This window comes from Abiotrophia sp., from assembly GCF_057275535.1.
Genome location: NZ_DBHIRJ010000008.1, coordinates 1 through 57,671, shown reverse-complemented (window position 1 = coordinate 57,671; position 57,671 = coordinate 1). Strand labels below are relative to the sequence as shown.

At 46.1% G+C, this 57,671-nt stretch carries 47 protein-coding genes and 1 tRNA gene (1 of these 48 running past the window's edge); 11 read left to right on the top strand and 37 right to left on the bottom strand.

What is annotated here, in order from left to right; all coding sequences use genetic code 11:
* The 11 genes from ACO53F_RS07365 to ACO53F_RS07315 form a co-directional block, all read right to left on the bottom strand.
* Positions 1-1,002, bottom strand: partial view of an O-antigen ligase family protein gene (locus ACO53F_RS07365; RefSeq protein WP_485137912.1) — the 5' portion only. The gene continues 204 nt to the left of window position 1, outside the view; only the first 1,002 of its 1,206 coding nucleotides appear in the window; it begins with the start codon at positions 1,000-1,002; its stop codon lies off the left edge, out of view.
* 51 nt (positions 1,003-1,053) lie between these two features.
* The gene (locus ACO53F_RS07360; RefSeq protein WP_485137911.1) at positions 1,054-2,058 is read right to left on the bottom strand and encodes a glycosyltransferase family 2 protein; all 1,005 of its coding nucleotides are present in this window, start codon (positions 2,056-2,058) and stop codon (positions 1,054-1,056) included.
* 53 nt (positions 2,059-2,111) lie between these two features.
* A complete protein-coding gene (locus ACO53F_RS07355) occupies positions 2,112-3,218 on the bottom strand; it encodes a glycosyltransferase family 4 protein (RefSeq protein ID WP_485137910.1) in 1,107 nt (368 codons plus the stop codon).
* A gap of 1 nt (position 3,219) precedes the next feature.
* Positions 3,220-4,041, bottom strand: coding sequence for a LicD family protein (locus ACO53F_RS07350; protein ID WP_485137909.1), 822 nt, complete (start codon positions 4,039-4,041; stop codon positions 3,220-3,222).
* A 34-nt stretch (positions 4,042-4,075) separates the two neighbouring features.
* The gene (locus ACO53F_RS07345; protein WP_485137908.1) at positions 4,076-4,879 is read right to left on the bottom strand and encodes a DUF4422 domain-containing protein; all 804 of its coding nucleotides are present in this window, start codon (positions 4,877-4,879) and stop codon (positions 4,076-4,078) included.
* Positions 4,880-4,972: 93 nt separating this feature from the next.
* Positions 4,973-5,680, bottom strand: a complete 708-nt coding sequence (locus ACO53F_RS07340) for a tyrosine-protein kinase (protein WP_485137907.1) — start codon at positions 5,678-5,680, stop codon at positions 4,973-4,975.
* Between the two features lie 15 nt (positions 5,681-5,695).
* Positions 5,696-6,385, bottom strand: coding sequence for a Wzz/FepE/Etk N-terminal domain-containing protein (locus tag ACO53F_RS07335; protein ID WP_485137906.1), 690 nt, complete (start codon positions 6,383-6,385; stop codon positions 5,696-5,698).
* On the bottom strand, positions 6,375-7,118 hold the full coding sequence (locus ACO53F_RS07330; protein ID WP_485137905.1) for a CpsB/CapC family capsule biosynthesis tyrosine phosphatase: 744 nt from the start codon (positions 7,116-7,118) through the stop codon (positions 6,375-6,377). The genes ACO53F_RS07335 and ACO53F_RS07330 overlap by 11 nt, the downstream gene beginning before the upstream one ends.
* A gap of 405 nt (positions 7,119-7,523) precedes the next feature.
* A complete protein-coding gene (locus tag ACO53F_RS07325) occupies positions 7,524-11,240 on the bottom strand; it encodes a pullulanase (protein ID WP_485137904.1) in 3,717 nt (1,238 codons plus the stop codon).
* Between the two features lie 386 nt (positions 11,241-11,626).
* Entirely contained in the window at positions 11,627-11,926 is a 300-nt protein-coding gene (locus tag ACO53F_RS07320) for a cupin domain-containing protein (protein ID WP_485137903.1), read from the bottom strand.
* 885 nt (positions 11,927-12,811) lie between these two features.
* The gene (locus tag ACO53F_RS07315; RefSeq protein WP_485137902.1) at positions 12,812-13,198 is read right to left on the bottom strand and encodes a hypothetical protein; all 387 of its coding nucleotides are present in this window, start codon (positions 13,196-13,198) and stop codon (positions 12,812-12,814) included.
* 227 nt (positions 13,199-13,425) lie between these two features.
* Here ACO53F_RS07315 and ACO53F_RS07310 point away from each other — a divergent pair, with 227 nt between their 5' ends.
* Positions 13,426-13,962: a hypothetical protein gene (locus ACO53F_RS07310; protein ID WP_485137901.1), complete on the top strand. Its 537-nt coding sequence runs from the start codon at positions 13,426-13,428 to the stop codon at positions 13,960-13,962.
* A gap of 49 nt (positions 13,963-14,011) precedes the next feature.
* On the opposite strand, the gene ACO53F_RS07305 is transcribed toward ACO53F_RS07310, so the two are convergent.
* From ACO53F_RS07305 to mvk, 12 genes are all read right to left on the bottom strand, one after another.
* Positions 14,012-14,179 (bottom strand): hypothetical protein, encoded by a 168-nt coding sequence (locus ACO53F_RS07305; protein ID WP_485137900.1) that lies wholly within the window; start codon positions 14,177-14,179, stop codon positions 14,012-14,014.
* Positions 14,180-14,197: 18 nt separating this feature from the next.
* Positions 14,198-14,353, bottom strand: a complete 156-nt coding sequence (locus ACO53F_RS07300; RefSeq protein WP_485137899.1) for a hypothetical protein — start codon at positions 14,351-14,353, stop codon at positions 14,198-14,200.
* Positions 14,354-14,519: 166 nt separating this feature from the next.
* Positions 14,520-15,752, bottom strand: a complete 1,233-nt coding sequence (locus ACO53F_RS07295) for a phosphorylase family protein (protein WP_485137898.1) — start codon at positions 15,750-15,752, stop codon at positions 14,520-14,522.
* Positions 15,752-16,201: a hypothetical protein gene (locus ACO53F_RS07290; protein ID WP_485137897.1), complete on the bottom strand. Its 450-nt coding sequence runs from the start codon at positions 16,199-16,201 to the stop codon at positions 15,752-15,754. Before ACO53F_RS07290 ends, ACO53F_RS07295 begins: the two co-directional genes overlap by 1 nt.
* Positions 16,198-19,590, bottom strand: a complete 3,393-nt coding sequence (locus ACO53F_RS07285) for a hypothetical protein (RefSeq protein ID WP_485137896.1) — start codon at positions 19,588-19,590, stop codon at positions 16,198-16,200. The genes ACO53F_RS07290 and ACO53F_RS07285 overlap by 4 nt, the downstream gene beginning before the upstream one ends.
* Before the next feature lie 520 nt (positions 19,591-20,110).
* The gene (gene guaA / locus ACO53F_RS07280; RefSeq protein WP_485137895.1) at positions 20,111-21,661 is read right to left on the bottom strand and encodes a glutamine-hydrolyzing GMP synthase; all 1,551 of its coding nucleotides are present in this window, start codon (positions 21,659-21,661) and stop codon (positions 20,111-20,113) included.
* A 139-nt stretch (positions 21,662-21,800) separates the two neighbouring features.
* Positions 21,801-21,883 (bottom strand) — tRNA-Leu (locus ACO53F_RS07275).
* A 133-nt stretch (positions 21,884-22,016) separates the two neighbouring features.
* Positions 22,017-27,785 (bottom strand): endo-alpha-N-acetylgalactosaminidase family protein, encoded by a 5,769-nt coding sequence (locus tag ACO53F_RS07270; protein ID WP_485137894.1) that lies wholly within the window; start codon positions 27,783-27,785, stop codon positions 22,017-22,019.
* A 237-nt stretch (positions 27,786-28,022) separates the two neighbouring features.
* A complete protein-coding gene (gene fni, locus ACO53F_RS07265; protein WP_485137893.1) occupies positions 28,023-29,096 on the bottom strand; it encodes a type 2 isopentenyl-diphosphate Delta-isomerase in 1,074 nt (357 codons plus the stop codon).
* Complete coding sequence (locus ACO53F_RS07260) at positions 29,096-30,241, bottom strand: phosphomevalonate kinase (protein WP_485137892.1); 1,146 nt, start codon at positions 30,239-30,241, stop codon at positions 29,096-29,098. The genes fni and ACO53F_RS07260 overlap by 1 nt, the downstream gene beginning before the upstream one ends.
* Positions 30,242-30,255: 14 nt before the next feature.
* The gene (mvaD, locus tag ACO53F_RS07255; RefSeq protein WP_485137891.1) at positions 30,256-31,248 is read right to left on the bottom strand and encodes a diphosphomevalonate decarboxylase; all 993 of its coding nucleotides are present in this window, start codon (positions 31,246-31,248) and stop codon (positions 30,256-30,258) included.
* Positions 31,249-31,264: 16 nt separating this feature from the next.
* Positions 31,265-32,260 (bottom strand): mevalonate kinase, encoded by a 996-nt coding sequence (gene mvk, locus ACO53F_RS07250; protein WP_485137890.1) that lies wholly within the window; start codon positions 32,258-32,260, stop codon positions 31,265-31,267.
* A 151-nt stretch (positions 32,261-32,411) separates the two neighbouring features.
* Here mvk and coaA point away from each other — a divergent pair, with 151 nt between their 5' ends.
* A complete protein-coding gene (gene coaA / locus ACO53F_RS07245) occupies positions 32,412-33,347 on the top strand; it encodes a type I pantothenate kinase (protein WP_314181370.1) in 936 nt (311 codons plus the stop codon).
* Between the two features lie 65 nt (positions 33,348-33,412).
* On the opposite strand, the gene ACO53F_RS07240 is transcribed toward coaA, so the two are convergent.
* Positions 33,413-34,285 (bottom strand): DegV family protein, encoded by an 873-nt coding sequence (locus tag ACO53F_RS07240; RefSeq protein WP_485137889.1) that lies wholly within the window; start codon positions 34,283-34,285, stop codon positions 33,413-33,415.
* Positions 34,286-34,389: 104 nt separating this feature from the next.
* On the opposite strand from ACO53F_RS07240, the gene ACO53F_RS07235 reads away from it, so the two are divergent.
* The gene (locus tag ACO53F_RS07235; protein WP_485137888.1) at positions 34,390-35,043 is read left to right on the top strand and encodes a YigZ family protein; all 654 of its coding nucleotides are present in this window, start codon (positions 34,390-34,392) and stop codon (positions 35,041-35,043) included.
* A gap of 47 nt (positions 35,044-35,090) precedes the next feature.
* On the opposite strand, the gene ACO53F_RS07230 is transcribed toward ACO53F_RS07235, so the two are convergent.
* Together ACO53F_RS07230 and ACO53F_RS07225 are read right to left on the bottom strand one after the other, a co-directional pair.
* Positions 35,091-36,296 (bottom strand): YcjF family protein, encoded by a 1,206-nt coding sequence (locus ACO53F_RS07230; RefSeq protein ID WP_485137887.1) that lies wholly within the window; start codon positions 36,294-36,296, stop codon positions 35,091-35,093.
* Between the two features lie 21 nt (positions 36,297-36,317).
* The gene (locus ACO53F_RS07225) at positions 36,318-37,004 is read right to left on the bottom strand and encodes a zinc metallopeptidase (protein ID WP_485137886.1); all 687 of its coding nucleotides are present in this window, start codon (positions 37,002-37,004) and stop codon (positions 36,318-36,320) included.
* Positions 37,005-37,225: 221 nt separating this feature from the next.
* Between ACO53F_RS07225 and ACO53F_RS07220 the strand changes: the two genes are divergently transcribed.
* From ACO53F_RS07220 to ACO53F_RS07205, 4 genes are read left to right on the top strand one after another with little or no spacing between them, the layout of a single operon-like run.
* On the top strand, positions 37,226-38,122 hold the full coding sequence (locus tag ACO53F_RS07220) for an ABC transporter ATP-binding protein (RefSeq protein WP_485137885.1): 897 nt from the start codon (positions 37,226-37,228) through the stop codon (positions 38,120-38,122).
* A 1-nt stretch (position 38,123) separates the two neighbouring features.
* Positions 38,124-38,855 (top strand): ABC transporter permease, encoded by a 732-nt coding sequence (locus ACO53F_RS07215; RefSeq protein WP_485137884.1) that lies wholly within the window; start codon positions 38,124-38,126, stop codon positions 38,853-38,855.
* 23 nt (positions 38,856-38,878) lie between these two features.
* On the top strand, positions 38,879-39,985 hold the full coding sequence (locus ACO53F_RS07210; RefSeq protein ID WP_485137883.1) for a histidine kinase: 1,107 nt from the start codon (positions 38,879-38,881) through the stop codon (positions 39,983-39,985).
* Between the two features lie 8 nt (positions 39,986-39,993).
* Positions 39,994-40,593: a response regulator transcription factor gene (locus ACO53F_RS07205; protein ID WP_268443609.1), complete on the top strand. Its 600-nt coding sequence runs from the start codon at positions 39,994-39,996 to the stop codon at positions 40,591-40,593.
* 56 nt (positions 40,594-40,649) lie between these two features.
* On the opposite strand, the gene ACO53F_RS07200 is transcribed toward ACO53F_RS07205, so the two are convergent.
* The 4 genes from ACO53F_RS07200 to ACO53F_RS07185 all read right to left on the bottom strand — a co-directional run bounded on the left by ACO53F_RS07200 (position 40,650) and on the right by ACO53F_RS07185 (position 45,451).
* The gene (locus ACO53F_RS07200) at positions 40,650-41,369 is read right to left on the bottom strand and encodes a YebC/PmpR family DNA-binding transcriptional regulator (RefSeq protein ID WP_023392229.1); all 720 of its coding nucleotides are present in this window, start codon (positions 41,367-41,369) and stop codon (positions 40,650-40,652) included.
* Between the two features lie 102 nt (positions 41,370-41,471).
* Positions 41,472-42,485 carry a glycosyltransferase family 2 protein gene (locus ACO53F_RS07195; RefSeq protein WP_485137882.1) on the bottom strand — a complete coding sequence of 338 codons (1,014 nt, stop codon included), beginning with the start codon at positions 42,483-42,485 and terminating at the stop codon, positions 41,472-41,474.
* Positions 42,486-42,529: 44 nt separating this feature from the next.
* Positions 42,530-44,707, bottom strand: a complete 2,178-nt coding sequence (locus ACO53F_RS07190; protein ID WP_485137881.1) for a Tex family protein — start codon at positions 44,705-44,707, stop codon at positions 42,530-42,532.
* Positions 44,708-44,710: 3 nt separating this feature from the next.
* A complete protein-coding gene (locus ACO53F_RS07185) occupies positions 44,711-45,451 on the bottom strand; it encodes a metallophosphoesterase (RefSeq protein WP_485137880.1) in 741 nt (246 codons plus the stop codon).
* A 263-nt stretch (positions 45,452-45,714) separates the two neighbouring features.
* Between ACO53F_RS07185 and ACO53F_RS07180 the strand changes: the two genes are divergently transcribed.
* Positions 45,715-47,172, top strand: coding sequence for an NCS2 family permease (locus ACO53F_RS07180; RefSeq protein WP_485137879.1), 1,458 nt, complete (start codon positions 45,715-45,717; stop codon positions 47,170-47,172).
* Positions 47,173-47,256: 84 nt separating this feature from the next.
* On the opposite strand, the gene ACO53F_RS07175 is transcribed toward ACO53F_RS07180, so the two are convergent.
* The 5 genes from ACO53F_RS07175 to ACO53F_RS07155 form a co-directional block, all read right to left on the bottom strand.
* Positions 47,257-48,810 (bottom strand): bifunctional metallophosphatase/5'-nucleotidase, encoded by a 1,554-nt coding sequence (locus ACO53F_RS07175; protein WP_485137878.1) that lies wholly within the window; start codon positions 48,808-48,810, stop codon positions 47,257-47,259.
* A 341-nt stretch (positions 48,811-49,151) separates the two neighbouring features.
* Positions 49,152-50,945: an oligoendopeptidase F gene (pepF, locus tag ACO53F_RS07170; protein ID WP_485137877.1), complete on the bottom strand. Its 1,794-nt coding sequence runs from the start codon at positions 50,943-50,945 to the stop codon at positions 49,152-49,154.
* A 1-nt stretch (position 50,946) separates the two neighbouring features.
* Positions 50,947-52,131, bottom strand: coding sequence for a pyridoxal phosphate-dependent aminotransferase (locus tag ACO53F_RS07165; protein ID WP_485137876.1), 1,185 nt, complete (start codon positions 52,129-52,131; stop codon positions 50,947-50,949).
* Positions 52,128-52,616, bottom strand: coding sequence for an Lrp/AsnC family transcriptional regulator (locus tag ACO53F_RS07160; RefSeq protein ID WP_023392238.1), 489 nt, complete (start codon positions 52,614-52,616; stop codon positions 52,128-52,130). Before ACO53F_RS07160 ends, ACO53F_RS07165 begins: the two co-directional genes overlap by 4 nt.
* Before the next feature lie 180 nt (positions 52,617-52,796).
* Positions 52,797-53,486 carry a SanA/YdcF family protein gene (locus ACO53F_RS07155; RefSeq protein WP_485137971.1) on the bottom strand — a complete coding sequence of 230 codons (690 nt, stop codon included), beginning with the start codon at positions 53,484-53,486 and terminating at the stop codon, positions 52,797-52,799.
* A 214-nt stretch (positions 53,487-53,700) separates the two neighbouring features.
* On the opposite strand from ACO53F_RS07155, the gene ACO53F_RS07150 reads away from it, so the two are divergent.
* Complete coding sequence (locus ACO53F_RS07150) at positions 53,701-54,378, top strand: hypothetical protein (RefSeq protein WP_485137875.1); 678 nt, start codon at positions 53,701-53,703, stop codon at positions 54,376-54,378.
* Between the two features lie 57 nt (positions 54,379-54,435).
* On the opposite strand, the gene ACO53F_RS07145 is transcribed toward ACO53F_RS07150, so the two are convergent.
* Positions 54,436-54,921, bottom strand: coding sequence for an LURP-one-related/scramblase family protein (locus ACO53F_RS07145; protein ID WP_306486335.1), 486 nt, complete (start codon positions 54,919-54,921; stop codon positions 54,436-54,438).
* A gap of 12 nt (positions 54,922-54,933) precedes the next feature.
* On the bottom strand, positions 54,934-55,413 hold the full coding sequence (rlmH, locus tag ACO53F_RS07140; RefSeq protein WP_485137874.1) for a 23S rRNA (pseudouridine(1915)-N(3))-methyltransferase RlmH: 480 nt from the start codon (positions 55,411-55,413) through the stop codon (positions 54,934-54,936).
* Positions 55,414-55,499: 86 nt separating this feature from the next.
* Here rlmH and ACO53F_RS07135 point away from each other — a divergent pair, with 86 nt between their 5' ends.
* The gene (locus ACO53F_RS07135) at positions 55,500-56,876 is read left to right on the top strand and encodes a TrkH family potassium uptake protein (RefSeq protein ID WP_485137873.1); all 1,377 of its coding nucleotides are present in this window, start codon (positions 55,500-55,502) and stop codon (positions 56,874-56,876) included.
* 21 nt (positions 56,877-56,897) lie between these two features.
* Positions 56,898-57,584 (top strand): potassium channel family protein, encoded by a 687-nt coding sequence (locus ACO53F_RS07130; RefSeq protein WP_023392244.1) that lies wholly within the window; start codon positions 56,898-56,900, stop codon positions 57,582-57,584.
* Positions 57,585-57,671: the final 87 nt, after the last annotated feature.

The following is a 57,671-nucleotide window of genomic DNA, read 5'->3' as shown; positions in this document are numbered from 1 at the left end:
TTGAGCTAAAACAACGAAGAAGCTATTGCTATATCCATAGTTTGGTCGAATTGCACCGTTCATATAGTATTCAATACTTCCAAGACCACTGAAACCCCACCCTGTAATGAGGCGATTGCGCCAGGCATTAAACCCAGCTACATAATCATCCATTCGAATAGTGGCCGAGTTACTAGCAGCCTTATCTTCAATTACTCGAGTTAAAGCATATACAAGTGCTGGAGTCGCCAATAAAGATAGAAAGCGAAAGCGGCTTTTCCGCACGAACAATACGTAAGCTAAGAAACCTATCCCAATAACGTAAATCCCAGTTGTTGAGAAAATTGTTGCTGCTGTTAGTAGGATAACCACTAACCTCCACTTACTTAATTCTTCTAATAAGAATAACTCGATGATAAAGGCCAATGAAATAATCAAATTCCACATTGGTCCTTCTGTAAAGAAGGCACTATTACGAATAAAGGTAAAGCCCATAACACTAATACGTTGAGTTTCATAATATAAATGGTAGTAACTATTTACTATATTACCACCACTCCAAGCATTCACAACTGTGCCACTTGGCTTTAATATCCCTAGGAGGCTCCCGAAGAACCAGAAAAAGAGGGATAGAACTGCAAAAACCACCACAATTCTATTAAAAGCTAGCAAGAAGTCCTTTAACTCCTTACGAAAAATCATCAGAGTAAGTGTCACAATAAATACCGGTAAGCCAATCAAATTCAACAAGATGAAATCTCGGCTTAAATTTTCTGATAGATTTCTTAGTAACAAGACACCTTCTATTCCATAATAAGCACCTAGTATTAGCATAGTGTTCTGGAATAATCTCGATGGGATTCTTGTTTCATATATTAGAAATGCACACTGTCCAATTGAATAGACAAGCAAAGTCAAAAACCATAAGAGACGGTTTTGATGAACAGCATACATGGTCTGGCATTGCAATATTAGTAAACAGGCCCATATATAATAACTAAGGGTCGCAATTCTTACTTTCATTCTTTCACCCAACTTCTTTTGGTTCTTCTGTACATGCTAAAAATACTGCCATTATCTTAGACTTTTAGCATCTTGATAAGACGCAATTTTCTTATTAATTAACGGTTTGATTAACCAACTTAGTACGCCTTTTGTCTGATAGTTAATGTAGGCAAGCCCACTTGTCTTATTACCTAGATTTAACTTGAATTTGAAACCCTTTTGCTCCATATATGCAAATAGCTCTCGATTCAGTTGATCTCCATCATCTGACATTAAGTTAATCAATACTTGGTCATTGATTAAACGAGTTAATAAAGTATCTAGAACTTCAATGATGTCTGGCTTTTGTGTTAGAGCATAAAAATCAATCACTGATCTTACAACTCGGTCATGGTGGTCTCTTTTCTGTTTCATTACATTAAGATTCATACTCTGATCTTCGCGGCCAATAAAGTACTGGTAAACATCCGCTTTAATGTACTTATAGCTAGCAACATATTCAAGCGGGAACAAAGTATACTGCACATCAACATAGAAAGTTTTCTCACTCAACCGAATATTGTGATCTACCAAGATAGAGCGTTTGTAGGTTAAAGTATGCATCCGAATCCATTCCTTAGGAATTCCGGTGTACAACTTTCCTTCTTCAAATTTATCAGAAAACGACTTTAAAATCGACGTGTTGTTATAGACATGTTGTTCGGTATAATCCGTGATGACCATATCCGCCTGCTTATCTTTCAAAGCATCTAATAGTTTTTGGAACTCTTGCGGAATTACCCAATCATCGCCATCAACAACTTTGAAATAATAGCCTACAGCCTCATGCACGCCTTGGTTAATGGTCGAACCGTGCCCACCATTTTCTTTGTTAATCAGTCTTAAATCATACTTTGCTTGTGTCATGTAGTCTTCTACTATCTGTGGAGTCTCATCATGGCTACCATCATTGACGACCAATACTTCAAACAAATCTAAGTACTCTTCTGACACTTGGTTGAAGTGTTCCAAGCAATTATGAATATAATCTTTAATGTTATACGCAGGTACAACAATTGAAATAAGTTTTTCCATTAAAATACTGAACTCCTGTTCTTTTAGCCTAGTAGAATATTAGCTTGTAAAATTCACGGACAGAGTTGATGAACTAAATGATCCCATTGATTCATTATGGTGTCCTTTTGAAACTTTTCTGTATCAAGCATAGATCGTTCCGAAAAATCCCGACGTTTTGACTCTTGTTCAATTAAGAGGCTAATCTTATCACTTATATCGTCTATATCATATGGCGTAACTAAATAGCCATTGACACCGTCAATCACTATATCAGCAGGGCCTGTTGGACAATTAAAGCCCACTACTGGCAAACCATACTGTTTTGCCTCTAATAGGACTAGCCCGAAACCTTCGAACCTTGATGGAAGGACATATATGCTATGTCCAGGGTAAATATTCTCAGTTCCCAGGACCGCTCCTCTTAAATTCACTTGATGTTCAACACCTGCATCAGCTAATGCATTTTCTAGCGCACTCTTAATTGCCAAACTTCCTGTTCCATAAATATCCCACTGCCAATCAGGATATTTTGATAACACTCGTTGGGCTACTTGCGCCAGTAAATCATAGCCTTTCTCCGGTGCAAACCGACCGACAGTTATAAGGCATTTACTAGAAGAATCATAGGTGACATCGCTAGCAAGCGGCTCCATCCAGTTAGGGATACATATTACTTTGTCATCAGGCAAGTGATACTTCTTAATATATTGGCGTCGTTCTTCTTGAGTAAGTGTCACTACACAATCAGCAAATTTAGCCCCTAACAATCGTCTAGCAGCACTTGGCTTGTAGTCGTTATCCATCTGAATACTCGTGTGTTCAGAAACCACCAACTTAGCTTTAGTCCCCAAAGTTCCAGCCAAAGCAATAATGTTAGTAGTAATTCCAACCGCTAAAACCAAATCGATATCATGATTTTTAATATATTTTCTGAGCTTTCTTACTGCTGTCCAAAAATAGCGGTAGATTTTTGGCCGTGGCTTTTGATAAATAAAATTAGTATAAATCACCTTATCAGATACTTCAAAAAAGGGTGCTTCGGCCTCAGATGTAATTCCGATTAAATGAACCTCATACTCCTCTTTCTTAGCCAATTCATTAGCCAAAGAGATAGCCACTTTCTCGCCCCCGCCTGATGTATCAATCACCCATTTTAGGATACAAATCTTCTTTTTCATCTTATTCTCCTAAAGTGATAATTTGATATTGATGTGGAACTTGTTTATCTACTGGCGGTAATTCCATGTAGTTATCCCCATAAATAGCAGTTAAATATTCATGGTATTTAGCGGGTACACGAATCGAGATATCTTCAAATGGCAACTCGGCCGCCTGCCCAAAATAGTCACTAGGTACTAGTTCTCGTAATTTGTATGCACCAGTATAGTTGCCACCCGCTCCAGCACTTAAATCGTATTTCTTGATAGCCTTAATGTATTTTGCTTGTGCCTTATCGAAAGAAATCCAACGCTCTACATGTAGTTTGTTTGCTAGACCAATAATCGCCCGCTCAATAAAAGGTCGATTTGACTTTTTCTGGTTAACTAGATGACTAAATTGAGATAACTGCACCTTCATGCGACGATATAGGTAGCGCTTCTCCTGAACGAAGCGTGCCCACCCTCCTATTGGCGCCCCATCGAGTGGAAAAATATCAATCCACAAACTCTCTTCTTGGGCCACTTGACTATAGGTCATGAGGATTTTAGTTGAACTATCACGGATAACCGAAAAAGCCTTATTATAACCCGGACTATCTTCAGATAGAAAGACATAAGGAGCCTTCAAGCACTTAGCAGCAATTAACTTAAAGCATTCATAATCCGCTCTTGGCATGCCAATATCAATGTCATCATCCCAAGGAATAAAACCTTGATGTCTTACAGCGCCTAGAAGTGTCCCGCCCAAAGCATAGTAAGTCAGACCTTCTTGTTCACAAATAGTAATAAACTGCTTCAGTATTTCTAAGACCTTCTGCTGAACGACTACTACATCACTCATAATCTCTCACTCGCTTCTCTCATAATAGCTTACTTTAGAAACTCTTGTCGTACTTCTTACCTAGAAACTTAGCGGCTAAAAATCCTTTGATCTTAGCCACAAAATCAACCTTGTCCATATAGACAAAAGGTACTTCTTGTACACGTAGGTTCTGCTTTAGCACCCATACATTCAATAACAATTCACTAACTCGACCAAAAAGTCTTGCTTCGAAAGGCGTCAATCGGCTAGTATCTACTTGTTCGCGCAAATGATCCAATACCCCGAAGAGCCACTCGCAATAGGCATCTGACTTAGACTTATCCATGATATACATATTAAACATATAGCCGCTTCGTTGCTTCATTACCTGGTTGAAAGGCTCTAGATAGTCAGGATAATGTCTTGCAATAATCTCTCGCGTTATATCCAGATGTGTTCCATCTAGCGTATTAGCATAATGCGAATATAGCGTCTCAATATAGTACTTGCGCTTTTTAGGCAACAAGATATCTTTGTCCTTAAGAAGGTCCAGTACCTGATCTTGAGTCAGTACCACCTCGTCAACGCTTATTCCTTCTCGATAAGGTTGCGCTTTAGGAGCAAAATAACGCCGATAGTGAACTAGGCCAAGATAATCTACATCCATATTTTTCCACGCCCAATAAAGTCCTGTTAACTCAGAATAATAGGGATTTAAATCAGAAATATTATCGCCCTCGTCATCTCGTAGATATCCAAAATCCTCTTGGTTACGTGCCCCTACCCGGATTGGACGATACATAGATTCAGTTGGTGTCTCACAGGCCTTATGAGTGGCCACAAGTAAGGCTACCGATGGCTGTAATTCACTTTCCATTTTGCTTCCTCATTTCTCATTTTTCTACGTTAGTTCAAAAAACGAGAGTTGAATAAATCAACCCTCTGCATACTTATTCATTTTGGCAACAACTTACTCTGCCTTCTTACCATAATTGCCATAGTTCCCGTAAGAACCATAGGCACCGTAGGCACCATAATGGCTTGCCTTGACGTTCACCTTGTTGAGGACGACGCCCAAGAATTTAGCTCCGGTTTGTTCCAGACGTTCTTGGATTTTCTTAACGGCACGACGCTTGATGGCACCGGCTTCGATGACTAAGATGCTAGCGTCACACTGATGGGCAATAATCGACGCATCGGTTACCAAGCCCAATGGTGGCGTATCAACAATCACATAATCATAGTGATGACGGCAGACATCGATTAATTCTTGGAAGGACTCACCTTGCAAGAGAGCCGTTGGGTTAGGTGGCACTGGGCCAGATAGAATCATATGTAAGTTAGGCTCTGTGGTCCCGAAGACAATCTCCTTAACGGTAGCTTCCCCTGCTAAGTAGTGGGTCAAGCCAACTACCTTGGAGCGGATTTTCATCCGGCCGACGAAGACGGAGTTACGGGTATCCGCATCAATCAAGAGGGTGCGTTTGCCTAGGGCAGCCAGGGAAGCTGCAATGTTCATAGCAACCGTGGACTTACCTTCGTTGTCCTTGGTAGAGGTTACCGCGATGACCTTGAGGTCCTTACCAGAGAAGAGGATGTTAGTCCGAATGGCGTTGTAATATTCTTCAGTCTCTGGGGAAATGAGTTTTTTGTTTAATTTTGGTTCAACTTGTTCCATAGGATGCACGCCTTTCTACTTGTGGTTGGCTTGAGGGACAACCCCCAAGAGAACGAGGCCTAAGCCGTCTTCCACGTCTTCCGCATAACGCACGCGGTCGTCTAAGAGTTCTCGCACAACAATATAACCTGCTGATAAGAGGAAGCCGAGGGCTGCCGCTAAGAGGGTGTTACGGCGAGTTTTGGGTGAAGATTTAATGTTGGTTGGTTTGGCTTCTTCCAAGGTGGTCACATCGTTGACCTTGGTGACGCGTTTAATTTGTTCAGAAGCCACTTCACGGACACGGTTAGCCAAGTTGCTGGCCTTTTGTGGGTCGCGGTCAGAGACAGAGATGGATAGAATCCGCGTATCACGAGGAGAATCTACCTTAACCACACGTTTGAGTTGGCTAGGTGTCATGCTGAGGTTCTCAGAGTTGATGACTTCCGACATAACGGTGTCAGATAGGATAATTTCCTTATAGTCTTTAACCAGGAAGTTCCCTAACTGCAAGTCTTGAGTGGTGACGGCCTTGTCTTCGGTCTGGTTGACCACATAGACGCGGGTAGTCGATTCGAATGTTGGCCGAATGACAACCAGGTTAACTAATAAGGTCGCAACTGCCAAAACAACAGTAACAAAGATAATAATAAACTTAGCCGCCCAGAGCTTGCGCAGGAGGGCCATTGGATCAATTTCAACAAATTCTTGGTTCTTAGTTTCCATGGGGGTGTGAACTTCCTTTTCCTATTATTTTTTTAGGGTTGGTGACAAAGAGTCGATGAGCATAGTCCAGGCCATACTTCTTGGCAACGACCGCATGAGCCTCCGCCATATGATAGGGTCGGCGCTCGACGCTATGGGCATCGCTGGCGATAATGTCAATCAGACCAGCATCTAAGAGCTGACGTGCTCGCTTCTTAAGCACCTTATGGCGGTCGAAGAGGCCAAGAGGCAAGAGGCTAGCTGCATTAACTTGGATGTAGCAACCCAATTTCTTCATTTCCCGCACACGTTCAGGGTGCTTATGGAAGGCATCATAGCGCTCGATATGGGCGATGACCACATCGTAGGCCAGTAGCTGGATGGCCCGAATGGCCCGCACGATTTCCCGATAAGCCAGACCGTAGTCGAACTCCACCAAGACATAGTCACTGCCGGCTAAAGTCAAGATTTGCCCCTGCTCCAACCGGTCCAGCATACTATTAGAATAGAAGACTTCTGTCCCTAGATGCAAGGTCAAGTCTGGAGCAATCTCTTGGGCTAAGGCCTGGATGGCCTCAAAATGCCCTTCAATTGTCGCCCGACTGGCTTCGAAGCGCCCCTTGCGTTGGTGGGGCGTGGCGATAATGGTCTTGACACCTTGCTCATAGGCCTGACTTAGGAGTGCCCGCGTGTCATCCAGGGTTTGCGCCCCGTCATCCACGCCGTAGAGGACATGACAATGTATATCAATCATCTTATTTCCACCCTATCCTCTCACTCACTGTCACAGGCACACTGTTAGTGCGCAATATATCGAACTTATTGTAACATAGCCGCCATCAAAAGTATATAGAACTGTAAAAGTAAAGCGTTTTTTTGAACAGATTTTTTTAGCCATTGGAAAACGGCCTAAAAATATGAGCTCTCTGCGCAACTATCCTATGCGCCAACGACGATTCAAAATCCATAACTCTATTGATTTAGGCTCTATTAGACTAGGTCAAGCTTTTATGCTGGCGCAATCGAAAAGTTAACCACAAATATAAGCAAGTTAACAGTTAAATATGAAGCATTTAATCTTTAAGTACATGTCCAAGAAAAGCCCATAACCTAGCCAAAAGATAGAGGCAGAGAAAACCTCTGCCTCTCATAGTTTGTTCTATTGTGCCTCGCGTTCTTTCTTCAAGCCTAGGCCGACCATGAGGCTCCCTAGACCGGCCATGACCGCTGCCCAGAGACTGAGTGGGGCTTGGCTCTCACCGGTTGCAGGCAGTTGGCCTGCTGGTGCTTGGGCCACATCGCCGCCAAAACCTCCAAAACCGGCACGCGCCACAGACAGAGAATCAATTCGGTCTGGCGCTTGGTTTTCTTGTTCAGGTTCAGACTGAGGCGCTTGATCTGGCTTGGCCTTGATCCGCAAGATCGTCGCCGTTAATGGTTGCAAGGTGACAGATTCTGCATCATAGGCTACCCCTACCAGATCTGTCAGAGCTTGGGTCCCGGCACGAGCCCCGTCTACCAAGGCTTCCGCCTTATCTAAACCAGGGAAGCGCTCAGGGTTGAAGCGTAGCTTGCGAACCTTATTATCTGCATTGACTACCACTACGTAGCGGTCGCCATTAGAGTCTACCGCCTGATAGGCAATGACATTGTCGTTATCCGCGATGTCTGGCGACGTCATCATGGTCACTTGGTCGGCGATTTCCTTAGCCGTTCCTTTGCGGAAAGCATCGGTAGACTTACGTAAGGCAATCAAGCCGCGAGTATAGGCCAGCGTGGCTTGGTTATGAGGATATTTGCCATCCTCCGCTACCTTACTCCAATCAAAGCGGTTAATGCTATCGGAAGAATCATAGGAATCGTGAACGAAGTATGGATAGTCAAATGGCTTGCCCTGCTCATCGACTAAGAGATGGGTCTTATAAGGCGCCTTGTCGTCATCCACCTTATTCTTGTAGGCAGGGTCCAACAATTGCTTGGTCCGCCCCATTTCCTGACCGGAATGGATAAATGGCGTCCCTTGGGAGGTCAGAATCATGAGGTTACCCAAACGAATGCGTTGATGAATCTCAGCCGCATGGGTCTTAGGATCCTTCTTAATAGATTGAGCGATAATATCATGCAGGGTTAAGTTGTCGTGGGCAGCAATGTATTGAATGACATCGCCCGGTGCATCCGCAATAAAGTTACTTGGGTTGGCAATAATATTATTGAAGATTTGGTAGACACTGCGTGGCGCACCCGTTAAGAAGCGCGGTTGCCCTTCAGATGGGTAGCCGGACTTGAGCTCGTTACGAATCTCATCGGAGAAGACCGCCACACCGTCAGTCGACCGCATCCAGTCCTGGTCGGCCGCTTGAACTGGATCTCCTTCGTCCCCAACAAAGGTCCGCCAACCTTCCCCAAGCATGAAGACCTTAGGATTGAGGGCGCTGGCTGCCCGGTAAGCCTGGGCAATGGCTTCAGCATCATGGTCCCCCATCATGTCGAAGCGGAAGCCGTCCACCTTGAAGGTGTCGGTCCAGTATTTAATGGAATCCACCAGGACCCGACGCGCCATCTTATGGGTAGTCCCTAGACGACCGCCCCCGAAGCTTTCGCGTGGGCTACCATCAGCATTCATGAAGTGGTAATAACCTGGCTCAATGTCTTCAAAGATATGGGTTTTAGCGGTGTGGTTGTAGACCACGTCCATGATTACACCCATGCCTTGGTCATGGATCGCCTTGATTAATTGCTTGAATTCTTCAATGCGGGCTTGTGGCTTGCTTGGGTCGCTAGCATACATACCGCTGAGACTGAAGTAGGATTGTGGGTCATAACCCCAGTTGTAGTTATTGTTTTGGGTGCTTGGTTGTAGCTCACGCTGAGCACGCGCACTCTCATTAGCAAAGTAGTAACTCATGACTGGCAAGAGCTGGATATGGGTCACACCCAGTTGTTTGAGGTAGCTGAGACGTTCCGCAAAGGCTGAGAAGGTCCCAAATGGCGACTTGAGCTGACCTTCTAACTTAGGATCAGAAGTGAAGTCGCGGACATGGGCTTCATAGATGACCGCATCTTCACGTTTCTTGAAGCCTGGAATATTGGCATAAGATAATTTTGGCCCAATCTTATTTGGATCCACGATGGCAGCCTTGGCCACTTTTTCCTTGGCAGTGGCTTGGTCCCATTTGGCTAAGGACTTAGCATAAGGGTCTAAGACCAGAACCGACTGACCGCCACGCTCCACTTGATAGTGGTAGAAGTAACCATCCAGATTCTTGGCTGGCGTGTTTTGGCCATCCAAGGTCACCGTCCACAAGCCCGTGCTAGCGTCCTTAGTCAAAGGCACGCGCGCCACCACTTGGTCCGGATTGTCCTTGTCATAGAGGACCGCGGTCACAGCGTCCGCACTTGGCGCCCAGAGACGCATCAGCGCAGAACCGTCTGCCTGTAGGGTGGAGCCTAACTCGCCCTGATAATTATAGAGAGAGTCCGTTAGCTTCCAACCGGTCTGGCTGTTGACGGTCTCGTCATGGTAGGTCAGCTTAAGTGGCGTCCGGCTGACATCCTCTTCAGTAGTCAAAATCAGGCGCTTGTTAGCTGCGTCGACTTCAATCTTAGTGACTTTGACTGTTTGGCCGGTGTTAGTCGTAACGGCTAGGTCTTGCTGGACTTTGGCTAGGTCCAACTGATCCACTGCCGTAAAGTTAGCTAAGACTTGGTGAGGCGCCGTCACTTCGGCGCGAGTAATACGTTCAGACAAGGTCTTAAATGGCGTCGTGTAGACCGTGTCTTCCTCATCATGCAGGTAGACTTGCTCATGGTTGGCGCGGTCGCTGAAGCTCATATCTTTGGTTTGTTTTGAAGTTGCTTTGTTCACGAGTAAGAAATGAATGTCCTTTCCAAGTTCTGTAATAGGTAAATCTAAGTAGCGACCAAAAGGCCCGCTCTGATTGAATTCTAGAGCGCCTTTAGGCCAGTCGCTAGATGGGTGCTCCACATCCTTACCCCAGACCCAGAGACCCCAGTTGTCATACTGGCCGTCAGCCCGGTGATAGTGGACGCGTAGGCGATTCTTGTTAGCTGGGATTGGCTCTTCCACGCTAGCATGGTAATTCTCATCCAACCAGGCTTGTTTCATTTGCGGGTTGGTGATGGCCAGGCTTAGGTCCTCGGTAAACTTCTTGCTACCATCGTTGACGTTGTTGAGCAAGTAGTTGATGGCGGTCGCCTGAGGTGTCACCGGCACATCTAAGTAGTAGCCATAAGCCGTCTTCTTGTCTTCCGAGAAGCGCATAGCTCCGGTTGGCCAGTTGTCGGACGGGGCTTGAACTCCACTGCCCCAGACCCAGGCGCCAATCTCGCTAATATTATCGCTTGGCAACTTAGCAAAGTGCATACGGAAATGCCCCGCCGGAATCTCCGGCGCTTGGTTGGCCGGCGCCACCTGCGGCGCCGCTACTGGCGTAGCTGTAGGCTTGGCTGCCTCGGCGTCGGCGGTAGCTTGAGTGCTGGCTTCTGGTTTAGTAGCCTCACTTGCTTGAGTGCCGTCCGTCGCTTGGCTAGCATCAGCCGGTTTATTGCCCTCAGCTTGGCCCGCCGAAGCATCTTGGTCAGCTGGCTTGGCGCTATCAGCCTGCGTGGTGTCTGCTTGACCCGCTGGCGCTGCATCAGTCGCCGGCGCTACTTGGTTTCCTGCGTCAGAGCTTGGGGTTGGCGCTAACTGGCTGCTAGCTGTCTCTTCTTGAGCCTGGCTGGCAGCTAAGACCTGAGCACTGCCCGGTAGGAAGTATAGAGTAGTCGCTACTAGGACAGAAGCCACTCCCACACTGAGTTTCTTAATGCCATAACGCTCTTGGCGTCGGACTTGACTTGATTGCATATCTTTCATAGTTCTGATATCCCTCCTGCAATATAATGCGCTTTCATTATTTTATTATAGCATGTTCCACCCTTCTTTGCTCCTAGGTCAAAGCATTTTGTTAACGCTAACAAACTTTCTTTCAGCCAAAGAGGGCTCCGCCAGTCCATTGTTCTGCCTATCAATGGACTGGCTCATGTCTCCCCCCTGATTTGGGCCTTTTTGTCAGATTCCTAACCTAACTAGTAGTCCATTAGCTCATGACTTTCGCCTCGTTTCGGACCTTTTTTCCCGGGTTCCTAACCTAGCCAGTGGTCCACTCCAAAGAGTGGACCACTAGCTCAGGGATTCTGCCTTGTATGTCACCTTTCCCCCATACCAAAAAGCCCCTGTCATCAGGACAGGGGCTATACCATCTAGGCTTCTGGCGCTAGGTGGGATTTGATGACCATGAGTTCGCTATCTTCGACGGCTTCCAGGGAGTGTACTTCGTGAGGAGCCATGCGAATGATGACGCCAGGATAGATTTCGGCTGTCTCCTTCTCATCAGAGAAAAGAATCCGCCCTTTGACTGGGACGACGACCACCGTATAAGGGACGTGGTGCTGGCCAATGGCTTGCCCGGCAGGTAGGACCAGGTGGGTAACTGTCTGGCTAGGTTTCTCCACCAAATGCTCAAAACGCTCAATGTCTGTGCGACCGTGATAAACTTTCATACTTAAGACTCCTCTCAACTACTTTCCTTCATTATAACACAACATGGCCCGCCATACCCCCAGATAAACAAAAAAACCGCACCGCTTGCGTCGGCGCAAGTTGGTGTGGTTTATGTCAATGCTCGAATTTTGCCCAGCAGCCTATTATCCCTCTGTTGTTTAATAAGCTAATCTTAACGTTAGAGTCCCTAATCTCTAGGCGCCAAGTCTCCTCAAGTGCAGAGTTTTGACTCTGCGCTGGCAACTGATGCTCGTGGCAAAAGTGTAGCATTTCCCTGTATATACGAAGATGCGATCGCCCGACGTCGTGATCGTCGTGGCAGCTCTTGTTCGTCAGTACAAGCTGTCATCTCCTTGGACCAGTGAAAATCCAAATGGCAATCGTCCCCTTTGACTGCACGGGTCTTGAGCGAGCCCCTCTGCCGTCCTTCTTACTTTAGAAGGTAATCCTATGAAACTATATATGACAAGGAGTCGGTACCCCCATACACGACTTCCTTGCTGAGGAGTTTAATCACGTTGCATAGGCATTATAGCACGACTTGAAGCGCTTGAAAAGGGGGTAAACTCATTTTTTTGTCAATTTCGACATTTTTTTGATAATTGTCTATTCAATCCCGGTCTCAAGGCGCTTTGACGACTATTTTTGCTAGTCATTAGCTCTAACCAGACCGATCCATAAATCCCTTCTAACTTGCGCCAGCAATCCAAGTAACTTTTTTCCACTCTCAGTCAACCCTCCCCATAATCTTGCTAGACAAGATTAACCTTAGGCTTTTATCATCTTTGCCTACATATATGACGAATTAGGCCAGAATCTATTTATTTTATTAAGAATCTTTACAGCTCGGATTTGATAGCTCACCCCATCAAAAAAAGACCCGACTAACGCCCGGTCTCCTTATCTGCTAATTTATCTTTGACGCCAGCCACCATGTTGCGCCCCATGCCCTTAATATGAGCCAGGAGGCCTAGGAGACTGTCCAAATAAGTGTCGTCGCCCCGCACCGCTAGCATGACCGTCTCGCTCCCCATATAAGCTGCTAGGAAGAACAAGAGACTATAGATCAGATTGAGCAATTGAACGCCCGTCCCCACCTGATACTGCCAATAGGCCCAAACTTCTTGGACCCCATAGAGGGCCAGGATTAAGAGTATGAACCAAACCGCCTTCTGCCATTCAGGCGTGAAGCGTGCCTTGCGCCGCAACAAACAATAGGCTGCCGCAGCCGTTAGGATAATATTCACAGTCACCAGTAAGAAATTCAGCATCTTACTCCCTCCTCGCATCATATCTTTCTTTACTTCTAGTATAGTAAAGTTTAGGGGACCTAGGCAAGGAAAATTTAGTCCCAAGATCAAAAATCGGTCTTGAGACCGAGCCCTAGGCAGATTTTGGCAAGGCTGGCCAATTTGTTAGCTTCAACACTTACGAGTTGCCTTTCTAGACAGACTTGCTATAATAATGATAGTATAATCGCGCACAAGGAGCATCCAACATGAAAAAGGCAAAACTCATCGCCCATATTATTCTTATTATACTGGCTATCGGGACAGTGGATGTGCTGGCTAATTTTAGTGGCCTCGATCTGATGAACCGCCTAGATGCCTGGGTAGGCCGGCGCCCCGACCATATCTCAGCGCCTAATGAGTCTAGCCGCGAGTCGTCCAAGGACTCCTCCTCTAGCGACAACTCCAAGGAATCGTCTGAGTCCAAATCGGAAAGTTCCTCTTCTAGCTCATCCTCTTCATCCAGCTCTTCCTCATCTGAATCCTCTTCGTCATCTAGCCAATCCTCCGAGTCCCGTCCAACAAACCAAGACAACGACGACCAAGACTCGCCAACTAGTCCAAACACTCGCCAAAACGACGACTACACCGCGCCAACAAGTCCAACCACCCCGGCGCCAAGCCCAGACCCAGTTACCCCGCCAACCCCGGCGGACCCAGTGGTCGAACCCCAACCAGACCCAACACCTGACCCAACCCCAGCCCCACCAGCAGATGGTGGCGGCGTTGATGGTGCGGGGGAATAAGTAGATAGAAAAATCCCAATCCATGATGGATTGGGATTTTTTGTCGCGATTAAACTTCCTGAGCGAAGCTGATTTGGTTATTATCTGGGTCTAAAACATCGAAGACATAGACTACTTCGTAGTCAACTAGCTCGCCTGTCTCAATATGATGCTGATCTAAGACTTGCTTACACTCTTTGGCATCTTCTACGCCTAGGATTAAGCTTGAACTTGTCACTTCTTCCGCTTGCGAAAGTTACAACCATGTTCCTGGGCTGAGTTCATACTCTGCCACGCCTTCCATAGGCAGACTATCAGGCTCACCTAGCCATTGCTTATACCAGTTAATTGACTGCTCAATATCTTTTACTAAAAAGACTGTCACAGCACTCTTGATTTGAACCAATTTCATTTTGCTTGCTCCTCCTTATCCGTTCTTGATAAATATCATAAGTCGGTTCTCTCTACTCTTTGGCTTTACTTCGCCACTTAAAACTATACTAGCAAAGCATATATGGTTTCCCTCGCAATACAACGCCGGGTTTTATTTGATTTATACTACCACTTACTTTCACTATTTACCACTCTTCATAAGCCAAAAATTTCGTAGCCAAAGCGAAAAAAACCCTAGCACTTGCGTATGAAGCATATGCATGATACTTATCATCTTTCTCGGAATCTGCAAAGTCGCATACAGACTTTAGCGCAAGATATTTAGGTCTAGGAGAGATTGCCCATCTTGCTGCATAATACATCCCATAAATTTCCATTTCAAGCCCAACTGTATCTCTAGTTTGATTTTCTATAATTTCTTCTACTACTTGAGAGGTTGCTACCACTGACGAACCCGTTGCGACGGGACCCGTAACAATTTTCAATTCATTACTAGGTTTTTCCCCTAGAAATTCATCTTTAATTTCTCTTAGTAAGTCAACGTCTCTTGATATTCTATCAATTGTGTTTAAAATATATGGGTCTACACTAATCTGTTGAATTGTATTCCGATGTATGCGCCTTCCTTCTTCGTACACTTCTTTACCTGCCCCATAGTCCCAAGCGGACTGTGCCAAAATCACGTCTCCGAAATTAACTTTCCCTCTAACGCCAGCAGCTATCCCTGTCATTATAATATATCGAGGAGAAAAATGATATATCATTTTCGTTGTTATTGTGGAAGCAGCAACCATCCCCATATCTGGCAATTTAGCCATAATAACCCTTCGTATCTTATTATCTTTTTCGAATGTGCCTCGAAAATATATATATTGATCATCAACCATCTCTACTTCTTTTACTTCTTGTAGCATTTTTTTTACGACAGATAATTCTTCTTCTAGCGCACATATTACTGCAACATCATAGTCAAACGATCTTCTTCTAATATTATTCAAAATAATTGGGGTTACTTTCTGTATGATTTGACTTAGCTCCTCTTTCCAGTTTCCAGATTCATTATATTCAACCGAACTATGAACCATCTTTGTATCTATGTCAAATTGACTAATCATATCTTTATATTCAGATACAGCAACAACGTAACGCGGATATGAATACCGCTCCGATCCCTGTATCTGTTTTAATAGCTTTATACCCGCATCTGATTCAATTTCACTACCTGGTATCAAAGGAAGACAAATATCAAGTATTAGTATATCTATTGATTTTGTTTCAAGAATTCTTTTGGCTGAATTAACATATGTTTCCGTATAAATCTCGGGTTTAGCATTACCATTTTTCGCAAGGGTTTCTTCGATAACATTTACTATATCATTGGTTTTCCTTATGTTATCATCAACTATCAATATCTTCACTATATCTTCCCTCCAATAATTTCCTCAATCCTCTCGTTTAATACTGTCGACCATAAAGACTCTCCATAGTTTACAGTCCCTTTCCATATACTAGAAAGACTCTGTGAAAACTCTTCGTTTAATGATTCTATGGTAATCCCATTCTCTCCGAAAGTATCAAACTGAGTGATAATTATTGTGGGTATGATAATCCCTCTATGTAGCATGCGTTTCATTATTTCTTTACCTGCAACATACTTCTTGTCACCCCCAGAGTCTTTAATATTCATATCATAAACCGGAAGAGACATATCCAATAACACTAGGTCCCATTCTTCTTCATATAATCTTCTTAGGCCTGCTGTATAGGACATCGCATCATGAATAAATACCTCATTGTAAGTGTTTAGTAAAAAATCTTTGATACGATTTAATTTACTATGATTGTCCTCAATTATTAGGATTTTCATTTAAACTCACCACTTATCTCAATCTCAAATTTTGTCCTATCATCATTAATCTTACACATCACCTTTGGCTTTAATCCTAAATCACAGCTTAATACCTTATATATCTTAGGAATGCCTGACCCTCCTTCTTGTTTAGCAATATTTAAATAAGAGTTATTTTCTATCATAGCAAGTGCATTTTGTATTTTTTTTTCAGTTTCACCTATATCATTCCTCTCATCCAATTCATTTAGCATCTTAACATAGATTCCAGATTCATTGGTAATTAATTCGCAATCTACCTTATATTTTCCGTCTGTATTTTTTTTGGCATACTTGCTAATGTTATCGAATAAAATACCAAATATGGGCACAAAACCATTAGAGAGTTCACTAGCTATTTCTTTCGCTAAGTTCTGTTTATAATTAACATCAAACTCTAATGATGGATGAATATTTTTAATAGCTTGTAATCCTATTTGATATGCACCACTCAGCTGAAAATCAGAATCTTGACCACCTAAATTCCTTTGGAACCAGTTGCTTATTTTTTCTAGTGCGGCATCCATGTCATTTTGTGCCTCTCTAATCCACTGATCAGCCTCAGTGAAATCTCCATTCAATTTTTTATATACCTGTTGTAGCTCCGCGAAGGCCTCCATATATTTGTTTTTTATAGTCCCCTTTATTTCACCTCTCATATTCTCTAAATTTAATTCTGTCATTTCCCATAGTCGCTTAAATACTGCGTCTATAAAATCTTCAATCTCGACATTCTTGCCACTCTTCCACAAATAGGGTTGGAATGTTATAATAATTTCTTGTTGAGAAAGGGAATAATCAAACAGTCCGTTCGTCTTCTTTTCTTCTGTTGATATTTGTATCAATTCTTTCTTCATATGTTCAATTATATCGTCAGTTTTTTTAGTAAATTTAATTATTGCTTTTTCTACTTTTCGCTTATCTCTTCTTTCGCGTAGTCTATTTACCCATTTTGAATCTACCTTATATTCTCCTGAATTTATAACCTTTTCTGCTAAAAGATTCTTGTTTGCTAAAGGAGCCCTCAATTGTCCCGCCAAAGTTCCATGCCTAATGTTTAAACTTAAATACGAATCTAATCCATATTCAGCATCTAAGACAAATTCATTTCTAATAGTAATAACCATTTCCTTTAGAATATCGCCATCATCTTTCAACGCAAGATAATTTATCCCCGATAGTTTTAGACTATATATTGATGCGATTACTTTACTGATCTCATTGTCAATTGCATACTTATATTTGTTATACATCGCTTTTAATTGTTTGCTAATCTTCCCTTTTATAGCATCCGTATTAACCTGAATCTTATGAGTTTCAAAAGTACTGACTGTATTATTTAAAAACAATTTATGAGTTATCCCCTCAATCTCTTGATCATATTCTCTTATGTTCGTTGAATCTATTTCTCTTAAAATCTGGCAAATAGCAATTCTTTCATTTTCTAACTCATTTGATGTTTTTATTGTTAGTAAAACAGGTCCCATTATTTTTGGACTACATACATAGCGTAAGAAAAATACTAGTTGCTTTTTATCGTACGTTTCTTGACTATAGTCTATATTTGAGGCTTTTTCAATATTATTATAATAGAAGAAATCGTCGAATGCGATAGTTAAATCGTCTTTTTTATTCTCATCGATATATTCTGTATATATATAGTATAAAATAGGTATTCTCAGGTATTTTCGTTTAGTTTCTGAAGCATATTTCATAAATTTTTCCATAGGAGCGATATTCACAAACTCTTCATTCTCAAAGAATAAATTTATAAAATAATCTATTGCTTTATCATATTCCTCGTCACTGCACATAATATCCCACAATAATTTTGAAAATTGGATTTTATACAACCGAGGTTTGTCCGTTTTCAAATATGCCTCAAGTGTAGCGAAGTTTCGTTCTTCTTGTACCTGTAACATATCCGAAAGCTGAGATACCCTACATATTTCTGAAGCTTCTAGATATTTTCCCTCTAATAACAACAGACAATATCGTACATAATCAGCCCCCTCTTTTATTTGAATGCTTTTAAGAAAATCCACAGCATCATCCTTCGAAAGATTATCCAAAACTGTTTCGATTGTAATTTTTTGTAGATTTGAATACTTAAGTGCATCAATTTGAATTTTACTATTCATTGGTTTTATATTCTTAAGAACTTCGAAACAAATATCTTTTGCCCACTTGGCTTGAAAACTCATATCACATATTTTCCAAATATCATCAAGTGAATCACGGTATTGATCTGTGAAGCAATAAATATTTTTTAAACTCGTTATGACTTTCTTCTTGGTTTCACATATAGCTATATTTGATTCGTCGTACCCGAGTAGTTGACTCAATTCTACATACATATTAAATAATTTAATATCCGACGATCCATTCTCTATTTTGTCTCTTGTTATCTCATAACACTGTTCTAAATCTCCCAGTATATATCTATTTTTTATACCCATTAGATCATCTTCTATTTGAAAATTTCTCATCCTTTCCTCTTCACTTGCAGTAATAAATCTATACGTCCTTACATTAGAATCATTAACACCCGATATATAGTCTAACACACTATTTAACCAAGCTGGTATTTTTTCAGATACTTTAGAGACATAAAACTTTAGAATGTCTAAAATCGCAATGTATCGGTCAATTAATGGAAATCTATATAGAAAAGCCAATAAATGCGCTATACTAACTTCCGACATTTCAAATAAGAAAGGAGCAATAAAGTATGTGTAGCAATCTGCGGTTTCCCCATGTTTAGGAAAGTTCTTTTTAAATGTTGATAAGTCTTTATTGACAATGAAGCGAAAGTCCCTCGACTTTATTTCATCAGATGACTTCATATCATAGTAGTATAAAACTATAGAAGTAAAAGGATCTTCATTTACGATGTCTCTTTTCATCTCTAGATTTAATTTTCTATATATAAGAAGTTTATTCTCGAGTAGCCAATATGACACTCCATATTTACTTTCCACATTTTCTAAACACATCTTCGCTTCTTCATATTTTTCCTCCAAGATAAATTCATCGATTTTGTCCTTTAATTGCACAAAGTGGTTTATAATATCTTCGTATTTATGAAATATCTTACATTGCCACCGTAATTCAGCTTTTATATCATTTGTAAAATCTGCTTCTCTATTTATACCCCGTTGATTAAACTTTTCGGGAAATAAGTTTACTGTTAAATAGGTTTCACGCACTTGTTTGTTATTGAACACATAGTCAAACTCAGAGTCAAAGTTCTCTGTCGCAATTTTTAACTTTTTTAGGCTATTCCAAAACTCACCTTGCATTTTTTTGCTTCTATTTTTATTCATCTGAATATTTTTAAGTATAATTTCCTTACCCAAAGATTTCATCGTCGGCCCTCCAATATATGCTTTTCCTGGCTACGTTATATTGCTTATCTATTTACTTTATCTCTTGAAGTTATCTGCTTATATTTTAGTGAGAGATTTCTTATATTCCATTTTTCTAGTAATTTATATATTTTTTTACTTTATCCTAAGTAACAGTTTTTCAAACATATTAAACCCCTTACATTATAGCATGTTTTCTACTCATTTTATAGTTCATCTTTGACTTATCCTAAAGAATAATCTCATACATATTCTTATGTAATATACATATTTAAATAATATTTATTAATCAGTAGTATCAAGAAGACAAATACATTTTTAATAACCTGATAGAAACTAGTTATAGTACATATATAAGTTATGGTATCATTGCTGAGTGACATAACAATGTTCCATAAATATTGATGAAATGATTCGTCGAAAGATTCACAAATTGTGTCAATTTTTAGGCCTAGCGTATTCAAAGCAAGAAAAAAAGGATAGAAACCCTATTAAATCAAGGTTTCTATCCTCTTTACTTTTATTCCCACTCGATGGTTGCAGGTGGTTTACTTGTAATGTCATAGACCACGCGGTTAACGTGGGCTACTTCGTTAACAATGCGGGCGCTGATCACTTGTAGCACTTCCCACGGTAGGCGGGCGAAGTCGCTGGTCATCCCGTCGATAGAGGTGACGGCACGAATCCCGATGGTGTAATCGTAGGTCCGGCCATCCCCCATAACCCCAACAGACTTGAAGCCTGGGAGTACGGTGAAGTATTGCCATACGTCACGGTCTAAGCCATGGTTGGCGATTTCTTCGCGCAAGATGGCGTCTGATTCACGGACGATTTCGAGTTTTTCTTCGGTGATTTCGCCGATAACCCGAATACCCAGACCTGGGCCTGGGAATGGTTGGCGCCATACCAAGCTGTCTGGCATCCCCAGCGCTGTCCCCAAGGCACGTACTTCGTCCTTGAAGAGGGTGTTGAGGGGCTCAATCAACTCGAACTGCATGTCTTCTGGCAGACCACCCACGTTGTGGTGAGATTTGATAGTCTCGGCTGTCTTGGTCCCAGACTCGATAATGTCGGTGTAGAGGGTCCCTTGGGCTAGGAAGTCTACCCCTTCCAGCTTAGCCGCTTCATCATCGAAGACATAGACGAATTCGTTGCCGATGATTTTACGTTTTTGTTCAGGGTCGCTCACGCCAGCTAACTTGGACAAGAAGCGATCCTTGGCGTTAACCCGGATGATGTTAAGACCGAATTTTCCAGCTAGGCTATCCATAACTTGGTCGCCCTCGCCTTTACGCAAGAGGCCGTGGTCGACGAAGATACAGGTTAATTGGTCGCCAATAGCTTTCTGTAAGAGCACCCCTACGACGCTGGAGTCTACCCCACCGGACAAGCCAAGCAAGACCTTGCGGTCACCGACTTGTTGACGAATTTTGGCTACTTCCATTTCGATGAAGTCTTCCATGGACCAGTCGCCTTTGGCCCCACAGATATTGAAAGCGAAGTTGCGGAGCAAGTCATTCCCGTGCTCAGAGTGACGCACTTCTGGGTGGAACTGCACGCCGTAGATTTGACGGGCTGGGTTCTCGAAGGCCGCCACCGGGCAGTGATCGTTAGACGCCGTCACGCTGAAACCTTCTGGCACTTGCACGATTAAGTCACCATGACTCATCCAAACCTTCTCATGGCTATCTAAGCCAGCAAAGAGGCCTGTTTCACGTTGGTGAACATCTAACATGGAGCGACCATATTCGCGCTTGTTAGCAGATTCGACCTTACCGCCCAAGAGATGGGTGGTCAACTGCATGCCATAGCAAATCCCTAAGATTGGAATCCCCAATTCGAAGATGGCGGGGTCAATGGTGAAGGCACCCTCAGCATAGACGCTATGTGGTCCCCCTGAGAAGATAATCCCCTTGACATTGCCTTCGGCTTGAATGTCGGCAGCACTGGTATCATTGGCTAATAATTCACTGAAGACCCCAAATTCCCGAATACGGCGGGTAATCAACTGGTTATACTGACTCCCAAAATCCAACACAATAATTTTCTCTAACGATGCCTGTGTTTTCATGCTTTGCTCCTTTACTTCATCTTGTTATTGCCTATTGTACCAAAACCCTGTCCCGGTGTCATTAAATGTCGATGAGAGTTAGGCTGTCACGCCCCAACCCTATATATAACAAAAAAGGAGGGTTGCCCCTCCTCGGTGATGCGGCCAAGAAGACTCGAACTTCCACGGGGATACCCCCACTGCCCCCTCAAGACAGCGCGTCTGCCATTCCGCCATGACCGCAAAATCACTACTCGATTATTATAGCATCCTGGACTAAGCATGGCAAGCAATTTTTTTCATAATTTTATTGCTGGCCTCCTTGCCCTAAATAGAAAAGAGGCTGAGACAAAAGTCTCAACCTCTCTTATCTAAACTAGGCTTGATCTTCAGGACGTTTGGTTGCAACGAGGCCTAATCCGGCTAGCAAGGATAGGGCAGCTGCGCTGAAGAGTAAGGTTTGATCACTTTCACCAGTAGCTGGCAATTGTCCCTTGCCCTCACTTGGCGTTACTTGAGCAGCCTGAGCCACCAATGGTCCGCCAGCTTGTTCTGCTGGGTTAGCCGGTTGACTTGGGGTGGATGGCTGGCTAGGAGTAGATGGTTGACTTGGAGTTTCCTGACGCTTACCGAAACTTACCGCATAGAGCGAGAAGTGGTTAACCGTCAAGGCCACACGTCCATCATCCATCATCTCAAATGGCACTTCATTGACGATTTCTTTGGTGTCGCTGGTCAAGTAGTAAGCCTTGGTTACAGCCTTGTCCACTGGGAAGATAACCTTAGCATCACCTTTGACAGGGACTTCCTTGCCGTCTTTGTTGAGGAAGCTGATTTCATAGGCTTGGTGCTCGTCTTCGCCTAGGGCTGCCAACTTCTCTTTGAGCGGCACAACAGATACTGCCACGATGCTTGGATCCAAGTGTTTGGTTGGAATCTTAACCGAAACGCGCGTATCGCCGTCATTATCCTCGAAAGTCGCTTCGGTCTTGTCCGCATTGAGGGTCACCTTAACCCCTTGGGTTTCATAGAGTGGCAACTTAGTGCCTGGTTGATCTGGTTGACTTGGTTGGTCTGGTTGATTTGGCTCAGGCGTCTTGATTGTCTTGAGGTAATCAGTCATACGGTCCAGGGCCAACTTGGTTAATAAGTTATCACGGCTGAGGCCTTGGTAATAGACATCTACCGCCTTGAGCGCCTGGCGAGCCTCCTGACTATCGATGGCTTTGACCCGCTCTAATTGCGCTTGATAAGCGGATTGATCTAGTGGCGTATCGGCAATCTCTGGTAAGACAAAGCGTAATTCGGCCGCTGATTGGAAGGCGCCACCATCCCCGTAGGACTCTGTCCCAGTAATGGTTGCCTTCTTGACCTTAATTGGCTTATCGAATGGAATCACTTTGGTCTTAGCGTCGTCGGCCCAGCCGTCAAATTCAAAGCGATGCTCCTTACCTTCCTCATCCACTAAGACTAGGTTCCCCTTCTTGAGGCGACCGTTCGAAGCGTCTTGGCGTGGCACATATTCGAAGCGTGTGATTTCCAATACTTTATTGAAGTTTACCGTAGCTGGTTCGCCGATGGCCCGACGATCCCACGGCGTATGCCATAAGCTACTATTGTCTCCATCGAAGGCATACCATAATTCTTCCCCTTCATGATAAGGGGCGTCGACAGATTCAATGTCATCCCAGTTAGCAGCAGAACGTCTAGCTTGTAGGGCTTCTTTGGCTGTTTGAACGGCTTCAATCAGCTTGTTGGCATCTTCCACGCTAATGTTATCGTCGGCTTCAGTCAAGGCCAGCAGGGCATTCTTATAAGCTTCTAGACTACCTGGTGTATAGTTGCCGTCTACCACTGGCACATTTTCTTTGTAAGCTTCGTCCACCAGTAATTTACCTGTAACGGTCACTTCTTCAATTTGGAGGTTATCCATCATGAAGTCCTTATAGCCGCGGAAATCTACGGCACTACCGGTTTCACCCTTGTTGTCGGAACCTCGGCTAGTTGAGTAAATCCCTACCCAGGTATTGCCAGAATCAGAGGCTTGGACGATGAAGCTAGCCTTACCTGGCTTGTTGGAACCCTCCCAGGTATTGCGTAAGCTATGCATCTTGAGCTTGCTGCGACGGGTGTACTCGCCATCCCCTTCGACAAAGGCATAGGCATCGTGAGAGCCTGCTTCATAATCGAAGGTGACACGATAGGTTTTTCCTGCTTCGAAGCGGAAGTTTTGTGGGATGGTTTGATAGACTAATTTATCACGTCCAGTCAAACCGTTAGTCTTGAGCGACCAGTTGCCTTCGATGACGTCGTTAATCTTCTTATCATTCCAACCCCGTTGGGTATATGGATCATGCCGTTCTGACAAGTGAGTCCGGTTATCCTCTACCCCTTCAACGTTACCGATAACGAATGGGAAAATCCCTTGTGGCACTTCTTCGAAGTCTTGTTTGAAGGTACCTGGCGTCGTATCGTGCTTACCACTATACATCGTGGACTGGTTCTCAAAGACCCGAATTTCATCGAAGTAAGTAGCTTCTTGATCGGCATCACGACCCAGAGTCAGGGTAACGTTGCTGACGTCTGAACCTGTTGTGAAGAAGACATACATGTTTTGGAAGTAGCTGGTATTGCCAACTGTTGCATTCTTAGGCAAGGTGTTGTGGGCGTGCGCTTGAACATAGTTCTTGGCAATGGATTTATGGGTGTAGTTGCTAATGGTTTGGTCACCAGATTTAATGGTGATATCTGCCTTGGCATTACTACGGTTATCCACCCCAACATAGACAGCATAGCGGGTGTTAGGCTTCAGGTCGGTGAGTTTCTGCGTTAGGGTCACCCGTTCCTTGTTACCTTCAATCCGCAACATTTCATTTGCCCCTTGAGACTTAACGATTTGCGCGTGTTGACTATCCCCTGTCTTAGTCCAATGATCTAAGGTGCCACTGTTGAAACCTTGGTCATAGAGGTGGAGGCCTTCGCTCCAGGTCATGGTGCGTTTGCCTTGGGCTACTTTATAAAGCACGTAAGGTTGATCCGCTAGGGCGTCGATAGTAATGCGACCTTGGCTATCGACAGCTAGCTCTACTTGTTCCTGTTTACCTTGGTCAGTCAACTTGTAGAGATAGACCTTATCACCGCGCCAAGCTTCTGGCAGGGTCCAGGTGGTTTGCCCAGCTGTCTTGGAGAAGAAGTACATCTTCTCTTTGTCGCCAGTCAAGGCTTTACCGTTAGCATCCCAGTTCCATGGGGTCAGGTAAGCACCGCCATTTTCAATCACACGACCGTTGAGGGTGACCGTACGTTGACGGTAGCCCGCATCATTTGGATTGTTCGATAGACGCTTGATGACGATTTGGTCGCCGGCTTCATTAGCCAAATGCACTTCCATTTCTGGAGTCCAGTTATAGGTTTGGCCATTATCGGTCATTTGGACAGGGTGGCCGTTGACCCACTTGGCTACCTTGTAGTGTTGGAAGAATTTGGTCATGACATCGTGTTCGAAGAGGTTGGTAATATAACCTTCATAGTCACTGCGGCCTTGCCAACCTTCGAAGTCTTTCATGTCGTAACCACCTAGGAGTGGATAGTTGGCTGCCCCGCCATAACGTGGATAATCCCCTACCCATGCATCTTTTTGGTGGTTGCGGATGAAACGAGCAATATTGGAGTTAATCCCCTTGTTGGTATAACCACCATAGGTTAGGTCAGCTGCCCAGTGTTGGAAGGTTGAATCATATTCACCCCCGTGGCCCCACTCAATGGTGAAACGCCAGCCTTGGCTATTGATTTCCTTAGCAATCACGTGGGTAGCCCAAGCACCGTTGTCCCCGGACTGGCCGTTGCCCCATACGTCTAAGTAAATAAAGTCTAGGCCTTCACCCAAGGTTTCTTTGAGGTCTTTCCAGCGTTTGAGACGGTTATGAGCTAAATCGTAAGCCGCGTCAATGTTAATCCCTTGGTCTAGCCAGTTCCAACCATAGCTATAAGTCCCGTCTTCGCGTTTGCGCAAGATTGCTTCGCTAAAGTATTTAGATTCTGGATAGGTTTCAGAAGCATTGACGTGAATCCCTAGTTTGGCCCCATATTGCTTGGATTTTTCAATCAGGGTCTTGAAGTCTTTGACGCCCCCAATACGACGGCCAATGTCGGCATAATTGAGGTGGCCAGAGTCGTGCCCTTCACTGCCGTAACCCTTAAGCAAGACAGATTGTCCTAGGCCATCCGTATGCAGATTGACCTTCTTAATCCCGTCTAGGGTCATGAGGAATGGGTTTTGGGCATGCGAACCGAAGTTCATAGCAATCCGGTAAGCTACCAGATCCGGCACACTTTCAGAACCTTTAGGGTTATTCATAATCTTGCGGAAGGCGATGGCCCCATCCTGCCAGTCTACTTGTTTATCCTTATTAAGGTCTTGGGCGAAGACCACCTTGCTACTTGGCAATTCGAGGGTATATTCAGGATAAACCAGTTTGCCATAGGCCCGTTGGTAGTAGTAAGGGGAGCTTTGAATCCCGATATAGTTAACGCCGGCTACGCGTTGCTTGAAGGCGGTCAGACGCGTGAAGTCTTCAGATCCACCACCGTAGCTAAATTGTGAGTTGCTCCAAACCCCGGCAGCGACTTTGTCAGAGGAAACAAAACCATACATGAAGCCATAGGCGAAGTCATCCATCTTACCTGGCACTAGGTCCACATGGCTATCACCTGCCCGGTGGGTATTATTGGACATCCAAGAGCCATCGAACTTGGCTCCAGTTTGATTAGAGCCGACAGAAACTAGGGTGTTACCTGGGAATTCAATCGTCGAAATCAATTTACGAGGGTTATCGATTTCTTTGCCCATGGTCACCAAGTTTTTGTTTTCTACCTTGGTCACATCAAAGTGCAATTCATTGCCCACTACCTTGAGTTGTACAGTAATAACCGCATCAATAAAGGCTTCAGGATTCTTAACCGTCAGCGTGTACTCGGCAGTCGCTTGATCCACCTTGCGGTAAGTCACTTGAGGCTTAACATCAGTCCCGTTAATGCTGAGCTTGTCTAGTTTTTGCACTTGCCCGGTCATAGTATGGCCGCCGAACTGATAGTGCTTGATGCGTGGGAAGAGGGTATCAATTTCAGCATCTAAGACATCTGAACGAATGTGGTCGTAGACAACATCTTGGTCGTTGGCTGCTAGGCCTGGATCCACTGCTCCATTATCTGGTTGACTTGGCTTGAGGTTAGACTGGTCGTCTGCCTGCACAGCCACACTAGTCCGTTCATTGCCCCAAGTTGCCGCCTTGAGGTAAATTTTATTTTGTCCTTCTAAGGCCGTCTTCACTTCTTCTGGCACTAGTAAGGTATCGAAGAGGCTCTTCCCATTATTAGTGGCATTGAGCTGGCCATCCTTCTTGTAAGTGATGGATAGATTGTTGACCTCTCCTGGTTTAGGGGCGGCTACCCGACCTTTTTGATACCAGGTGCTAGCCTTAGGCGATTTATATTCCCAGAACCAACCATCGCGGTCGTAGCCGACGAAGATATGGTTGGCAGGGTCCTTATACTTGAGGAAAACCCCGAAGCGGGATTGTTTTTCTGTTGATAGGTCTTTGAAGGTCAAGTTGACACTGGCATTGCCATCCTGGTCCACTTCCAGTCCCTTTTTCTCAAAGAGGGCAGGGTTCTGTCCGTTATCATTCTGAGCAGTAGAAGCCAGTTTATTGTAGCGTACGCCTCCTTCTTCCACGACTTCGACGGTCCCCTTACGGCTGCCGGTCGCAGTCCAGTCTGGTGCTACTGCTTTGTCTTCAGTCGCCGCAGGACTCGGATTAGGGTTGGCCTCCTCAGTGGCAGAAGGACTTGGAGTCTCTGTCGCTGGCGCCTCCGCTTCTGATGGAGTCTCTGTCGCTGCTGGCGTATCTGTTGCTGTAGGGGTAGCTTCCGCACTTGCAGCTGGCTCAACCACATCAATGGCTCCCGCCGGAACAGGCTCTACCTCACTGGTGGCTGGGGTGTCGGAGACAGCTTCTTGGGCCGATACGCTTGGACTTTGGCCTAATAGAAAGGCCCCAATAATGACGGAGCAAGTCCCAACACTGAGCTTACGAATGGAAAAACGACACTTCTTATCAAACAAGTTCTGAATCGAATTTCGCATGATAATCCTCCTTATAAAATATAATAGTTTCTTACCCCTCTATTATATTGTATCCCCTTACAAAAAGAATTATAAATTCTTGCTGAATCATTTAGCTTTCTTGCGATATTTGTCTTTTAATTACGTTCCTTATGGAGGTAAAGCTTGTTGTCTAGCCATCCCCATAATTTCTTAAATTTCTCTGTCTATACAGAATTCGGGCATAAAAAAGAGGCTGATTAATCAGCCTCTTGAATATTAATGATGTCTGCGCGCTAAGTCTTGGAAAGGCAAGCCCCGGTCTTGGGCCCAGTTACGCAAGTCTCCTGTCAGAATCAGATCAGTAGTCTGAAGTTCTTGCCAATCACGCGCACCTAAAAGCAGATAGAGTTGGCGTAATTGCTCCTGCCAAGCTCTGACCCCTTCAATGGTCGCTTCAAGTCCCTTATTTTCCAGATGGTGCAGGAAGTAGCCGGCTAGGCCGACGGCTCTAGCTCCCATGGCGAGGGATTTGATAATATCAACGGGTTGATGGATACCGCCACTAGCCAAAATCTCCAACTCGACAGGTGCTACTCGTGCTTCCAAGAGCGACTCTGCCGTCGTCTGGCCATATTGGTAGAGGGCTTGGAATTGAGGTGTCTCGTGTCGTTGGTCTTCAATCTGGATGAAATTAGTGCCACCCCGACCGCTGACATCCACCGTCTTCACGCCGACTTCAGCCAAGCATCTTAAGGTTTGTTGACTCATACCGAATCCTACTTCCTTAATGATAACCGGGCAATCCAGGCCATTCACTAAGCGCTCAATTTGCTTTAACCATTGGCTGAAGTCGCGGTCCCCCTCAGGCATGACCACTTCTTGGGGCCGGTTGAGGTGGATTTGCAAGGCATTGGCACCCATGGCCTCCAAGACTCGCTGAGCCGACTCTAGGCTGTGATGGGCCCCCAGATTAGCTAGGATAAACCCATCTGGATTGACCTGGCGCATCACTTGATAGCTAGTCGCCACTGTCGGATCCTTGACCATAGCACTAGCCGAACCAGCCGCTAGCGCTAGCCCCGTCTCCCGCGCCACAATAGCCAGTTGCTCATTGTATTGGCCGGTTAACTTGGAACCACCCGTCATGGCATTAATGTAAAAAGGAAAGGCATGAGTGTGGCCAGCCCACTGAGTAGTCAGGTCAATCTCATCTTGAGACAGGAGCGCCAAGGGATGGTGGACAAAGCGTAGTTGATCGAAGCAACTAGCGGTCTGAACCCCTGCCTGTTGGGCCAAGGCTAAGTGAAGATGGTCGGCCTTACGATGGGCCATTAAGTTTTCTTCTTGCATTAATTTCCTGCCTCCTCAGAGGGCCTTTGAGGCGCCCCTATCTCTAGTTCGACTAGGGTGATGCCGGCCGCCTGCCAAGCTGCCGCCAACTCTTTCTTGAGTCCTTGGCCTTGGCCGACCGCAATCCCGCAGTCTCCCCCTCCAGCCCCCGAGGATTTGGCCTCGAATTGATAGGCTTGTGCAATAGTCACCAACTCTCGAAGGGCCGGCGTCTCAATAGAGAGGGTATTGTGTTTTTCAATTTGTAGTAATAAATGTCGGTAGTCAGCCAGGCGCGATTGGATGGCTAAGTTGTCACCAGTCTCAAAAGCTGTCTTGATGGCTTGGACTGTCTCCTTGGCCGAACTTAGAAATGCCTGATAGGCGACACCAGACCGGTCCTGCCACTGGTCAATTAAGTTATCGGTAGAAGCTGGCACGCCAGTCCAGCCTACTAAGACCTCTAAATCCGCTGGCGCAGACATAGGCTGGATGACCAGACTAGGCCAGTCTTGACTCAGCAGGGATAAAATCGAATGGTTTGCTAGGGCTTCTTGTAGCCAAACCCGATCCGGGGCCACATAGTAGAGCCAGCCGCCATAAGCATTGACCGCTAAATCAGCCAGACTCCCCTTAGAACCTAGGCGCATCATGGCCATAGCAGCCAACTTATAGTGCATGAGCGGCGACTTAGCCACCAAGCCATAGAAAGCCAACAAAGCTTGAATAGCCGCCACCGTCACTGCCCCACTAGAGCCAAAGCCGTATTTACGACCATTGTCTGCTAGCAGCTGACTGTCTATACTTAGGCGATAGTCTTGTAAAGGGCGCCCCACTTGCTCAACTAAGTCTTCCACTATTTGCATGGCGGCTAGAACATAGCGCCACTGAGCCGAATCAGCCTCATAGAGACTTGCCCGCTCATAGTGCCAGTCTTCTAAGCTTGGCAGATTAGACTGGAGCAGACCTCGGCCTGGCCAGGGGCTGATGCCCACTTGGCAATGCAAATACTGGCTAACTGCGAAGAGCAGGGCCGGTTGGCCTGGGGCCAAGACAGCATACTCGCCCGCCAGAAAGAGTTTGCCGGGTGCCCAGCCCTGATTAGTCCCAAAATTCAGTTCAGGTGCCAAATCAAAAAGCTCTAAAAGCTGGTCCATTGCTTCCATGGGCTGCCTCCTTCTTAATTATGAATTGGATAAGGTGCGGGGCCAGGGTAGGCCACCGCCAATTGCTTGGAATCAAATTCGGTCATAAAACGATCGCGAATAGCCTCTGCTTGACTTGCTGGACAGAGAACCTTGACATTAGGACCAGCGTCCATGGTGAAATAGGCGGTGAATCCTTCTTGCCGTAGTTGTCGCACCAAGTCCATGGCCTTGAGCGAATCCGCCTCCCAATAGCTAAAGCTTGGGTTGGCCGCAATCATGGTCGCATGCATCTTCATGGCATTGTGTTCAGCTATTTGGCCGACACGGTCTAGGTCATGGGCTAGAATAGCAGGTTGAATAGCAGCCAAATCCTTGGCAACTTCATCAGGCCACAAGGCATAAAAAGGCGATGTCTCCATGGTCTGGGCCATACCTTGGCGGCTAGAAATCTTTTTGGTCCCTTTGTTAACCATAACGACTAGCATGGCTAAATCCCAGTCAGCTGCCTCAAAAGGTTCAGCATAAGAAGAGTCGCTGTCCTCTCCCTGGCCCGCATGCCAAATAGCGAAGCCACCAAAGAGACTACGGCTAGCAGAACCTGAACCCTGACGGGCTAGAATAGATAGTTGACGTTGGGATAAGTCCAGGCCTAAGGCGGCATTGGTCGCACAGGCCAAGGCTGCGTAGGCTGAGGCCGATGAAGCCAAGCCAGCTGCCGTCGGAACATGATTGGTGCTGGTCACCAGAGCCCGGCAATCGGTCTGGGCAAGCGCCCGAAAACGGTCTAGGAAGGCTGAGACTTTGGCTACTTGGCTAGCCTCTTGCTCCTGGCCATCGAGAATAAAACGGTCATGGGCTAGCTGGGCATCAAAAGTCACTTGAGTATCGGTGTAGAAAGCATCTAAGGTCAGTGACAGCGAACTTGTCACCGGCAGGAAGAGGGCTTGGTCGCGTTTGCCCCAATACTTAATCAGGGCGATATTGGTATGAGCGCGATAGGTCGCGCTCCCTTTTGGCTCAATCATCGGGCTCCTCCTCCTTTTAAATGGCCATGGTCCAGGTGCGGCCGGCGCCTGCCTGACGCATGGCCTGACTAATGGCCTCGGCCTGCTGGGCCTGGCTGGCTAGGGCAATGACACAGCCACCCAAGCCCCCGCCTGTTAACTTAGCACCTAAAGCGCCAGCTAACCAGGCGGATTTGACAATATTATCCAGCTCAGGGGTCGAAACCTTGAGCTGGTTGAGATAATAGTGGTTGTATGTCATCAGACGACCCAAGGCCACCAAATCTCCTTGGCGGATGGCCTGCTGGGCTTGAATGGTGCATTCCCCAATAGCTGCCATGGTCTTCATGACCTGGTCAGGTCGGTCTTGCGCTAGCTGAGCTACTTGAGCGACAGCAAGCTTGGTTTGGCCTGCCTGGCCACTATCGGCAATCACCAGATAGCCTCCCAAGTTCATTTGGAAGGCTTGTGGCGTTAGGCCCTTACGATAGAGGGCGGGCTGTGTGGTGGAGGTCATCAAGGTATCCAGGCCACTTGGCGCACCGTGGGCCAAGACCTCAGCCTGGTTGACCATGTAGTGCAGCACTTCCTGAGTCAGACTGACCCCATAGTAATCGGCCAAAGCCCGAACCAGGGCAACCGCCACAGCGGCTGACGACCCCATGCCTCTTTCCTGAGGAATGTCGCTATCAATACGAATATGGATGGCCGAGACCTGTTTTTTAGGCGCGCAATGCTCCTGAGCCAAACTGATAGCAGCCTGAACATTTTGCAACTCTTGTGGCGCATCTGCCAAAGGCCCCTTATAGTAGCGACAGAACAAATAGTCTGCCTTGTGTTGGGTGGGTGTTACCCGGACACGGATGGCCACAGCTGGTACCGGCAAGGCAATGGCTGGGTAATCGTAGACAACGGCATGCTCCCCCATAAGGATAACTTTACCGTGGGCGGTCCCCATACCCACTGGACTGTCCGCTACTTGGCTTTTTATATTTAATTCTTTATGTTGATTTTCTAGCATCTTTTTAGGCACAAAGAGGTCCCCTTTACGAGTCAATTCGTCATGTTCTATTGTAGCGCATCCCAGGAAAAAGTGGGATTTTTAGGGAAAGTTTTAAGCAATCTTAAACTTTCTTAGATTCTGTGGTAAAATAAGCCTAAGCATCCCCGTCAGGAGGTATCTCATGTCATTGGAAATGTTCACGCGCTACGCGCCCCAAGAGTGGCAAAAGCTCCACCAAGAGGGCCAACCTATCCCCCAGGTCCATGAATTGGCTCGACTGGTCTCACTTAATGACCGCCTGTCTCAGGCAGACGTGGCCACCATCTATGCCCCTATGATTCATTATTTGGACATGATGATGACCTATCAACAAGCCTATCAGTCTGCCAAATATCAATTTCTTCAGGGCCAGAACCATCCCTCGCTCCAATCCCACCAGCCTTTTGTCATTGGGATTTCGGGGAGTGTAGCAGTCGGTAAGAGTACAACGGCCCGGGTCTTACATGAGCTACTGAGCCGGACCTATCCAGAGCGCAAGGTCGCCCTGATGACCACCGATGGTTTTCTCTATCCTAACGCTGAATTAATTCGGCGTGGTATCCTAGGCCGCAAGGGTTTCCCAGATTCCTACGATATGCCTCGACTCCTAGACTTCATGCAACGTATTAAGACGCGTAAGGGGCCAGTCAGCTACCCTGTTTATTCCCACCAGGTCTATGATGTCTTAGTCGGCCAAGAAGCCGTTATGGAAGATCCCGACATCCTGATTGTGGAAGGTATTAATGTCTTGCAACTGCCACAGAACCAGAAACTCTATGTCAGCGACTTCTTCGATGTCTCCATCTATATCGACGCTAACCCTGTCCATATCCAACGTTGGTACATGGAACGTTTCGAGCTCTTACTGGACTTGGCCAAGCAAGACCCTCATAACTACTACTTCGATCTGTCCCAAAAACCACGCGAACAAGCCCGCCAATATGCTAACGAGGCTTGGCAGACCATTAACCTAGTTAACTTGATTCAAAATATCGCCCCTACACGTGAGCGGGCAGATCTGATTCTGCATAAGGCCTCCAACCATTTGGTAGATAGCATTTATGTCCGGAATTACTAGAACTTCAACAAACAAAAAAGTCGCCATAGTTAAACTTATGGCGACTTTTTATTTAAGTTATAGATTTAGAAATCTGCCGGTAACTTAGGCACAATCCCTAAGCCCTTGGTGCCATCACCCGTATGGGTACCGATGACAGGACCAATATTGGTATAGCTAAGGGGCATACCAGGATAGGCTTCCTTCATCATCTCATCTAATACCTTTAGATCTTCTGGCGCACCCGCTTGGCCAATGCCGACATGCACGCCCTGAGGGTAGCGTGTTTGCCATTCTGACACTAGCTCCACCATACGACGGTAGACCTTCTTGGTCGTGCGGATTTTCTCAGAAACGGCAATCTTACCTTCTTCAAAATGCAGTAGAGGACGAATCTGTAAGATATTACCCAAGATGGCACTGGAAGCCGACAAGCGACCACCCTTAACCAAGTTATTGAGGTCTCCTACCATGAGATAGACATCCGAATGACGTGCCGACCATTCTAGGCGACGACCCACTTGCTCTGCTGACAAACCTTGGTCAATCCAGTCTAAGGTTTCCTTGACTAAGATTTCCATGACCATACAAGATGAGCCAGAGTCTACTGCATAGGCTTGTAATTTGTCCTCATACTCACTCAAAAGCATACGAGCAGTTTGATAGGTTCCGCTGATTTCACTGGAGAGGTGAATGGCATAGACCGTATCATAGCCAGCCGCTACTAATTGGTCCAAGAGGGCCAAGTAATCCCCTGGTTGGGGCTGAGAAGTTGTCGGTAATTGATTTTCAGACTTGAGGCGGGTGTAAAATTCATTTAATAATTGCAGGTCAGAAGTATCCTTCATAACTGAGCCATCGCTGAAATTAACCGACAAGGCAACTTGATAGACGTCTGGATGTTGGGCTAAGGCCTCTGATAAGTAGGCAGTAGAGTCAACAATCACAGCTGCTTTCATCAACATTCCTCCTTAATTCAAAAATACGCTCCAGAGGGATTATATCAAATATCGCGCCAAATGTCTTGCCATGTGGTAGAATAATGTGGAAAGGAGGCGCCCTAATGAACTATCTGACCATTGATCAAGCCAGTGTCCACGAAATCGAAATCAAGAAGTCCCGCTTCCTCTGCTATCTCTATCCACTCCAGGATCCAGCCGACTTCCCACCAATCCTTGCCGCCTTGCGCAAGGAACATTACAAGGCTGCGCATCATTGTAGCGCCTATATCATCGGTCCTGATTCCCTGACCCAGAAAATGAGTGATGACGGTGAACCTGCGGGTACGGCCGGCGTTCCCATGCTGGAAGTTCTCAAGCAACGTCAGTTAACTAACCTAGCCGCCGTGGTAGTCCGCTATTTTGGCGGGATTAAGCTAGGGGCTGGGGGCCTCATTCGTGCCTATTCCAGTGCAGTCAGTGAAGCCTTGAATCAGGCTACTATTGTCGCTAACGTCAACCAGTTGCTAATTGCTTTAGAGCTGGGCTATAACCAAGTCGATTCCTTCCAGTATTTTCTGGACCATAGTGACTTGGATGTCACGGTTATGGACACCGAATATGCCGGCCAAGTCACCTATACTTTGGCTATCTATCAAGACCAAGCTACGACCCTAGAAGCCCAACTACGCGACCGTTTCAATGGTCAAATAGGCTGGCTAGAACTAGGCGAGGAGACCGTCAATGTCCCTGTCAAACAAGCAGCCGACCTAGATTAAGATATATACAAAAGACCCGAGACAAGTGTCTCGGGTCTTTGTGTCCTCTAAAACTTTTCGAAGAAGCTCTGCAACCAGTTAACTAAGGCGCCTTGCTTGAGGTTATCAGGCAAGACCTGGTTGACAACCGCCACATGCTGTTCAAAAGAGCGGTTCATGATTTTCTGGATTTCTCTCAGGCGCATATCGCGTCCTTGGCGTTCTGCCGTGGCAATCTGCTTAAGGACCTCGATATAACTGTAGGCCAGACTCAAAGTCAAACCAGAAGCAATGGCTCCCGTCACCGCACCGCCCGTTACCGTCCCTAAGCCAGGTAGAATCTTGAAGACGGATGATACCAAGAGTTTCCCCATCAAAGTAGTGCCACCGGTCCCACCTAAACCCATAACTAGGCTAATTAACTGGGATTTCTCTAACGACACCCCGAAGATGGCCGATAGATGGGCCAACATGGTAATTTGCATGGGAACTAGGAGCGTCGCGTCAGCTACCGGAATTGGCACAAAGCCAACCCCAAATGCTGTCGTCACATAGGTTTGCGCCCAACGTCTAGCCTCTTTGACCTTTCTTGCCAAATCGACCTGTTGGGCGTTGATAAAAGCCCGGTGAACTGACTCCGGCACTAAACCTAGGCTCAACTCCAAGAGCTCATTTAAGCCATGAGACGGGATTATAGCCTGTTTTGGCAGGCTATAAGCCTTGGCCAGAATAGGCACAATCCCCTTGACTGGCAGAGCCATTTCCTGTAACTGATTAAGAAATTCCTGGTTACCTGGATCCAGTTGTTGGGTCAAGACCAGAATAACCGGCACATACTGGGCCAAGGTCTTGATGATTTCGATTTCCATGGCTTCAATTCTAGCCATGGTCGAATTCAAGCAGTAGTAGACCACGTGAATTTTATCGCGCGGATCGCCTTGGCGCTTCTCAATCAGGAGATCCGACAAGCTGGCTAAGACCTCCCGTTGGGATTCAGCTGTCAACTCCAGCCCCTTGGTATCATAGAGGGTCAGAGGCACGCCTTCCTTAGTAATGCGCACGAGTTGTTGAGTAATGGGTAGCCCGGCCCCTGTGCTTGCCAAATTTTCCCGGAAAAGGGCATTAATGAGCGTGGATTTACCACTCCCAGTTTTACCTGCTACTAGGACATTGAGGGGCTGCATCTTGTCAACTTCAGTCTGGGTTTTATTGAGTAACTCATCCACCAGCTGGGTGTTGACCCGACGCTTGAAAAGTTGATTTAGTTGGCGCATAGGCCACCTCCTGGACTGACATTAGTCGTTGTTGCGACTAGATAGAAGAATCAAACGGAGCAACTGTAAGGCTGTGGCACTGGCTGCCGCCACATAGGTTAAGGCTGCTGCATTAAGCACTTTGCGGGCAGCTGGCATTTCTTCTGGGGCCAAAAGTTGGTTTTGTTCCAAAATTTTAAGTGCCCGCGCGCTAGCATCGAATTCCACTGGCAGGGTCACCACTTGGAAGACTAAGACTAGGGAGAAGAGAATAATCCCAAATTGGACCAAGCCCATCATTTGGAAGATAAAGCCGGCAATAATAACTGGCATGGCCGCTGCTGAACCAATTTGGGTCACAGGCACTAAGGCATTACGCAAACGGAGCGGGAAGTAGTTCTCAGCGTCTTGAACTGCGTGGCCACATTCGTGGGCAGCAACCGCAACCGCTGCAACCGAAGTCTCCATATCGGTCGCATCAGACAGACGCAAGACCTTGTGACGGGAGTCATAGTGGTCAGTCAAATCACCTGAAACATGTTCGACTTGAACATTGTTAATCAGGGTTTGTCGCAGAATGGCTTGAGCCACTTGGCGACCGGTCGTGCCCTTGCTAGTTTCCCATTCGCTGTATTTGCTGAAGGTGGATTTTACTTTCCATTGGGCATAACCAGCAAAAGCCATCCCGATAATGATTAAGAAGTAAGTTGGGTCAAATAAATATCTCATGGATATCCCTCCATTATTTTCAAGTTATACCTTATTATATCAAGTTTAAGGACCCTTGGCATCTTTTAGGCTGAGCCCTTTGGGAAAACTTAAGAAATCTTGCCTTTAAGCCCTATCCCCCAAATCATGACAAATGTCACATCATGTCATGACAGGCGCTACTACTAGCCTCCGATTGCTTGGCCTATAATAAAAATATCAACAGCAAGGAGGGAACTATTATGAGTCTCATTAATGTAAAAGGTGTTGGCAAGACCATCAAAGGTCGCCCCATCTTACAAGATATCAACTTCTCGATTGAGGCTGGCGAATGCATCGCCCTCATTGGTCCTAACGGGGCCGGCAAGACCACTCTGATTGAGCTCTTACTCCATGACAAAATCCTCAGCCAAGGGGCCATCACTATTAAGGGTATGGCCGTAGGTAACCGCAAACTCAAGAGCACTATCGGCCTTCTACCTCAGACTAACGAGCTTCCTAAGAACCTCAAGGTAAAAGAATTAATCAGCTTCTTCCAATCCATCTACGACTACCCCTTGACCCAGGAAGAAATTCAAGACATTTTGCGTTTCAGTCCTAGTCAATACAATCAGATGACCCAATCCTTATCCGGCGGTCAACGTCGTCTTCTGGGCTTCGCCTTGACCCTGATTGGCCGTCCTTCCGTTCTCATACTAGACGAACCGACAGCTGCCATGGATACTTCAACCCGCCAACAATTCTGGGAAATTATTCGCCGTATCAAAGAAACCGGCACTACCATTCTCTACTCTTCTCACTACATTGAAGAAGTCGAACATACAGCCGAACGGATTCTGGTTCTCCACCAAGGCAAGCTTATTCGCGACACGACCCCTCACCGTATGCGGTCAGAAGAATTAACCCAATTCTTTACCGTCCCAGTCCGCTTCCAAGAAGTCTTGTCCAAACGCCAAGACATTATGGACCTAACCGAAAGTAGTGATAGTCTGACCTTCCATACTAAGAATGGTGCTGAAGTATGGGCTGCCCTTAGCCAAGCGGGTTGTGACTTCAGTGAATTAGAAGTCGCGCGCCGCACCTTACTCAATAGTATTTTCGAAACCACCCGAGACGACCAAGAAAGCGAGGTAAAATAAAATGAAAAACTTACGCGCCCTCATCAAGGTAGAGACCTACTTTACATTACGCAATTGGCAAAGTTTAGTCATGGCCATCGGCATGCCCTTAGCTTTCTACCTTCTCTTCTCTGGTATCTATCAAGCGGAGATGCCTTATAGCTACAGAGTCTTCATGATGATTTCCATGACGGCTTCTTCTCTTCTAAGCTTCAACGTTTTCGCCCTACCCTATAATTTAACTGCAGACAAGCACACCAATTGGCGGCGTTTTCTTCACCATTCACCGGTGTCTGTGGTACAATATTACTTAGTAAAAGCCTTACGCTTTGCCTTTCTCTATTCCCTCGCCATCGGCGTGGTCTTCAGCTTTGGTGGCTTAGTTCGTCAAATTACCCTACCGGCCGGTGACTATTTCATGGTCATTCTTATTCTCTTGGTTGGGATGATTCCCTTCTCCTTTATTGGGGCCCTCATTTCCTACTTGCCAAGTGAAGAAACCATCTCCATGGTTGGGAACATCGCCTTTATGGCCATGTCACTCTTAGGTGGCCTCTGGATGCCTCTGATGTTTTTCCCTCAATGGATGCAAAATCTAGCCAAATGGATTCCTAGCTACCACTTAATGCAAATCATCCAAAACTGGTATACTAACCGCGTCTGGGCATGGGATTCCATTTTAGCACTGGTAGCCTATGGGATCTGCTTCTTAATCCTGATTGCCTTGGTGCAACGTAAAATTGAAGTAAAATAAGTCCTTTAGAAGGAGGGACTATCATGTTCCAACGTCTGAAAATTGCGATGAAACAGACTCATATCATGTTCTATATTAGTCTAGTCTTCATCCTATTCCCCATTATTGAATCCATCAATCAGTCCCCCATTAATTGGGGGCTTTTGGGCTTTACCTTTATCTTTTTAGTTTCCTATCTCTCCCTCTTATGGAGTCGAGACCAACGAATTGTCACCTTGAGTTGGATTTATGCGGCAAGCTTTATCTGTTACTGTGCTCTTTACCTCAATCCTAACTTCATTTGGTTTCTCTTTTATTTGGGCAATGTCATGGCCTATTGTTTCCCTCGTTCTTCCCTCTTGTCCTGGCGCTGGTTAAGCATTTATGGCATCGCTCTAGGCATCTATCTCTATCATACTTGGCAGGGCTTGGGTCCCATTGAGTTATTCTATCTGGGCCTGCTAATCAGCTTCATCATCCTCTTCTCCATCGGTCAGCGCTTCGGTCGCTTGCGAGAGCTTATGCAGGAAAGAGAAGAAGCAAAAAACAAACAAATCAACCTACTTTTAGCTGAGAATGAACGTCATCGAATCCGGCGTGACCTCCACGATAACCTAGGCCATCTCTTCGCCACCTTGGCTGTTAAAAGCGAACTAGCCACTAGCCTGATGGACCGTCAGAAATATGAGGCCGCCCAAGAACATGTCAAGGATATTCACCACCTAACTCAGGAAGCGATGCACCAGGTGCGGGCCATTATCAACGACTTAGACCACCACGACTTGGCTAACGAACTCATCCGGCTGCAAGAAATGTTAGAAATATCTGGCATCCAGGTGGTCATTGACAACCAACTAGGTACCCTGTCCTTGACTCAGGACCAATCCTCCACCCTAGCCTTGTGTTTGCTAGAAGCCTGCAACAATATCATCAAGCACGCCCAAGCTAAGCATGTGCTCATCCGTCTCTGGCAGAACGACAATTTCCTCTACGCCTTTGTAGAAGACGATGGGCAAGGTTTTGGCCCCGTGCAAGAAGGTGAACTCCACACCATCTTAGATCGCCTGCAAATTCAAGGTGGACAGCTAAACATCCTCAGTCGTCGCCAACCTACCCAAATCCAACTTAAAATGCCCTACGAGAAAGGATAGGTGATTCCATGCGCCTCTTAATTGCAGAAGACCAAGCCATGCTTCGAGATGCCCTCTGTCAACTCCTAGAGCTGGAAGACCAAGTAGAAAGCGTCCACCCAGCCAAAAATGGCCAGGAAGCCATGGAAATTATAGGTAGCCAGACCATCGATATCGCTCTCTTAGACATTGAAATGCCTTACGCCAGTGGCTTAGATGTGCTAGAGTGGTCTAAGTCCCATCACCCTGAGGTTAAGGTCCTCATCTTCACCACCTTCAAGCGTCCCGGCTACTTCGAGCGCGCCCTTAAAGCCGATGTCGATGCCTTCGTCCTCAAGGAGCGCCCAGTCCATGCCCTCATGGAAACTCTAGAAAACATCCTAGCGGGTAAGAAAGAATATGCGCCTGAGCTCGTTGATCGCCTTTTCACTCATCACAACCCCTTGACCCCACAAGAGCGCCAGCTCATGGCAGGCGTTAGAGAAGGGCTCTCCAACAAGGAGTTAGCCCAGGAGCTCCATCTATCAGAAGGTACCGTCCGCAACTACATGTCTACCGTTCTGCAAAAACTAAGCGCTAAAAACCGGGCGGATGCCATCCGTATCTGCCAAGAAAATGGTTGGTATTAAAATTTCGCAAAGAAAAAAGACTGAGAGGCATCAGCTTCTCAGTCTTTTACTTTATCTTAGTCTTCTAAGTCCACGTTGTGGTAAACGCGTTGAACGTCGTCATTGTCTTCTAAGACTTCAATCAAACGCTCGAATTTAGCTAAGTCGTCACCTGTTAAGGTCACTTCGTTTTGTGGTAAGAGGTCTAATTCTGCCACTTCAAACTCGCTAATCCCCATGGCTTCCAAAGCTGATTGAATGGCGTGGAAGTCGTTAGGTTCGCCGTAAACGACAACAGACTCACCTTCTTGCGTTACTTCACGGACATCTACATCGGCTTCTAATAAGCCCATCATGATTTCGTCAGCATCTTGGCCAGCGATAACGAAAACAGCTGTCGCGTCGAAGAGGTAGCTAACAGACCCGCTGACACCCATGTTCCCGCCGTTCTTACCATAGGCCGCCCGCACATCACTGGCAGTCCGGTTTACGTTGTTAGTCAAGGCATCCACGATAATCATGGAACCATTTGGCCCGAAACCTTCGTAGCGGAGCTCTTGGAAACTTTCGTCGCCGCCACCTTTGGCTTTTTCGATAGCACGGTCAATGACATGCTTAGGCACATTATAGGTCTTAGCACGATCAATGACAAATTTCAATTTTTGGTTACTATGGGGATCTGGATCGCCTTGTTTAGCTGCTACGTAAATTTCAATCCCGAATTTTGCGTAGACCTTACTGTTATTGGCATCCAACTTGGCTTTTTTTTCTTTGATGTTGGCCCATTTACGTCCCATTCTTTCACATCACTTTCTCTTAAGATATTACTATTATAAGGCTAAGCCCCCGCTATGGCAAGGTCTGACACTCATTTGCCTTGCCAGTGGACAAGTAGGCTTTTAGTAGCCCCCGACCTTACGAATGACTTTATAAACCTGGTTGGAAACCCAACGTCCTACTCGCGTATTCGCTGTTGTTAAGCGGCCAAAGAAAGCATAACGCAAGACTTTGAAGGCCTCAGGGTTACGTTCTTGTAGGAAGTTCCAGAGGTCTTGGCGCTTAGCTATCGCTTCTGGTGTCCCAATACGATTGAGCAAGGCGCTAGAAATGCTGGTGACAATCTCCAAATGTTTAAGCAAATACTGGCGAATGCTAGGATGTAGCGGTTGGCTAAAGTCAACCGCTTCAATCAAGAGTCGGTTGACCTTAAGTTGCTGGTCAATCCGCCCCATCATAACTCGTTCATTGACCGACTGGTCATCTCGGCCAATCAGATAACGATAGAAGTCGACATCCAGATAATAGAGGCGCTGAACATGCTGAATCGGTTGATAGACAAAGACATTATCTACATAGAAGGTGTGTTCTGGCAAGATAAGACCACAATCTCTCAACAGTTGGGTCCGATATATCAATGAATGCATCATGAGATACTCGCCTACTGAGAAAGGCTTGACTTCATCCCAACCAAAGAACTGATTAATAGGCAAATTACGCTCGTAGCGAACCGTTCGCTTGGCGCCTTCCTCTCCCTGCTCATAAACATAATTGGTCAAGAGAACATCCACCTGGGTATTCTCTGCTTCAAAGCGCTCAAGGGTTGCCATAACCGCCGCCAAAGCCGACTCATCCACCCAGTCATCAGAGTCTACTACCTTGAAATATTGGCCCGTCGCATGGGCTAGACCAGTATTGACGGCCCCACCATGCCCCTTGTTAGCCTGATGAATAGCCTTGACCTGGTCTGGATAGCGACGCTGATAGTCATGAGCAATGGTCAAGGTTTCATCCTTAGAGCCATCATCAATGACCAAGATTTCAATCTGGTCGCCTGCCGGCAAGAGGGACTCAATAGCCCGTCCCATATAATCTGCGGAATTATATGAGGGGATTGCCACAGTTAGTAATTTCATTAAATATTCTACCTTTCTAGTCGAAACATTGAAGTCAATGGCTCCTAGCCTTGGGCAGGCTTCTTGAAGAGGCGCTTGAGGCCAATACGGCCTTTTTTCTTATCTAAGACAGTGACTTCAACTTCCAAGATATCCCCCACAGCTACCGCTTCTGAAGGATGCTTGATGAATTTCTTGGATAGTTTGGAAATATGAATCAGGCCATCTTGCTTGACCCCAATATCCACAAAGGCACCGAAGTCGACTACGTTGCGGACTACGCCTTGTAGTTGCATCCCAACTTCGAGATCGTCTAAGGACATGACATCTTCACGTAAAATCGGTGCTGGACCAGCGTCCCGGATATCATGTAGGGGATGCTTGAGCCCCTCAATAATATCGACAATGGTTGCCTGACCTACTTCTAGCTCCTGAGCTAGTTGAGCTGGCTTAAGGGCACTTAAGGCCTCCACTGCATGATCAGAGCCAATCGCGTCTAGGGCTATACCTGCACGGTCCAGAATCATACGCGCCACTGCGTAACTCTCTGGGTGAATGCCGGTCTGATCAAGTGGATTCTTACCTCCGACAATCCGGAGGAAGCCAATGGCTTGCTCATAGGTTTTAGGGCCTAGGCGTTTGACATCCTTAATTTGACGGCGGTCTTCAAAGCGACCTAACTCGTCACGAAGGCTAATCAAGTTCTTGGCCGTCGTCGCAGTCAAACCCGACACGTGTTGTAAAAGGGAAACACTGGCGGTGTTGACATCCACGCCCACTCGGTTAACAGTGGTATTAACTACAAAGTCTAGTTCCTCGGTCAATTGCTTTTGAGCCACATCGTGCTGATACTGACCCACACCAATGGACTTTGGATCAATCTTAATCAATTCAGCCAAAGGGTCTTGCAGACGGCGAGCAATGGAAACCGCGCTCCGCTCTTCTACCTGATAATCCGGAAATTCTTGACGGGCTAGTTCACTAGCTGAATAGACAGAAGCCCCCGCCTCGTTAACAATCATATATTTAACTGGTTGGTCCAAGGTCTTGATGACTTGAGCTACGAACTGCTCAGATTCCCGACTGGCGGTCCCATTCCCAATAGCAATGACTTCGACCCCGTGTGCTTTAATCAAGTCTGCCAATTGGCCACTAGCCGCTTGACGTTGGCGTTCACCTGCTGGTTTATGAGGGTAAATAACCCCTTTATCTAAGACCTTACCGGTTTGGTTGACGACCGCTAGCTTACAGCCTGTACGGTAGGCAGGGTCCAAGCCCAGCACTGTCCGTCCCTTAAGAGGTGGCGTCAGGAGCAAATGTTTGAGGTTGTCACCAAAGACTTGGATGGCTTGCTTATCTGCCCGCTCAGTCGCTTCATTACGAAGTTCCCGCTCAATGGCTGGAAAGATGAAACGTTTGTAAGCATCTCGAATAGCCGCCTGCCCTAAGACACGCTTAGCTTCTGGGAGATTTTCAGCTAGGACATGCCGCTCCAAATAATTGAAAATCGGCGCTTCATCCACCTCAATAGATACGCTGATAACCTCTTCCTTCTCAGCTCGGTTGAGGGCTAAGGTCCGGTGCGCTGGTAGGTCGCTAAGTTTATTTTCGAAGTCATAATACATCGCATAGACTTGGTTAGGGTCCGCCTCTTCCCTCTTGAGCTTGGTCTTGAGGATGGCATTATAACGCATGTATTTGCGGATAAATTCGCGGTAGGCAGCATTGTCTGACACCCATTGGGCCAGAATTTCATGGGCACCGGCTAGAGCAGCTGCCACATCAGTAACTTCTTCGTTAAGATAGCCAGCAGCAGTCTCTTCGACGTCCCCTGCCTGCTCATTCAACAACCATTGAGCCAAAGGTTCCAAGCCTTGTTCAATAGCCACCATGGCCTTAGTACGACGCTTCTGCTTATAAGGTCGATAGAGATCTTCCACTTGTTGCAAGGTGCTAGCCGCTTCGATTTGCCCAGCTAATTCTGGAGTCAGTTTTTCTTGCTCATCAATCAGACGCTTAACTTCTTCCTTACGCTCGGCCAATTGCGTGACATAACGATAGCGGGTCTCAATCTCATGGATTTGGACTTCATCTAGGGCGCCTGTTTTTTCCTTACGATAGCGCGCAATAAAAGGAATGGTGTTGCCTTCGGCCAAGAGCTCTAAGACAACACTGACCTTATCAACCGGCAACTTAAGTTCCTTAGCTACCTCTTGTACTTCATGTGTTAATGTTACTGTCATGATTTAATCGTCCACCTTTGGTGCGTCCGAATGAACGCAGAATGTTTCGAGAAGGGTCTCGTGATTGATTCGGACAGCCAATAGATGGCCACCGTATACTGCACCGCCATCAATGCCAATCAAATCACCCTCACGATGCCAAACATGATGAGTCTGGCCATCGTCATTGAGCCGACCAATCGGGGTATGGCCGAAGATAATTGGCCGCCCAGTCTTATTAGGCAGCGTATGGAAGGGTTCGCGAATCCAGACAAAATCGCGACGCGAAGAATCTTGCCACTGGTCGACTTCCGGATTAACCCCAGCATGTGCAATGATGAAGTTGCCAAATTCTGTATAGAGGGGCAGGCTCTCCAACCAGGCTTGTAGCCACGGCTGAGTCTCCTTCAAGCAGGCAGACAGCAGCTGGCCAGATTGGTCTTCTAGCCTACTAGGCGTCGTCTCTAAAAATTCTGAGATGGTGGTCAAACCACCGTTACGCTTATAGCGGCCAAAGTAGTTTTCTGGGTCCGTCAAGGTCTCCAATAACATATCCTCATGGTTACCACAGAGACAGATAGCGCCATGACTGGCTTGAAGCTCCCTTACTTTTTCAACCGTGGCCTTCGAATTCGGTCCTCGGTCAATCAAGTCCCCCACAAAGATTAGTTGTTGATCTTCTGGGCGCCAATGGGTCAATAGTTCTTCCAAAAGATGGTACATACCATGGATATCCCCAATAACAAATGCTTCCTGCTTAGTCAAGGCTATCGCCTCCTTCTCATTCAATCCTCTTCATTATAGCATAAAAGCCTTTAAAACACGATATCTAGCCCTAAAGCTCCTCGTTTATCAGACATTTTGTTACGAATTCTACACATTTTCATTCCACCTATCCTTGCAGTGTTCAAAAACACGAACATTCAATTTTTTTTGAAGACAAATCCAATTAGAACTAGTTCTATCTGCCACTGTCTATGCTATACTCAATTCTGTTCTATTAATCCAAACATTAGGAGGCTATTATTTTGGAACGTTTTTTCAAATTACGTGACCATGGAACGACCGTGGTAACTGAATTTATTGCAGGTATTACCACCTTCCTTGCCATGGCATATATTGTCTTTGTCAACCCGTCTATTCTGTCTCAAACCGGCATGCCTAGCCAAGCTGTCTTTCTAGCTACCCTCTTTGCGGCAGCTACCTCTACACTGGTCATGGGGCTTTTCGCTAATGTCCCTTACGCCTTGGCTCCAGGTATGGGCCTCAATGCCTTTTTCACCTTCACCGTCTGCTTCGGTCTAGGTTTCACCTGGCAAGAAGCCTTAGCCATGGTTTTCCTCTGCGGTGTCTTCAACATCCTGATTACCGTCACAAAAATTCGTAAACTCTTGATTGTTTCCATCCCAGAATCCCTACAACACGCTATTTCTGCTGGGATTGGGGTCTTCATCGCCTACATCGGGGTCAAGAATGCAGGCTTCTTAAACTTTACAGCCTCCGGTTCTAGCATCCTTTCTGTTAATGGCGGCCCAGCTAGTGCTACTCAATATGCTGGCGGGGTTACCAATGTCGTAGCTGATTCCGGTATCGTCCCAGCCTTGGTCAACTTCACTCAGCCATCTGCAATTCTCGCTTTGATTGGCTTAGCTATCACCATTATCCTCATGGTCCGTCAAGTCAAAGGCGCCCTTCTCTTAGGGATTGTAATCACTACCGCCTTAGCCTTTCCAATGGGCTTGATTGACCTCTCAAGTGCCAACCTAGCACAAAATTCTCTTGGCAATGCCTTTGAGGAACTCGGTCAAACCTTCTTAGTCATCTTCCGTCCAGAAGGTCTTCCAGCCCTCTTTTCAGACTGGAGCCGCCTTCCATTAGTGTTAATGACCATCTTCGCTTTCAGCCTCTCTGACGTCTTCGATACCATCGGGACCTTCGTCGGGACCGGTCGTCGGACTGGTATCTTCTCCGCTGAAGACGAATTAGCCCTACAAAATAGCTCAGGCTTCAGCTCAAAAATGGATAAAGCTCTCTTCGGAGATTCAATCGGGACTTTGATTGGTGCCCTCTTTGGGACATCTAACACGACCACCTATGTGGAATCTGCCGCTGGGATTGGCGTTGGGGGCCGAACAGGCCTTACTTCTGTCGTCACCGCCTTACTATTCCTAGCGACCATGTTTATTGCACCTTTTGTTAGCCTAGTACCGACTGTTGCCACTGCGCCTGCCCTTATCATTGTCGGGGTCCTCATGATGGCTTCCTTCAGCGATCTCAACTGGACTGATTTCGCCGAGGCTGTGCCAGCTTTCTTCTCTTCCATTTTCATGGGCTTCTCCTACTCTATCTCTTACGGGATTGCAGCAGGCTTTATCACCTACGCTATCGTGAAAGTAACGCAAGGCAAGGCCAAAGAAATCCACGCTCTCTTGTGGGTCTCCATTGCCCTCTTTGTCCTTAACTTCATTATTTTAGCCCTTATTTAAGGGAGCTCATCCCTAGCAGAGACTCTGTCTCTGCTTTTTTCTTGCCATAAAAAAACTGAGACCCTAGGCCTCAGTTGCTTATGCTTATTGTAACCAAGTAAAGTGCTGGTAATGGCTGTTGATTTGCTCCCAATCTTCAGGACCAAAATGAGCCAGTGCCTCTTTCATCAAAGTAGCTAAATCAGTCGTTGACAAGGTCTTCATTTGATCGCTTGAGAACATATGATAGTCGCCCCCGCCACAGGCCCGATATTGGGTTAGAGCTAGGGTATAAGTGGCATCCAAATCCAGTTCTTGACCCTTACGCTCATCCACGATACTTACCACACGTTGACCAACTGGTTGAGTCAAATCTACTGTAGTCATCAAGCCACTGAATACATCAAAGTTATAGTGCTTAGGTTTAGGCGCAATGTAACTTGGATTAATGGCCTTACGCCCATTCTGATCTAGCACCAGATAGTTGAGATCAAACTCTAAGGCATCCTTGATGGTCTGACCACTTACCTCAACAGTCGCAATCAGATTATAGTAGGGATAACTAGCTAGCAGAATTTCATTGGTGATAGGGCCACGAAAATCTTTAAAGGCCTCATTAACTAAAGCGATGGCGCTAAAATCGGCCCCTGTTTCCCGCAATTGCAATTGATTAAGGAACTCAATATAAGGATGTCCATAGACGCGCGCTTCAAAAACATCATTTGTGACAGGTAAAAGAGGTGCCTCTCCTAGGACTTGATTCAACCAAGCCGCCCCTTGGCTAAGCTCTGGTTCCATGACCTCTTGCACCGCCTGGCTGGGACTAGTTTGACTGGTTTCGTGCAAGCTAGCTTGCCCAGAAATAACCCGATGGTCTTGATCCAAGTCTAAAGTAACTTCCGCTACATACTGGCCAGCAAAGCCTGGTTGCACTACCCAGGTCTGTCCAACTTGTTGGCAAATCACACGGTGTTGGTGCCCTGTTAAGAGCACATCTAGGCCTGGAATTCCTTGCAGCATCTCAGCCCCACGGTTTTCGCCTGTTAAAGCTTCAAGGGGTTCAAAGCTATCCAAATCCCGTTCAAAACCACCATGATAAGCTAAGATAAGAACGTCCACCTGAGGTCTGATAAGCTCAGCGTATTCCTTGGCAACCTCATAGGCATTGAGGAAGGCTAGTCCTTCATAGTGCGCCGGCAATTCCCAGTGGGGAATGTATTCTGTTGTCACCCCAATAATCCCAATCCGGATGCCGTCACGTTCAGTAATGACGTAAGGTTGGCCGAGTGCTGGTTGGCCAGTTTCCTGCCAGACAATGTTGGCACACAAAATCGGTGCCTCTAGCTGATTCAAAATATTATCACGATAGTCTTGGCCGAAATTGAACTCATGATTACCAATTAATTGATAATCGTAGCCAATTTTATTCATAGCCCGAGCAAAGACGCTACCGTCGCCTGCTTCCTGCTTGCAGTAAGTGGCGAAGGAAGAACCCTGTATAAAGTCTCCTAAATCAATCGTTAGGACAGGATGATTAGCCTGGTCTTTAAGTTTTTCAATAGTTGCTGCTGTGTTGAGCAATGAGCGCTCAGCATTTTCTGGAGCTTTGAGCCAGAAACCATGTGTGTCGCTGGTCATCAAGATGGATAATTGCCGCATAGTACGCCTCCTTAGTCTTAGCCTTCCTATTATACAGCATCCCGCCAAGCCTCTCAAGTAGCCTAATAAAGTCAAAATAAAAAAGGAAAAGACCAAGAGGTCTCCAGCCCCTCAAGGTCTTTTCCCAAGTCAGTCAAGAAAACGAGCGATTCCTTACCCCCACGTAAGGTCGCACCATTTTCCGGCAGTGCACTCCTTGCATTGCCTAAGTCTATCATACAGCACTTGATTAGCAATGAAAAGGCTTATAGGTGGTCTGTAGATGAAGCTTAACACTTCTGACATCTGGCCTTTATTTGATTGCAAATATTACACTCTTGTAACATTTGCCTAGACCAATCCTAGGCAAGAGCCTCAATTTGATCTAATAAATGATCTACGTAGCCGATTGCTGAACGCAAGGCACCAGCATCCGCCATGGATACGCCAGCATGTTCTGCCAAGGCTAAAGGCCCCATGGTGCCTCCGGCTTTAAGAACTTCTAGCCACTTATCAATAGTGGTTTGGTCGCCTGCTGCAATTTTCTGCCCTACAGCCGTCCCAATGGTTAAACCTGCTGAGTAGGTGTATGGATAAAGGGCCATGAAGTAGTGCGGTTGACGCATCCAAGTCAACTCTGCGCCTGAATTAATTTCCAGAGCATCACCCCAGAATTCCTTAAGGGTCTCTAAGAAAAATTGATTGAGACTGTCGGTATTGAGGAATTCATCACGGTCTACTGCTTCCAGCACCTTACGTTGGAAGTGAGCTTCCAAGAGGTGAGTGACCATATTGTGGAAGTAGGTCCGCGCAATAAACTCAGCAATTAAGGTCCGTTTTTGCGCAGCTTCTAGCGGTTGGCTGAGCAAATATTGACACATAATCACTTCATTGGCCGTTGAAGGCGCCTCGATAAAGTAGAGACTAGCTTCTGGCGTAATAGGTGACACATGCTGGTTGGTTAACTGGAAGTGCCCCGCATGCCCCAATTCATGAGCCAGAACAAGCACTTCGCTGAGTAAGCCTGTCCAGTTGAGCAGAATATAGGATGGGCCATCGGCTACCGTCGCACAGAAGCCACCGGTTGATTTAGTCTGGTTCATTGGATAGTCAATCCAACGCTCATCGAAGGCACGACGCACAATTTCTTGATAGTCAGGGCCCAGGACCTTGAAGGTATCTTCCACCATGGCACGAGATGCCTCAATGCTGATGGTTTCAGCAGGTTCCTTCGAGAATGGCATCTTAATATCTGCCAAAGATACTTTATCCAAGCCCTGCTCAGCTGCTAGTAAGCGCGCGTAACGACGCATCACCGGCGCAAACTCTGACATAATGACATCAATTTGGCGATTATAGGCTTCACGACTCACATCTTGCTTAAAGAGTTCGTAATCAATGATTGAGTCAAAACCGCGCAACTTAGCTTCCTTCTTGCTCGTTTGCACATAGTTGAGGTAGTTAGCTGCTGCCGTGTGTTGATAGCGCGCCAAGCCATCATGGAAAGACTTCCATGAAGCATGACGTAATTCATAGTCGCTAGCCCCCTCGTAGTCCCCCTCAAATTTGACGAAACTATTTGGATAGGTCTTACCCGACACTTGGAAATCGTCGAAGGTCAAGTCCTGGAACTTGAGGGTTCCATAGAGAGAATATTGGTTGTAGAGCGAGCTCTGGAAACTAGATAAGAGCTCTTCAACCTCCTTAGAAAGGACGCTAGGTTTTAAACGCAAGACTTCATTGAGGTAGCCCGCATAGCGCTTGCCCTTGTCAGATTGACTAAACTCTCTCAGGTAGGCTTCATCCAAGGCTGATAACTCTGGTGCTAGAAAGGCAAGCTTAGCCCCTACTAATTCAAAGAGTTGATCTAAGCCCACCGCGTTGGCTTCATTCTGAGCATCTAATTTGTCGGTCTCATAGGCTAGTGAACCATAATGGGAAACCCAGGAAATGGCCACTTGAATAGCCTCATAGTCGGCTAAGGCCTTTTCTAATTGTTGCGCTTGACCCAGAGTGCCCGCATAGTTAGCTTCAAATTCCGTCACCTGTTTCTTCAAGCCCTCTACGGCCACTTCATAGGCCGCCTGGTCTTGATACAAGAGACTTAAATCCCAGGTCTCTGCCAGAGGCAGTTCCTGTCTTAAAGGTAATGACATCTTACTTTCCTCCTTGTTCTGCACGTAATTCATTGATAAAGCGTTCAATGCGCTCAAAGGCTTGTTTGAGTTCATCGATTGAGTAGGCATAAGATACCCGTACGAATCCTTCGCCTGACTGACCGAAGGCAGACCCCGGCACAACCGCCACCTTGTGCTCCCGAATCAGACGGGTAGCAAACTCTTCGGAACTTAGGCCAAACTGACTAATATTCGGAAAAATATAGAAGGCGCCAAAAGGCTCAAAGCATGGAATGCCTAAGCGTTTGAGCTCCGCCATCAAAAAGCGTCGACGTTGATTATAGCTGTCACGCATCATTTCCACATCGCTAGCCCCATTCTTAAGCGCCATGGTACCGGCATACTGACTCATAGTTGGCGCAGCCATAATAGCAAACTGGTGAATTTTCACCATCTGAGCCAGGATTTCTTCTGGACCACAGCAATAGCCCAGGCGCCAACCGGTCATGGCATAGGCCTTAGAAAAGCCATTGATATAGATAGTCCGTTCAACCATACCTGGCAAATCAATGAGCGAATAGTGTTTCTTACCAGTATAGGAAAGCTCACTATAGATTTCATCTGTAATAACCAAGAGATCATGGCGTACAATGACCTCAGCGATGGCTTCTAAGTCCTCTTTGGTCATAACCGCACCGGTTGGGTTATTGGGGAAGGATAAAATCAAGGCCTTGGACTTAGGCGTAATCGCCGCTTCTAACTCTTCCGCCGTCAGCCGAAAATCATTGGCTTCCTTAAGTGGAATAGGCACCGGAACGCCATCCGCCAGGGTAATACATGGCAAATATGAAACATAGCAAGGTTCATGATAAATCACTTCATCTCCAGGTTCTAGACAGGCCCGCAAGGCTAGGTCAATGGCTTCTGATCCCCCGATTGTGACTAAAACCTGAGTGGCAGGATTGTATTGAACCGCATGATTGCGCGCGATGTAATTAGAAATCTCGGTTCGTAATTCCATGAGCCCACGGTTAGCTGTATAGAAAGTCCGGCCTTTCTGAAGGGTGTAAATCCCCTCTTCGCGCACATGCCAAGGGGTATCAAAATCGGGTTCCCCCACCCCTAGCGAAATGACATCTTCAATCTCATTGGCGATGTCGAAAAATTTGCGAATCCCAGAGGGCTGAATGGATTGCACCTTCTGGTTGATAAAACGATGACTCATGGAGTAACCACCATCCGTTTGTGTTTGTCATCCTTAACGAACATGGTGCCGTGGTCTTTGTATTTCGTTAAGATAATATGAGTTGCCGTCGATTGCACTTCTTCAATCACAGACAAACGACTAGAAACAAAGAGGGCAATTTCCTTCATTGGTGCCTTTTTAAGCTCAACTAGGAAGTCAAAGCCCCCAGACATAAGGTAGAGAGAGTCTACTTCTGGGAAGAGATATATTTTTTCGGCAATGCGGTCAAAACCTTGCCCACGTTGAGGATTAACCTTCAATTCGATAATGGCAGAAACACTTTGATCATCGGTTTTATCCCAGTTAATTAGGGTATGATAACCGACAATAATACGGTCGGCTTCAAGCTCGGCAATGGTTTTGATTACTTCTTCTTCACTATAACCTAGGCGAACAGCCAATTCAGCCGGTGAAATTCTACTGTTGCTTTCTAATACTTTTAATATCGCTTGGCGTTGATTCATGATGAAACCTCCTACTAGACTTGTGGCCAGTCTTTGCTGACGCACCCTATTCCTATTATAGCACAAAGCGAGGCTAAGGCGAAAGACTGGAGGTCAGCGCCAAGCAAGTCGAATCTGCCATAGAATAAAGAAAAAGCCGAGCGACTTTTTAAGGCTACTCAGCAAGTCATATTGAGAGAATTAATCCCCAACTTTGATTCGGTCGGTAAGATCTCCTGATTGACTAAAATCAATCGGATAATCTAAGCTAGGTTGCGGCATCTTGTAGCCCAGATAGGTCACAGCAAAGTCCTTGAGCCGGGCGCCCACTTCACGGAATTCACGCTTAAATCGGGTTGATTCTGTCTCTTCAGCCGCAAAGCCTACCGCTTGAAGGCCCAGGCCACGTGCCAACATAAGCGCACGAGAGAGGTGATAGCCCTGGGTAACGATAATAACTCGTTCCTGTCCCAGAACGTGTTTGAGCCGATATAAGCTGTCATAAGTCGAGTAGCCCGCATGGTCTAAATAAATCCGTTGACTGGCTACCCCGTGCTGAATTAGATAGTCCTTCATGACTGCCACTTCATTATAATATTGATTAGTGTGGTCGCCACTCATAATCAGGGCCTTATTTGGAAAGGCTTGAGCTAACTCAAGAGCCGAATTAAGCCGCCCTGCCAAGACCTTACTTGGTTCCTTATTGTCGATGATTCCAGCCCCCAGCACCAGAATAGGTACCTGGTCGCCGGCCCAATCGGAAGCTTGGATTTGTTGAGGAGTCTTAGTTTGGAATTGGGCGCTCGCAATTACCCAAAGGTTAAGGGCTAGAACTAATAAGAGTCCTAAGCTTGCTAGGCCAAAGATTGCTTTAAAAATTGATAGAATCATTTTCACGCGCCTCCCTCCTTTTCAAATATCTCAGCTTTTATAGTATAACAGCATCCTGAAGAGAAGTCTAAAATTGTCAGTCCTGTTGCGAAATTTAACCCAGCTGTTATCCGTTTGTCACGGACTCTACCGATTATCTATGGTAGACTATAGAAGATTACCCCGAGGGCTCCAGCCCCCAACTATCAAATATCCCATAGAAAGAGGAAAGCCCATGAAATTACGCCATATATTTTTATTTTTGCTGGCCATTGTCTTAGGTGCCGGCGCCACTATTCTCTATCTCAAGTTCCAAGAACCTACCCGCAAGAATAATCAGACACAAGAATCCAGTTCTAGCCAGTTAATCAGCCAATCTTCTTCTAGTAAGCCTGAATCTAGCAGTAGCGCCTCTTCCTCTTCGGAACCACCGCAGTCTTTCCTGAATGAAAGTATTCCAGAAGACGCTAGCTACAAGAAGACGGTCTTGCCTGCCGAAATGGACGGTAACGAACTCAACAAGAAAATCAACGAATTCTACCAAGCCAACTACTCTGCAGAAGAGAAAGCTGCTAGCCAACAAGCACTTAGCCAGCAAGAATTAGCAGATTTGCAAAACTACTTGGATCAATCTGGCAATGTTAGTGGCTTGGAAACTAAGGTCGACCAGATCGCGGTTAAGTTAGGCAATCAAACCAGTTACGTCGTTCGTTTAGTTGTGCCAATGACTCGCCAAGAAGCCAACAGTCGCGTCAAGGACAGCGATATCGAACTCATGAACCAAGCCTTGTCCTATGTCGGCAATCGCCTAGTCTTGGTAGCCTACTATGATCAAGCTAAGCAAGCGGTGGTGCCTGTCAGCCTATCTAACAGCTCCCGCCCCGCTCTCTTCTACTATAACGTACAACCTTAAAGTAAATCGAAGGCCACCTATCACTTAGGATAGGTGGCTTTATTTGCTTGGGAAAGGCTAATTTTCAGCTGAGTCTCGAACCGTGTCAATGCCTAAAACTACTGCCAGAACTAATACCGGATGAATCGTCTCATCATAGATTTCAATCTCGAAGGTATCGGACCAGGTCATAATCTTGCTCCGAATGGTCGCGATAATTTCTCCATCTGCATCATAAAGACTACAGCCCTTAAGCCAAGAAATACCATCCACTGTCCAACCTAGACCCTGAATCGATAAACGGGTACTTAAGATGCTGAAGCGCTCTTGAATTGTCGCCACTGCTTGGCCGCCAATACTAATCGTTAGGCGTTGGAAGAAGAGGCGCCACATAGCCTGAGTCACCGTCGCTAAGGCTGTTCCTGTCTTGGCATCTAGAATGGTCATCTGGCGACGAAGCCAGGGCATACGGCCTCGAACTTGATAGACTACGTTTCCTGCTTCATCATAAATCTCAAAGTTTTGGCGAATAGACATAAAATGTTGTTCCATATAGAATTTCATCATATTTTCTCCTTACTTGTGATAGGCGTGCCCCTTCATAATCCGAAAAGCCCGGTAAATCTGCTCGACTAGGACCAGGCGCATGAGTTGATGAGGTAAGGTAATCCGTCCAAAGCTGACCCGCCACTGAGCTTTTTGTTTGAGTCGCTCCGCTAGGCCTAGGGAACCACCGATAATAAAACTAACCTTACTTTGACCATGTAGGGCCATGTGGTCCAAACGCTGGGCTAAATCTTCAGAAGAGATTAGATCTCCTTCAATGGCAAGGACAATGACCTGACGGCCAGCATCTAATCGAGCCTCTATGCGGTCTGCTTCCTTATCTAAAACTTGTTCGATTTCGAGGGGGGACATTTTCTCTGCGGTCGCTTCATCGGCCACTTCAACGATAGAAAGGTTGGCATAGGCGCCAAGTCGCTTGGTATATTCAGCAATCCCTTGTTTGAGATATTTCTCCTTGAGTTTGCCGACACAGATAATTTCAATTTGCATCCTGTTTCCTCCTACCATTATCATAGCATTTTTTGATGATTTTTTGTATGATAATAAGGAATTGAATTAGAATCGAGGTTCTCGCTATGCAAGATCTATTCTCCCCGAGCAAATGGACCGCAACCCAGAAGCTTACCGTTAGCTTTCTGGTGGTTATTTTAACCGGGAGCTTTCTCCTCTGGTTGCCTATTTCCAACCAGCCAGGAACACATCAATCTTATTTAGACCATCTTTTTACTGCCGTCTCTATGGTTTGTGTGACGGGTTTGACCGTCCTATCCATTAAGGACACCTATACGGTCTTTGGCCAAATTGTCGGTATTATCCTTATGCAGATTGGGGGCTTAGGGCTCATCACCCTGATTTCTGTCAGTCTCTTCTACCTGAAGCGACGCATTTCGCTCAAGGACCAAACCACCTTGCAGATGGCCCTTAACCGTAACACAAATGACAACTACAAGAACTTTCTCTTTAATGCCTATCGCTTCACCTTCGCAGTGGAAGCCATTGGCGCCCTAGTTCTGATGACGGACTTCATCCCACGCTATGGTTGGGCAAAAGGCGCCTTCAATTCAGTGTTTGTTGCGGTTTCTGCCTTTTGCAATGCTGGCTTTGACAACCTAGGTAGCAACAGTCTCCAAGACTTCGTCCTCAATCCGACAGTTAACTTTACGGTTGCCCTACTCATCATTGCGGGAGGGATTGGTTTCACCGTTTGGGCCGAGCTGAGGGAAAGGCTGAATCACTACTTCCATTCTCGTCCGCGACTTTTGCGTTTGAGCTTCCGTCGTTTGAGTTCCCACTCCCGCCTGGCACTGATTGCGACTGCTGCCTTGCTTTTAGGTGGGGCCCTTATTACCTGGTTATCAGAGCTCAGACATGGCTCAACCATCGGGAACTACAATATCTTCCAGCAGTGGATGATTTCTTTCTTCCAGTCAGCCGCTTTCCGTACGGCCGGCTTCTCGACATTGAACTATGAAGCGACCCATCCCTTCACAAACCTAGTTTATATGATTCTTATGCTGATTGGGGGAGCACCTGGCGGTACAGCCGGTGGGATTAAGGTCACCACGGCCGCCATCATGTTCTTACTCTTCCGTTCCGAGCTAAAGGGGCACACTGAAGTAACCTTCCATAAACGAGTTATTCCAGCCAGCGCTGTTAAGCAGGCCATGACCATCATCCTCTTTTTCTTCACGGTCTTAATGATTGGCTACTCACTCTTACTCTTGGAGCATCCAGATTTGAATCCTTACCATCTCCTCTTCGAGGCCATTTCTGCTATGGCCACTGTGGGTTCTTCAGCAGGGATTACCTCACAACTTACGACTTGGGGACGCATCATTATTATGGGGATGATGTTCTTGGGCCGGGTAGGTCCCTTTACTGTCTTCCTCAGCTTGCTCCAACGTGACCGCAAAGAAATTCACTATGCCGATACTGACGTTTTAATCGGCTAATCAGAAAGGATCTGTTCACTTATGAAACCAAAACTCAATACCCGGATTATTGGCGTCTTAGGCCTGGGGGTCTTTGGCCGAACCGTCGCTAAAGAACTTAGCAAATATGATGTTGACGTCATTGCCATCGACAATCGACAAGCCAATGTCCAAGACGTGGCGGACTATGTTACTAAGGCGGCTGTCGGTGACATTACCGATTACGACTTCTTGAAAAATATCGGTGTTAAGGAATGCGATATTGTCATTATCGCGACCGGTACTAACTTGGAAAGCTCTGTACTAGCGGCTATGCACTGTAAAAAATTAGGTGTCCCTCGAATCGTGGGTAAGGCTCGTAGCTTAACCTTTGAAGAGGTCCTCTATGAAGTGGGCGTCCATGTAGTGGTCTCTCCTGAACGTGACTCCGGTGTACGTTTAGCATCTAAGATTCTCCGTAATAAGATTGACGAAGTGCTACGTCTAGACGATGATACCTCGATTGTCGAATTTACGGCACCTGATGCATGGGTAGGCAAAACCGTCTTAGAATTAGACTTGCGTCGCAAGTACGAACTTAACCTGATTGGTATGCGGGAAGAAAAAGGTGAGAAGTTGAATTCTTCTATTGCTATCAACCACCCAATTGAAGCCAACACTATTTTAGTCGCGATGGCTAATTCTCATGTTTTCGAGAAATATGACTACTTAGGCTACTTTAACGACTAAACCTACTATCATAAAAAGCCATGGTTTGAAACTGTACTGCACCCCATAAGTTGGACAATAAAAATCCAACTTATGGGGTGTTTTCAA

Excerpts from the sequence above, each read along its gene's own strand:
- ACO53F_RS07260 (WP_485137892.1), bottom strand. The coding sequence starts at position 30,241 with ATGGAAGCAATGGACCAGCTTTTAGAGCTTTTTGATTTGGCACCTGAA.
- ACO53F_RS07175 (WP_485137878.1), bottom strand. The coding sequence starts at position 48,810 with ATGCGGCAATTATCCATCTTGATGACCAGCGACACACATGGTTTCTGG.
- ACO53F_RS07340 (WP_485137907.1), bottom strand. The coding sequence starts at position 5,680 with ATGGAACAAGTTGAACCAAAATTAAACAAAAAACTCATTTCCCCAGAG.
- ACO53F_RS07300 (WP_485137899.1), bottom strand. The coding sequence starts at position 14,353 with ATGAAATTGGTTCAAATCAAGAGTGCTGTGACAGTCTTTTTAGTAAAA.
- ACO53F_RS07335 (WP_485137906.1), bottom strand. The coding sequence starts at position 6,385 with ATGGAAACTAAGAACCAAGAATTTGTTGAAATTGATCCAATGGCCCTC.
- ACO53F_RS07315 (WP_485137902.1), bottom strand. The coding sequence starts at position 13,198 with ATGCTGAATTTCTTACTGGTGACTGTGAATATTATCCTAACGGCTGCG.
- ACO53F_RS07270 (WP_485137894.1), bottom strand. The coding sequence starts at position 27,785 with ATGCGAAATTCGATTCAGAACTTGTTTGATAAGAAGTGTCGTTTTTCC.
- ACO53F_RS07190 (WP_485137881.1), bottom strand. The coding sequence starts at position 44,707 with ATGACAGTAACATTAACACATGAAGTACAAGAGGTAGCTAAGGAACTT.
- coaA (WP_314181370.1), top strand. The coding sequence starts at position 32,412 with ATGTCATTGGAAATGTTCACGCGCTACGCGCCCCAAGAGTGGCAAAAG.
- ACO53F_RS07225 (WP_485137886.1), bottom strand. The coding sequence starts at position 37,004 with ATGAGATATTTATTTGACCCAACTTACTTCTTAATCATTATCGGGATG.
- ACO53F_RS07320 (WP_485137903.1), bottom strand. The coding sequence starts at position 11,926 with ATGAAAGTTTATCACGGTCGCACAGACATTGAGCGTTTTGAGCATTTG.
- ACO53F_RS07215 (WP_485137884.1), top strand. The coding sequence starts at position 38,124 with ATGAAAAACTTACGCGCCCTCATCAAGGTAGAGACCTACTTTACATTA.
- ACO53F_RS07350 (WP_485137909.1), bottom strand. The coding sequence starts at position 4,041 with ATGAGTGATGTAGTAGTCGTTCAGCAGAAGGTCTTAGAAATACTGAAG.
- ACO53F_RS07345 (WP_485137908.1), bottom strand. The coding sequence starts at position 4,879 with ATGGAAAGTGAATTACAGCCATCGGTAGCCTTACTTGTGGCCACTCAT.
- mvaD (WP_485137891.1), bottom strand. The coding sequence starts at position 31,248 with ATGATTGAGCCAAAAGGGAGCGCGACCTATCGCGCTCATACCAATATC.
- ACO53F_RS07290 (WP_485137897.1), bottom strand. The coding sequence starts at position 16,201 with ATGAAAATCCTAATAATTGAGGACAATCATAGTAAATTAAATCGTATC.
- ACO53F_RS07230 (WP_485137887.1), bottom strand. The coding sequence starts at position 36,296 with ATGCGCCAACTAAATCAACTTTTCAAGCGTCGGGTCAACACCCAGCTG.
- ACO53F_RS07220 (WP_485137885.1), top strand. The coding sequence starts at position 37,226 with ATGAGTCTCATTAATGTAAAAGGTGTTGGCAAGACCATCAAAGGTCGC.
- ACO53F_RS07210 (WP_485137883.1), top strand. The coding sequence starts at position 38,879 with ATGTTCCAACGTCTGAAAATTGCGATGAAACAGACTCATATCATGTTC.
- ACO53F_RS07200 (WP_023392229.1), bottom strand. The coding sequence starts at position 41,369 with ATGGGACGTAAATGGGCCAACATCAAAGAAAAAAAAGCCAAGTTGGAT.
- fni (WP_485137893.1), bottom strand. The coding sequence starts at position 29,096 with ATGCAAGAAGAAAACTTAATGGCCCATCGTAAGGCCGACCATCTTCAC.
- ACO53F_RS07310 (WP_485137901.1), top strand. The coding sequence starts at position 13,426 with ATGAAAAAGGCAAAACTCATCGCCCATATTATTCTTATTATACTGGCT.
- pepF (WP_485137877.1), bottom strand. The coding sequence starts at position 50,945 with ATGTCATTACCTTTAAGACAGGAACTGCCTCTGGCAGAGACCTGGGAT.
- ACO53F_RS07355 (WP_485137910.1), bottom strand. The coding sequence starts at position 3,218 with ATGAAAAAGAAGATTTGTATCCTAAAATGGGTGATTGATACATCAGGC.
- ACO53F_RS07325 (WP_485137904.1), bottom strand. The coding sequence starts at position 11,240 with ATGAAAGATATGCAATCAAGTCAAGTCCGACGCCAAGAGCGTTATGGC.
- ACO53F_RS07160 (WP_023392238.1), bottom strand. The coding sequence starts at position 52,616 with ATGAATCAACGCCAAGCGATATTAAAAGTATTAGAAAGCAACAGTAGA.
- guaA (WP_485137895.1), bottom strand. The coding sequence starts at position 21,661 with ATGAAAACACAGGCATCGTTAGAGAAAATTATTGTGTTGGATTTTGGG.
- ACO53F_RS07150 (WP_485137875.1), top strand. The coding sequence starts at position 53,701 with ATGAAATTACGCCATATATTTTTATTTTTGCTGGCCATTGTCTTAGGT.
- ACO53F_RS07240 (WP_485137889.1), bottom strand. The coding sequence starts at position 34,285 with ATGAAAGCAGCTGTGATTGTTGACTCTACTGCCTACTTATCAGAGGCC.
- ACO53F_RS07145 (WP_306486335.1), bottom strand. The coding sequence starts at position 54,921 with ATGAAATTCTATATGGAACAACATTTTATGTCTATTCGCCAAAACTTT.
- ACO53F_RS07155 (WP_485137971.1), bottom strand. The coding sequence starts at position 53,486 with ATGATTCTATCAATTTTTAAAGCAATCTTTGGCCTAGCAAGCTTAGGA.
- ACO53F_RS07135 (WP_485137873.1), top strand. The coding sequence starts at position 55,500 with ATGCAAGATCTATTCTCCCCGAGCAAATGGACCGCAACCCAGAAGCTT.
- ACO53F_RS07165 (WP_485137876.1), bottom strand. The coding sequence starts at position 52,131 with ATGAGTCATCGTTTTATCAACCAGAAGGTGCAATCCATTCAGCCCTCT.
- ACO53F_RS07195 (WP_485137882.1), bottom strand. The coding sequence starts at position 42,485 with ATGAAATTACTAACTGTGGCAATCCCCTCATATAATTCCGCAGATTAT.
- ACO53F_RS07205 (WP_268443609.1), top strand. The coding sequence starts at position 39,994 with ATGCGCCTCTTAATTGCAGAAGACCAAGCCATGCTTCGAGATGCCCTC.
- rlmH (WP_485137874.1), bottom strand. The coding sequence starts at position 55,413 with ATGCAAATTGAAATTATCTGTGTCGGCAAACTCAAGGAGAAATATCTC.
- ACO53F_RS07285 (WP_485137896.1), bottom strand. The coding sequence starts at position 19,590 with ATGAAATCTTTGGGTAAGGAAATTATACTTAAAAATATTCAGATGAAT.
- ACO53F_RS07235 (WP_485137888.1), top strand. The coding sequence starts at position 34,390 with ATGAACTATCTGACCATTGATCAAGCCAGTGTCCACGAAATCGAAATC.
- ACO53F_RS07330 (WP_485137905.1), bottom strand. The coding sequence starts at position 7,118 with ATGATTGATATACATTGTCATGTCCTCTACGGCGTGGATGACGGGGCG.
- ACO53F_RS07360 (WP_485137911.1), bottom strand. The coding sequence starts at position 2,058 with ATGGAAAAACTTATTTCAATTGTTGTACCTGCGTATAACATTAAAGAT.
- ACO53F_RS07130 (WP_023392244.1), top strand. The coding sequence starts at position 56,898 with ATGAAACCAAAACTCAATACCCGGATTATTGGCGTCTTAGGCCTGGGG.